The 56,421-nt window shown below is 70.4% G+C and carries 56 protein-coding genes (2 of these 56 cut by a window edge); 32 read left to right on the forward strand and 24 right to left on the reverse strand.

From position 1 onward, the window contains the following. Positions 1–71 carry the start of an MFS transporter gene (locus tag EEJ31_RS01920; protein WP_123044600.1) on the reverse strand. Its footprint begins 1,177 nt before the window's first position, so only the first 71 of its 1,248 coding nucleotides appear in the window; the start codon lies at positions 69–71; its stop codon lies off the left edge, out of view. 35 nt (positions 72–106) lie between these two features. After that, the gene (locus EEJ31_RS01925) at positions 107–1,414 is read right to left on the reverse strand and encodes an MATE family efflux transporter (RefSeq protein WP_123044601.1); all 1,308 of its coding nucleotides are present in this window, start codon (positions 1,412–1,414) and stop codon (positions 107–109) included. Positions 1,415–1,478: 64 nt separating this feature from the next. On the opposite strand from EEJ31_RS01925, the gene EEJ31_RS01930 reads away from it, so the two are divergent. Further along, a complete protein-coding gene (locus EEJ31_RS01930) occupies positions 1,479–3,443 on the forward strand; it encodes a M13 family metallopeptidase (RefSeq protein ID WP_123044602.1) in 1,965 nt (654 codons plus the stop codon). Between the two features lie 6 nt (positions 3,444–3,449). Further along, positions 3,450–4,349 carry a serine hydrolase gene (locus EEJ31_RS01935; RefSeq protein ID WP_123044603.1) on the forward strand — a complete coding sequence of 300 codons (900 nt, stop codon included), beginning with the start codon at positions 3,450–3,452 and terminating at the stop codon, positions 4,347–4,349. 157 nt (positions 4,350–4,506) lie between these two features. On the opposite strand, the gene EEJ31_RS01940 is transcribed toward EEJ31_RS01935, so the two are convergent. Further along, a complete protein-coding gene (locus tag EEJ31_RS01940; protein WP_199727240.1) occupies positions 4,507–5,103 on the reverse strand; it encodes a DUF5655 domain-containing protein in 597 nt (198 codons plus the stop codon). A gap of 250 nt (positions 5,104–5,353) precedes the next feature. Here EEJ31_RS01940 and EEJ31_RS01945 point away from each other — a divergent pair, with 250 nt between their 5' ends. Continuing rightward, on the forward strand, positions 5,354–6,739 hold the full coding sequence (locus EEJ31_RS01945; RefSeq protein ID WP_123044604.1) for a glycine--tRNA ligase: 1,386 nt from the start codon (positions 5,354–5,356) through the stop codon (positions 6,737–6,739). 16 nt (positions 6,740–6,755) lie between these two features. Further along, on the forward strand, positions 6,756–8,018 hold the full coding sequence (locus EEJ31_RS01950) for an MFS transporter (RefSeq protein WP_123044605.1): 1,263 nt from the start codon (positions 6,756–6,758) through the stop codon (positions 8,016–8,018). A gap of 102 nt (positions 8,019–8,120) precedes the next feature. Here EEJ31_RS01950 and EEJ31_RS01955 read toward each other — a convergent pair whose 3' ends face one another. Together EEJ31_RS01955 and EEJ31_RS01960 are read right to left on the reverse strand one after the other, a co-directional pair. Continuing rightward, the gene (locus tag EEJ31_RS01955) at positions 8,121–9,161 is read right to left on the reverse strand and encodes a zinc-binding dehydrogenase (RefSeq protein WP_123044606.1); all 1,041 of its coding nucleotides are present in this window, start codon (positions 9,159–9,161) and stop codon (positions 8,121–8,123) included. Between the two features lie 204 nt (positions 9,162–9,365). After that, entirely contained in the window at positions 9,366–10,709 is a 1,344-nt protein-coding gene (locus tag EEJ31_RS01960) for a glutamyl-tRNA reductase (RefSeq protein ID WP_123044607.1), read from the reverse strand. A gap of 82 nt (positions 10,710–10,791) precedes the next feature. Between EEJ31_RS01960 and EEJ31_RS01965 the strand changes: the two genes are divergently transcribed. From EEJ31_RS01965 to EEJ31_RS02025, 13 genes are all read left to right on the forward strand, one after another. Then, the gene (locus tag EEJ31_RS01965; protein WP_123044608.1) at positions 10,792–11,970 is read left to right on the forward strand and encodes a uroporphyrinogen decarboxylase; all 1,179 of its coding nucleotides are present in this window, start codon (positions 10,792–10,794) and stop codon (positions 11,968–11,970) included. Positions 11,971–11,972: 2 nt separating this feature from the next. Then, a complete protein-coding gene (gene hemG / locus EEJ31_RS01970; protein ID WP_123044609.1) occupies positions 11,973–13,460 on the forward strand; it encodes a protoporphyrinogen oxidase in 1,488 nt (495 codons plus the stop codon). 136 nt (positions 13,461–13,596) lie between these two features. Continuing rightward, positions 13,597–14,508, forward strand: coding sequence for an HpcH/HpaI aldolase/citrate lyase family protein (locus tag EEJ31_RS01975; RefSeq protein ID WP_123044610.1), 912 nt, complete (start codon positions 13,597–13,599; stop codon positions 14,506–14,508). An 83-nt stretch (positions 14,509–14,591) separates the two neighbouring features. Next, positions 14,592–14,894: a hypothetical protein gene (locus EEJ31_RS01980; RefSeq protein ID WP_123044611.1), complete on the forward strand. Its 303-nt coding sequence runs from the start codon at positions 14,592–14,594 to the stop codon at positions 14,892–14,894. Between the two features lie 3 nt (positions 14,895–14,897). Continuing rightward, on the forward strand, positions 14,898–15,314 hold the full coding sequence (locus EEJ31_RS01985; RefSeq protein WP_123044612.1) for a phage holin family protein: 417 nt from the start codon (positions 14,898–14,900) through the stop codon (positions 15,312–15,314). After that, complete coding sequence (locus EEJ31_RS01990) at positions 15,304–15,561, forward strand: DUF3618 domain-containing protein (protein ID WP_123044613.1); 258 nt, start codon at positions 15,304–15,306, stop codon at positions 15,559–15,561. The genes EEJ31_RS01985 and EEJ31_RS01990 overlap by 11 nt, the downstream gene beginning before the upstream one ends. Before the next feature lie 61 nt (positions 15,562–15,622). Continuing rightward, the gene (hemQ, locus tag EEJ31_RS01995; protein ID WP_123044614.1) at positions 15,623–16,387 is read left to right on the forward strand and encodes a hydrogen peroxide-dependent heme synthase; all 765 of its coding nucleotides are present in this window, start codon (positions 15,623–15,625) and stop codon (positions 16,385–16,387) included. After that, entirely contained in the window at positions 16,387–17,490 is a 1,104-nt protein-coding gene (locus EEJ31_RS02000; protein ID WP_123044615.1) for a ferrochelatase, read from the forward strand. Before hemQ ends, EEJ31_RS02000 begins: the two co-directional genes overlap by 1 nt. Continuing rightward, positions 17,487–18,467, forward strand: coding sequence for a hydroxymethylbilane synthase (gene hemC / locus EEJ31_RS02005; RefSeq protein ID WP_123044616.1), 981 nt, complete (start codon positions 17,487–17,489; stop codon positions 18,465–18,467). Before EEJ31_RS02000 ends, hemC begins: the two co-directional genes overlap by 4 nt. After that, positions 18,464–19,252 carry a uroporphyrinogen-III synthase gene (locus EEJ31_RS02010; protein ID WP_233563680.1) on the forward strand — a complete coding sequence of 263 codons (789 nt, stop codon included), beginning with the start codon at positions 18,464–18,466 and terminating at the stop codon, positions 19,250–19,252. Before hemC ends, EEJ31_RS02010 begins: the two co-directional genes overlap by 4 nt. Before the next feature lie 185 nt (positions 19,253–19,437). Further along, entirely contained in the window at positions 19,438–20,424 is a 987-nt protein-coding gene (hemB, locus tag EEJ31_RS02015) for a porphobilinogen synthase (protein WP_123044617.1), read from the forward strand. After that, positions 20,424–21,746 (forward strand): glutamate-1-semialdehyde 2,1-aminomutase, encoded by a 1,323-nt coding sequence (hemL, locus tag EEJ31_RS02020; protein WP_123044618.1) that lies wholly within the window; start codon positions 20,424–20,426, stop codon positions 21,744–21,746. Before hemB ends, hemL begins: the two co-directional genes overlap by 1 nt. A gap of 131 nt (positions 21,747–21,877) precedes the next feature. Beyond that, positions 21,878–22,258: a hypothetical protein gene (locus EEJ31_RS02025; protein WP_123044619.1), complete on the forward strand. Its 381-nt coding sequence runs from the start codon at positions 21,878–21,880 to the stop codon at positions 22,256–22,258. 13 nt (positions 22,259–22,271) lie between these two features. Here EEJ31_RS02025 and acuI read toward each other — a convergent pair whose 3' ends face one another. The 9 genes from acuI to EEJ31_RS02070 form a co-directional block, all read right to left on the reverse strand. Beyond that, positions 22,272–23,288 (reverse strand): acrylyl-CoA reductase (NADPH), encoded by a 1,017-nt coding sequence (gene acuI / locus EEJ31_RS02030; protein ID WP_123044620.1) that lies wholly within the window; start codon positions 23,286–23,288, stop codon positions 22,272–22,274. 23 nt (positions 23,289–23,311) lie between these two features. Continuing rightward, positions 23,312–24,136, reverse strand: a complete 825-nt coding sequence (locus EEJ31_RS02035; protein WP_233563681.1) for an ABC transporter permease — start codon at positions 24,134–24,136, stop codon at positions 23,312–23,314. After that, positions 24,133–25,035 carry an ABC transporter ATP-binding protein gene (locus tag EEJ31_RS02040; RefSeq protein WP_123044621.1) on the reverse strand — a complete coding sequence of 301 codons (903 nt, stop codon included), beginning with the start codon at positions 25,033–25,035 and terminating at the stop codon, positions 24,133–24,135. Before EEJ31_RS02040 ends, EEJ31_RS02035 begins: the two co-directional genes overlap by 4 nt. 42 nt (positions 25,036–25,077) lie before the next feature. Further along, positions 25,078–25,908, reverse strand: a complete 831-nt coding sequence (locus tag EEJ31_RS02045) for a hypothetical protein (RefSeq protein ID WP_123044622.1) — start codon at positions 25,906–25,908, stop codon at positions 25,078–25,080. Beyond that, on the reverse strand, positions 25,883–26,464 hold the full coding sequence (locus tag EEJ31_RS02050; RefSeq protein WP_123044623.1) for a tetratricopeptide repeat protein: 582 nt from the start codon (positions 26,462–26,464) through the stop codon (positions 25,883–25,885). The genes EEJ31_RS02045 and EEJ31_RS02050 overlap by 26 nt, the downstream gene beginning before the upstream one ends. A 21-nt stretch (positions 26,465–26,485) precedes the next feature. Further along, positions 26,486–27,382, reverse strand: a complete 897-nt coding sequence (trhO, locus tag EEJ31_RS02055; protein ID WP_123044624.1) for an oxygen-dependent tRNA uridine(34) hydroxylase TrhO — start codon at positions 27,380–27,382, stop codon at positions 26,486–26,488. A gap of 42 nt (positions 27,383–27,424) precedes the next feature. Continuing rightward, complete coding sequence (locus EEJ31_RS02060) at positions 27,425–28,297, reverse strand: CPBP family intramembrane glutamic endopeptidase (RefSeq protein ID WP_123044625.1); 873 nt, start codon at positions 28,295–28,297, stop codon at positions 27,425–27,427. Continuing rightward, positions 28,294–28,941, reverse strand: coding sequence for a TMEM175 family protein (locus tag EEJ31_RS02065; protein ID WP_123044626.1), 648 nt, complete (start codon positions 28,939–28,941; stop codon positions 28,294–28,296). The genes EEJ31_RS02060 and EEJ31_RS02065 overlap by 4 nt, the downstream gene beginning before the upstream one ends. A 98-nt stretch (positions 28,942–29,039) precedes the next feature. Further along, a complete protein-coding gene (locus tag EEJ31_RS02070) occupies positions 29,040–29,714 on the reverse strand; it encodes a response regulator (protein ID WP_123044627.1) in 675 nt (224 codons plus the stop codon). A 151-nt stretch (positions 29,715–29,865) separates the two neighbouring features. On the opposite strand from EEJ31_RS02070, the gene EEJ31_RS02075 reads away from it, so the two are divergent. Together EEJ31_RS02075 and EEJ31_RS02080 are read left to right on the forward strand one after the other, a co-directional pair. Beyond that, positions 29,866–31,053, forward strand: coding sequence for a sensor histidine kinase (locus EEJ31_RS02075; RefSeq protein WP_158603878.1), 1,188 nt, complete (start codon positions 29,866–29,868; stop codon positions 31,051–31,053). Between the two features lie 49 nt (positions 31,054–31,102). Beyond that, positions 31,103–31,639, forward strand: coding sequence for a YbhB/YbcL family Raf kinase inhibitor-like protein (locus tag EEJ31_RS02080; RefSeq protein WP_123044629.1), 537 nt, complete (start codon positions 31,103–31,105; stop codon positions 31,637–31,639). An 80-nt stretch (positions 31,640–31,719) separates the two neighbouring features. Here the strand turns inward: EEJ31_RS02080 and EEJ31_RS02085 are convergent, their stop codons facing one another. After that, positions 31,720–32,259: a metallophosphoesterase family protein gene (locus tag EEJ31_RS02085; protein WP_199727241.1), complete on the reverse strand. Its 540-nt coding sequence runs from the start codon at positions 32,257–32,259 to the stop codon at positions 31,720–31,722. A gap of 118 nt (positions 32,260–32,377) precedes the next feature. Here EEJ31_RS02085 and EEJ31_RS02090 point away from each other — a divergent pair, with 118 nt between their 5' ends. Continuing rightward, positions 32,378–32,995 (forward strand): flavodoxin family protein, encoded by a 618-nt coding sequence (locus EEJ31_RS02090; protein WP_123044630.1) that lies wholly within the window; start codon positions 32,378–32,380, stop codon positions 32,993–32,995. A 125-nt stretch (positions 32,996–33,120) separates the two neighbouring features. On the opposite strand, the gene EEJ31_RS02095 is transcribed toward EEJ31_RS02090, so the two are convergent. From EEJ31_RS02095 to EEJ31_RS02130, 8 genes are all read right to left on the reverse strand, one after another. Further along, positions 33,121–34,032: a glycine betaine ABC transporter substrate-binding protein gene (locus EEJ31_RS02095; protein WP_123044631.1), complete on the reverse strand. Its 912-nt coding sequence runs from the start codon at positions 34,030–34,032 to the stop codon at positions 33,121–33,123. Positions 34,033–34,079: 47 nt separating this feature from the next. After that, positions 34,080–35,006 carry an ABC transporter permease gene (locus tag EEJ31_RS02100; protein WP_123044696.1) on the reverse strand — a complete coding sequence of 309 codons (927 nt, stop codon included), beginning with the start codon at positions 35,004–35,006 and terminating at the stop codon, positions 34,080–34,082. Then, positions 35,006–36,337, reverse strand: coding sequence for a quaternary amine ABC transporter ATP-binding protein (locus tag EEJ31_RS02105; RefSeq protein ID WP_123044632.1), 1,332 nt, complete (start codon positions 36,335–36,337; stop codon positions 35,006–35,008). The genes EEJ31_RS02100 and EEJ31_RS02105 overlap by 1 nt, the downstream gene beginning before the upstream one ends. Positions 36,338–36,716: 379 nt before the next feature. After that, positions 36,717–37,337: a 3-oxo-tetronate 4-phosphate decarboxylase gene (otnC, locus tag EEJ31_RS02110; protein WP_123044633.1), complete on the reverse strand. Its 621-nt coding sequence runs from the start codon at positions 37,335–37,337 to the stop codon at positions 36,717–36,719. Positions 37,338–37,348: 11 nt separating this feature from the next. Beyond that, the gene (gene otnK, locus EEJ31_RS02115) at positions 37,349–38,596 is read right to left on the reverse strand and encodes a 3-oxo-tetronate kinase (protein WP_123044634.1); all 1,248 of its coding nucleotides are present in this window, start codon (positions 38,594–38,596) and stop codon (positions 37,349–37,351) included. Further along, on the reverse strand, positions 38,593–39,279 hold the full coding sequence (locus EEJ31_RS02120) for an aspartate/glutamate racemase family protein (protein WP_148040109.1): 687 nt from the start codon (positions 39,277–39,279) through the stop codon (positions 38,593–38,595). The genes otnK and EEJ31_RS02120 overlap by 4 nt, the downstream gene beginning before the upstream one ends. Next, positions 39,263–39,736 (reverse strand): ribonuclease E activity regulator RraA, encoded by a 474-nt coding sequence (gene rraA / locus EEJ31_RS02125; RefSeq protein ID WP_123044636.1) that lies wholly within the window; start codon positions 39,734–39,736, stop codon positions 39,263–39,265. The genes EEJ31_RS02120 and rraA overlap by 17 nt, the downstream gene beginning before the upstream one ends. Positions 39,737–39,788: 52 nt before the next feature. Next, positions 39,789–40,478 (reverse strand): GntR family transcriptional regulator, encoded by a 690-nt coding sequence (locus tag EEJ31_RS02130; protein WP_123044637.1) that lies wholly within the window; start codon positions 40,476–40,478, stop codon positions 39,789–39,791. Between the two features lie 251 nt (positions 40,479–40,729). On the opposite strand from EEJ31_RS02130, the gene EEJ31_RS02135 reads away from it, so the two are divergent. The 12 genes from EEJ31_RS02135 to EEJ31_RS02190 are packed head-to-tail and all read left to right on the forward strand — an operon-like array spanning position 40,730 to position 56,220. Further along, positions 40,730–41,908 carry an ABC transporter substrate-binding protein gene (locus EEJ31_RS02135; protein ID WP_123044638.1) on the forward strand — a complete coding sequence of 393 codons (1,179 nt, stop codon included), beginning with the start codon at positions 40,730–40,732 and terminating at the stop codon, positions 41,906–41,908. Between the two features lie 32 nt (positions 41,909–41,940). Continuing rightward, positions 41,941–43,707, forward strand: a complete 1,767-nt coding sequence (locus EEJ31_RS02140) for an ABC transporter permease (protein WP_123044639.1) — start codon at positions 41,941–41,943, stop codon at positions 43,705–43,707. Then, positions 43,700–44,827 (forward strand): ABC transporter ATP-binding protein, encoded by a 1,128-nt coding sequence (locus EEJ31_RS02145; protein ID WP_123044640.1) that lies wholly within the window; start codon positions 43,700–43,702, stop codon positions 44,825–44,827. The genes EEJ31_RS02140 and EEJ31_RS02145 overlap by 8 nt, the downstream gene beginning before the upstream one ends. Next, positions 44,824–45,906 carry an isocitrate/isopropylmalate dehydrogenase family protein gene (locus EEJ31_RS02150; protein ID WP_123044641.1) on the forward strand — a complete coding sequence of 361 codons (1,083 nt, stop codon included), beginning with the start codon at positions 44,824–44,826 and terminating at the stop codon, positions 45,904–45,906. Before EEJ31_RS02145 ends, EEJ31_RS02150 begins: the two co-directional genes overlap by 4 nt. Next, entirely contained in the window at positions 45,903–46,982 is a 1,080-nt protein-coding gene (locus tag EEJ31_RS02155; protein ID WP_123044642.1) for an Ldh family oxidoreductase, read from the forward strand. The genes EEJ31_RS02150 and EEJ31_RS02155 overlap by 4 nt, the downstream gene beginning before the upstream one ends. After that, on the forward strand, positions 46,983–47,324 hold the full coding sequence (locus tag EEJ31_RS02160; RefSeq protein ID WP_123044643.1) for a putative quinol monooxygenase: 342 nt from the start codon (positions 46,983–46,985) through the stop codon (positions 47,322–47,324). It abuts the gene before it with no gap. After that, positions 47,317–50,013: an aconitate hydratase AcnA gene (gene acnA / locus EEJ31_RS02165; protein ID WP_123044644.1), complete on the forward strand. Its 2,697-nt coding sequence runs from the start codon at positions 47,317–47,319 to the stop codon at positions 50,011–50,013. The genes EEJ31_RS02160 and acnA overlap by 8 nt, the downstream gene beginning before the upstream one ends. Then, complete coding sequence (locus EEJ31_RS02170) at positions 50,010–51,197, forward strand: MFS transporter (protein ID WP_123044645.1); 1,188 nt, start codon at positions 50,010–50,012, stop codon at positions 51,195–51,197. The genes acnA and EEJ31_RS02170 overlap by 4 nt, the downstream gene beginning before the upstream one ends. A 4-nt stretch (positions 51,198–51,201) precedes the next feature. Next, positions 51,202–52,827, forward strand: coding sequence for an ATP-binding protein (locus EEJ31_RS02175; RefSeq protein ID WP_233563682.1), 1,626 nt, complete (start codon positions 51,202–51,204; stop codon positions 52,825–52,827). Further along, positions 52,824–53,513 carry a response regulator gene (locus tag EEJ31_RS02180; protein WP_123044646.1) on the forward strand — a complete coding sequence of 230 codons (690 nt, stop codon included), beginning with the start codon at positions 52,824–52,826 and terminating at the stop codon, positions 53,511–53,513. Before EEJ31_RS02175 ends, EEJ31_RS02180 begins: the two co-directional genes overlap by 4 nt. Before the next feature lie 44 nt (positions 53,514–53,557). Next, positions 53,558–55,093 carry an MmgE/PrpD family protein gene (locus tag EEJ31_RS02185; protein WP_123044647.1) on the forward strand — a complete coding sequence of 512 codons (1,536 nt, stop codon included), beginning with the start codon at positions 53,558–53,560 and terminating at the stop codon, positions 55,091–55,093. Next, positions 55,093–56,220, forward strand: a complete 1,128-nt coding sequence (locus EEJ31_RS02190) for a bifunctional 2-methylcitrate synthase/citrate synthase (RefSeq protein ID WP_123044648.1) — start codon at positions 55,093–55,095, stop codon at positions 56,218–56,220. The genes EEJ31_RS02185 and EEJ31_RS02190 overlap by 1 nt, the downstream gene beginning before the upstream one ends. A 52-nt stretch (positions 56,221–56,272) precedes the next feature. Here the strand turns inward: EEJ31_RS02190 and EEJ31_RS02195 are convergent, their stop codons facing one another. After that, on the reverse strand, positions 56,273–56,421 hold the 3' end of the coding sequence (locus EEJ31_RS02195) for a CGNR zinc finger domain-containing protein (RefSeq protein ID WP_123044649.1). It continues 409 nt past the right edge of the window; only the last 149 of its 558 coding nucleotides appear in the window; the start codon falls outside the window, past its right edge — the gene reads right to left on this strand; the stop codon is at positions 56,273–56,275.

Below are 56,421 nucleotides of genomic sequence, written 5' to 3' on the forward strand. Positions count from 1 at the left end.
CCGCTGATGAAGAAGACGACGAAGACGGCGTTACGCCAGGCGACCAGGGGGCGCGGGATGGGGGTGGGCACAGTGGTTCCTGAATGACGAGGGCGAATCGTCAAGGTTACCGCGTGCCGACCACGAGCCAGCGGGTGGAGCGCGCTCGGAGTCCCAGTGTCGCCGCCCGGGCGCCGAGGAACGCGAAGGCGAACGCCGCCATGAGCAGGGCGAGGCCGGTGCGACCCGACGGCGCCCACAGCAGCACCGCGACGGCGAAGGGCGCGAACACGGCGAGGTTCACCAGGCCCGTTGCGGCGAGGTAGCGGGCGTCTCCCGCCCCGATCAGCACCCCGTCGAGCACGAACACCACGCCGCCGAGCGGAACCGAGAGCCCGAGCACGACCAGGGCCGGCGGCAGCAGGCCCGCGACATCCGCTGACGAAGTGAACAGCCCGCCGAGCGCGCCGCTCAGCGCGATCACGACCAGCCCGAGCACTGCCCCGCAGAGCACGCCCCACTGCAGGCAGCGGCGGAGGACGGCCCGCACGGCCGGCACGTCTGCCGCACCCAGGCCGTTGCCCACGAGCGCCTGCGCGGCGATGGCCAGGGCATCGAGCGCGAACGCGAGCGTCGCGAACACCGTCATCGCGACCTGCATGGCGGCGAGCTCGCTGCGGCCCAGGCTGGTGGCCACGTAGATCACGAGGAGCATGGCGGCCCGGAGGCTCACGGTGCGCACGAAGAGCCAGGCGCCCGAGCTCGCCCCGGTGAGCAGGCCCGAGCGGTGCGGGCGGAGCGGCGATCCGTGCCGTCTGGCGTGCCGCACCACGATCACGAGGTACACGGCCACCATGCCCCACTGCGAGACGACGGTGCCGGCGGCGGAGCCCGCGATGCCGAGGCCCAGGCCGTAGATGAACCAGAAGTTCAGCAGGATGTTCACGAGGAAGCCGACGCCGGCCACGAACAGGGGCGTGCGGGTGTCCTGCAGGCCGCGCAGCAGCCCGGTCGCCGCGAACACCAGGAGCATCGCGGGCAGTCCGGCCATCGAGATGGCCAGGTAGGTGGTGCCAGCGGATGTCACGGCCGGGTCGCCGCCGAAGGCTCCGGCGAGCAGGGGCGCGGCGAGGCCGCCCGCCGCGGCCAGCAGCACGCCGAGGCCGAGCGCGAGCCACAGTCCGTCCACGCCGACCGAGACCGCGCGGCGCAGGTCGCCTGCCCCGCGCCACCTCGCGACGGCCGGGGTGGTGCTGTAGGCGAGGAAGACCATGAGGCCGATGATCGTCTGCAGCACCGCGCTCGCCAGCGCGAGCCCGGCCAGGGCCGTCTCGCCGAGGTGGCCGACCATCGCGGAGTCCGCCAGCAGGAACAGCGGTTCGGCTATGAGCGCGCCCAGCGCCGGAACGGCGAGGCGCAGGATCTCGCGGTCCATGGGCTGCCGGGTGAAGATGTCGATGCTCCGATTCTATTCAGCGGCACTCGAATAGGCTGGGGCCATGACTGACGCTGACGCCGCATCCGGAATCGACCTGACCGAGCTCGACCCCGATGTGCGCGCGCAGGACGACCTCTTCCGCCACGTCAACGGCACCTGGATCGCGAACACCGCGATCCCTGAGGACAAGGCACGCTGGGGCTCGTTCTACCTGCTCGCCGAGGAGGCGGAGAAGGCGGTGCGAGACATCATCCTCGAGGCCCAGTCGGCCGAGCCGGGAACGGAACAGCGCAAGGTCGGCGACCTGTACACGAGCTTCATGGACGAGGAGCGCGTCGAGGAGCTGGAATCGACGCCGCTCGAGGCGGACCTCGCATCCGTCGACGGAATCACCAGCGTGGCCGCGCTGCTGGACACCCTCGGGCGCCTCGAGCGCCGCGGGGTGAGCGGCGCCTTCCAGCTCTACGTCGACAACGACCCGGGCAACCCCGAGCGCTACATGATGTTCATCGAGCAGGGCGGGCTGGGCCTGCCCGACGAGTCCTACTATCGCGACGAGAAGTTTGCGCCCGTTCGCGAGGCGTACGCGGCGTTCATCGAGCGGATGTTCCGGCTCGCCGGCTTCGTCGACGCCGCGGCCCGCGCCAAGCGCGTGTTCGCCCTCGAGACCGACATCGCCAGCCACCACTGGGACAATGTCGCCTCCCGCGACAGCGAGAAGACCTACAACCTGCGCACCTGGGGGCAGCTGTCTGCGCTCGCCGCGGGCGCGGACCTCGACCGCTGGCTCGGCGGGCTCGGCGCACCGGCGCAGGCGTTCGAGGAGGTCGTGGTGCGGCAGCCGAGCTTCATCTCGGGCCTCGCGGCGAGCCTCACACCCTCGCGCCTCGACAACTGGCGGGACTGGCTGCGCTGGCAGGTCATCCGCTCGTCGGCCGCCTACCTCTCGAGTGACTTCGTCGAGGCCAACTTCGACTTCTACGGCCGCACCCTCAGCGGGACCCCGCAGATGCGCGACCGCTGGAAGCGCGGCGTCGCCCTAGTCGAGGGCGGGCTCGGCGAGGCCGTTGGCAAGATCTACGTGGAGCGGCACTTCAAGCCCGCCGCCAAGGAGAGCATGGACGTGCTCGTCGGCTTCCTCGTCGATGCGTACCGCGAGAGCATCACCGATCTGTCGTGGATGACGGAGGAGACGCGGGGCAGAGCGCTCGAGAAGCTCGCGAAGTTCACGCCGAAGATCGGCTACCCGGTGAAATGGCGGGACTACTCCACGCTCGCCATCGATCCGGCCGATCTCGTAGGCAACGTGCGGGCCATCGCCGAGTACGAGTTCCAGCGCGAGATCGGCAAGATCGGCAAGCCCCTCGACCGCGACGAGTGGTTCATGCTGCCGCAGACCATCAACGCGTACTACAACCCGGGCTTCAACGAGATCGTGTTCCCGGCCGCCATTTTGCAGTACCCCTTCTTCGACGACGCACGCGACCCGGCCGCGAACTACGGCGCCATCGGCGCGGTCATCGGGCACGAGATCGGCCACGGCTTCGACGACCAGGGCTCCAAGTACGACGGCGACGGCCGGCTCCGCGACTGGTGGACCGAGGCGGACCGGGCGGCGTTCGAGGAGCGCACGGCGTCGCTCATCGAGCAGTACAACGCCCTCGCCCCGCAGCAGGTGCCCGACCATCACGTCAACGGCGCACTGACCATCGGCGAGAACATCGGCGACCTCGGCGGGCTGTCCATCGCGTGGAAGGCGTACCTGCTCTCGCTCGGCGGGCAGGAGCCGCCGGTGATCGACGGGCTCACCGGTGCCCAGCGCTTCTTCCTGTCGTGGGCGCAGGCCTGGCGCATGAAGATGCGCGACGAGGAGGCGATCCGGCTGCTCGCCATCGACCCGCACTCGCCCAATGAATTCCGTTGCAACCAGATCGTGCGCAACATCGATGAGTTCTACGCGGCGTTCGACGTGACCGGGCAGGATGCGCTCTGGCTGGATCCCGGCAAGCGCGTCACCATTTGGTAGCAACGGATGCCACTCCAGGACTCGTCGCGGTCGAAGCATTCGTCGCCGGCTGCGGGTAAGCATAAGGGCTCGGGGACGACCGGCGACTTCAGCCGAAGCTTCGAGACCCTGGGCGAGCTGGCCCTGGACGGCGTGCAGGTCTCGGCCCGGGCCACCGATCTCGCCACCAATCGTGCGCTGCTGTCGGTCGATGATCACGTGGTGATGCCCGCGGCCGGGATCGGCACCGTGCTGCTGCTGATCGAGGTGGCGGCGCGGCTCGACGACGACGACCTCGGCGGGTACACGATCCTCGACCGGGAGCCCGCCGACGCGGCGGCCGGGTCGGGGATCTGGCAGCACCTGCAGGCACCCTCGCTGCCGGTGGCCGACCTTGCCGCCCTCATCGGCGCGACCGGCGACAACCTGGCGACCAACGTGCTCATCCGCTCCATCGGCCTGGCGGCGGTCCGTCGGCGGGCAGAATCGATCGGCCTCACCCGCACGGCCCTCCTCGACGTGGTGCGCGACGAGCGGGGACCTGACGACGCGCCGCACCTCTCGGTCGCCAGCGCCAAGGAGCTCACCGGGCTGTTCACGGCCCTCGCCCGCGGTGAGGTCGTCGACCAGGTGACGAGCGAACGCGTGCTGGCCTGGCTCTCGCTGAACACCGACCTGTCGATGGTGGCCGGCGCGTTCGGGCTCGACCCGTTCGACCACCGTGACGCCGACCACGGACTGCTGCTGGTGAACAAGACCGGCACGGGTGTGGGGGTGCGGAGCGACGCGGGGGTGCTGCGGGGGCCGCGGGCGGGCGTCGCCTACGCCGTCTCCCTCGGTTTCGCCGACAACCGGCTGTCCACCCGGCTCGCGGTCATCGACAGCATGCGCGCGTTCGGCCTCGACCTGCTGGAGTACGTGTACTGACCGGGCGCCCCCTATTGCAGTGCCCCAGCCCGCTTCGCTGCCCTTATCTGCTTGTGCCCTGTCGCGGAAGCACGAGGAATCGGCCCGTCGTGCACGAGAACAGGAAGAACCGGCCGTCTCCCGGCGGCCCTTCCTGTTTCTGCAACGACGCCTCGCCTCAGAGGTTGGCATCGTAGGTGCGGCGGAGCCAGCCCGTCACCTCGTCGTCCACCTCATCGGGTGACGCCAGCGGGATGCGGGCGGTGAACGAGGCGCTGCCGAGGCTGCGGGCGGGAAGCACGCGGCTGGCATCCGCTGGCGCCTCGATGCGGAGGCCGAGGTCGACGCGCTTTCTGGTGGTGGGCTGCACGAGGGCGAAGCTGCGGCGCGGGCCGACGAGCGCGATGTAGGTCTTGCGCACCTGCACGGTCACCTCGCCGAGGGTGGGCAGGGCGGCAAGTACGGCGTCGAGGATGGGGCGGAGCTCGGGCCGGTCGGCGTACTGCCCGGCGATCAGCTCGTCGGAGCTGGCCAGCATGAACTCCGGGTAGCCGAACGTCTCGTGCACGAGCAGCAGTTGCGAGTATCCGGTGACCCCCTGCTCGCCGAGCCAGGTGCGGAGGGCGGCCTCCGTTGATGGGGCGGTTTCGCGGATGCGCTCCAGCCAGTGCACGACGCCGTGCCCGGTCGAGCGCTCCAGCAGGCCCGCCTGCCAGTGCCGCATCTCCTCCCACGACTTGACGGTGACAGCGGAAGGCGAGGTCGCGTCGGACAACGGGATTCCTGTTCTCGCCGGCATCCGTTGCCCGCGTCACCCCAGTATGCCGGGCGGATGCGAGCCGTCGCGAAAGCAGGAGGAATCGGCACGCTGTGCGCGAAGGCAGGATGAAGTGGGCGTTTTCGACCGTCCGGTCCTGTTTCCGTGACGCGTCCTCGGCTCAGCGGATGCGCGCACGTGCGCAGGGGCCGCGTGCGCAAGCGCCTAAAATGGCCTTTTCGCCCACTTCTCGACCATTGGAGCCACCGTGGCCGCACCCAGCCGTCTCGACGCCGTCATCGCCCTCGCCCGCCACCGCGGGTTCGTTTTCCAGGCCGGTGAGATCTACGGCGGGTCACGGTCGGCCTGGGACTACGGGCCCCTCGGCACCGAGCTCAAGGAGAACATCAAGCGGCAGTGGTGGCGCTACATGGTCACCGGCCGCGACGACGTCGTGGGCCTCGACTCCTCCGTCATCCTGCCGCGCCAGGTCTGGGAGGCGTCGGGTCACGTCGAGGTGTTCAGCGATCCGCTGGTGGAATGCACGAACTGCCACAAGCGCTTCCGGGCCGACCACCTGGAGGAGGAGTACGAGGAGAAGAAGGGCCGCGCTCCCGAGAACGGCCTCGACGACATCGCCTGCCCCAACTGCGGCATGCGCCACACCTGGACCGAGCCGCGCGCGTTCTCGGGCCTCCTGAAGACGTTCCTCGGACCGGTCGACGACGAGGCGGGCATGCACTACCTCCGCCCGGAGACGGCGCAGGGCATCTTCGTGAACTTCGCCAACGTGCTGCAGGCGGCGCGCATGAAGCCGCCGTTCGGCATCGGCCAGATCGGCAAGAGCTTCCGCAACGAGATCACGCCGGGAAACTTCATCTTCCGCACGCGCGAGTTCGAGCAGATGGAGATGGAGTTCTTCGTCGAGCCCGGCACCGACGAGACTTGGCACGAGTACTGGCTCGAGCAGCGGATGAGCTGGTACACCGGCCTGGGCATCAACCCGGAGAACCTGCGGTTCTACGAGCACCCGGCCGAGAAGCTCTCGCACTACTCGAAGCGCACGGTCGACATCGAGTACCGGTTCGGCTTCAGCGGAAGCGAATTCGGCGAGCTGGAAGGCGTGGCGAACCGGACCGACTTCGACCTGCGCACGCACGCCGAGGCATCCGGTAAGGAGCTCTCGTTCTTCGACCAGAACAAGAACGAGCGCTGGGTGCCCTACGTCATCGAGCCGGCGGCCGGCCTCACCCGATCGCTGATGGCGTTCCTCGTCGACGCGTACCACGAGGAGGAGGTGCCGAACGCGAAGGGCGGCGTCGACAAGCGCACCGTGCTGAAGCTCGACCCGCGCCTGGCGCCGGTGAAGGTCGCCATCCTGCCGCTGTCGCGGAACGAGGCGCTCTCGCCCATGGCGCGTTCGCTGGCTTCCGACCTGCGCCAGTCGTGGAACGTGGACTTCGATGACGCCGGAGCCATCGGCCGTCGCTACCGCCGCCAGGACGAGATCGGCACCCCGTTCTGCGTCACGGTGGACTTCGATTCGCTCGAGGACCAGGCCGTCACGGTGCGCGACCGCGACACCATGCAGCAGGAGCGCATTCCGCTCGACAAGCTCTACGGCTACCTCGCGGAGCGCCTCCGCGGCGCCTGATGCACGGGCGCGCCTGATGAGCGACGCGGCGGCCGGCACGGCATCCGTGCGTTTCGCCGCGCTCCGCAACCCCGAGACCCGGCGCTACATCGGCTTCGCCATGCTGGGCATGATGGGCGACAACATCGAGCACGTCATCACCTACTGGGTGATGTGGCAGCTGTTCCACTCGCCGCTCCTCGCGGGCTTCGCCGTGGTCAGCCACTGGCTGCCGCACCTGTTCCTCTCGGTGTGGTTCGGGGCGCTCGCCGACCGGCACGACTGCCGGCGCATCATTCAGGCGGCGCAGCTGTGTTTCATGGCGGTGTCAGTCGGCTGGGGCGTGCTCTTCCTGACCGGCGTGCTGCAGCCGTGGCACTGCTGCGTGCTCCTGGTCATGCACGGGCTGGCCAGCGCGACCTGGCATCCGGCCGAGCAGATGATGCTCTACGACATCAGCTCGCCTGCGAACCTGCCGAGCGCGGTGCGGCTGAACGCCACCGGCAGGAGCATGGGGATGCTCCTCGGCCCGCTCGTCGGGGCGGTGCTCTTGGTGGTGGTCGGGCCGAATGTCGGCATCTTCGTGAACGTGCTGATGTTCGTGCCGATGTTCGCCTTCATGTTCCTGACGCCGTTCACCGGGCACCTGCGGGACGGCGCCGTGCCGCGCGTGCGGGTGGCGCTGGGCGACGCGCTCGCGGTGCTGCGCGAGGTGCGCTCCGATACCCGGATCATCAGCATGATCGTGCTCGTCGGCGCGACGTCGCTGCTGATCGGTGTGGCGCTGGCGCCACTGATGCCGGAGTTCGCGGCCCGCCTCGGCGCGGAGAACGCCGGCTTCGCCTACAGCGCCCTCATGGGCGCGAACGCGGTGGGCGCCGTGATCGGCGGGGTGCTGATCGAGTCGTCCGGCTGGTTCCGGCCCACCATCCGCGTCGCCATCGCGGGCACCCTCGTCTTCGGGCTCGCGACCCTGGCGTTCGTGCTCTCGGGGAATTATGCGTTCTCACTGCTGGTGCTGGTTCTCGCGGGCATCGCGAACCTCGTCTCCACCTCCACGGCCCAGACCATCGTGCAGCTGGCCGCGCCGGCGGGCATCCGTGGGCGCGTCATCGGCCTCTACGGCATGTCGGCGATGGGCCTCCGCGCCGGGAGCGGCCTGACCATCGGGATCCTCGGCACGCTGTTCGGCGTGCAGCCCGCGGTGGCGGTGAGCGCCCTCCTGCTCTGCGCGGTCGCCGTCGCGATGTTGCTGTTCGTGCGGGTGCGCGCAGCCGGCGCCGGCGCTGTTTCCGGCTGACCCCGTCGCTAACTCCGGGTATCCGCCCGCCGCACCTGCGGCATCCGCCTGTTGTCGGGCGACAAACGGTGATCGGGTGCGGATCACCGGAGTTAGCGACGGTCAGGCGAGGTCGATGAGGGTGACGCCGGCGGACGGCACCGGGTCCGACATCGCCGCGAGGGCGGCGGGGGCCTCGTCGAGGGTGATGCGGCGGGCGATGAGGTCCTGCGGCCGCAGGCGCCCGGACTCGACGAGGGCGAGCAGTTCCGGGTAGTCGGCCGCGGGCATCCCGTGGCTGCCGAGCACGGCGAGCTCCTTCGCGATCACCGCGCCGAGCGGTACGCGCGGGTCCTCCGGCAGCAGGCCGACCTGCACGTGACGCCCGCGCGTCGCGAGCGAGCGGATGGCGACGGCCACCGTGTTCTCGCGGCCCAGGGCTTCGAGGCTGACCTGCGCGCCGCCATCCGTGAGCTCGTGCAGGCGTGCGACGACCGCGTCGTCGCCGAGTCCTGATGAGTCGACCGTGTGCGCGGCCCCGGCCCGGGCCGCGGCATCGAGGGCAGAGGCGCTGATGTCGACGGCGATCACCGTGGCGCCGAGGGCGTGCCCGATCATGACGGCGCTGAGTCCCACCCCGCCGCAGCCCACCACCACGAGGGCCTCGCCGGCCGTCAGCCCGGCCCGATGTACGAGGCCGCGGTAGGAGGTGGCGAACCGGCAGCCGAGGAGCGCGGCGGCGCCGGCGTCGAGGGTCTCCGGCACCGGGATGAGGTTCACGTCGGCGTCGTGCAGGGCGACCCGCTCGGCGTAGGAGCCCCAGTGCGTGAATCCGGGCTGGGTCTGGTTGCGGCACACCTGCGCATTGCCGCTGGTGCACTCGGGACAGCGGCCGCAGGCGCACACGAACGGCACGGTGACGCGCTGGCCGACCTGGAAGCGGCGCACGTCGGAGCCGACCTCGTCGATCACGCCGACCAGTTCGTGCCCGGGCACGTGCGGCAGGCGGATGTCGTCGTCATGGCCCAGCCAGCCGTGCCAGTCGCTGCGGCAGAGGCCCGTCGCCTCGACCCGCACCACCACGCCGCCGGCGCTGGGCACGGGGCCCGGCACCTCCCGCACCTCGGGAAGCCGGCCGAACTCGTCCACAACCACTGCGCGCATCTCCCCATGCTCGCAGACTCGCCGCGCCGAGTGCCGTTTGCAGGAGCGGAGTCGTGTCGCCCGCAGTGGTGAAGCCCCTGCTCTTCACTTCCGAGCTGTGGGGCGGCGACACGCGGCGCTGTTCCTGCATTCGGTGAGGGTTGACGGAGGGCGCGGGGTGGCGGAGGGCACCGGGCGCGAATGCGAGGGCGGGGTGCGGCGGAGCTAGGAGACCGCTTCGCCCGGCTCCGACACGACCGGGGCCTCGAGCGCGACCTGCAGGCCGAAGAGGGCGTCCAGGGCGTCGACGTAGCTCTGCTGCTCGCCCGCGCGGGCCAGCTCCCGGGCGCGCACCATCGGCGTGTGCAGGAGCACTCCGGCGAGGTGGCGGAGGGCCGCCTCGGTCTGCGCCGAGTCGCCGCGGGTGCGGGCACGCTCGATCTCGGCGTCGAGCACCGTGAAGACGTGGGCACGCAGGGCCACGACCGCCGGCGCCAGGCTCTGCTCGCTGGACACCTCCGAGAACTTGCGTGCGGCCCGGCCCACGAGCTCCCGCGCCTCGCTCGTGGCGTCCAGCTCCTCCAGCGGGGCGTGCAGCTTGATGGTCTCGAGGTCGAGCAGTTCGACGCCGTCGACCTCGATGACATCCGGGTCGACATTGCGCGGGAGGCCGAGGTCGATGATCAGCTGCCGCTCCCGGGCGAGGGACGCATCGGGCCCCGGCAGCTGCACGGTGGCGACGACGGAGTGCAGGTCGGCGAGCTCGTTGCGGCCGGCGACCAGCACGGACGCGTCGATCACATGGCGGTCGAGCACCGTGCAGGTGACGATGAGGTCTGCCTCGGCGGCCTCGGCGGCCAGCGTGCCCTCGGGAACGAACGCGATGCCGTGCGAGGTGGCGAACTTGCGGCCGCGTCCCGAGGGGGAATAGACCCGCACGTCCTCCACCCCGCGGTCGCGGAGCGCCGCGAGGGAGGCGCCGGCGTACCGGCCGGTGCCCACGAGCAGCACCCGCGTGGCCGCCCAATCGGTGACCCGGGATTCGGCGAGGTCGAGGGCGAGCCGCACGAGCGAGCGGCCGGCCGACCCGATGCCGGTGCGGTTCTTCACCCCGCGCGAGGTCTGCGAGGCCCGCTGGAACAACCGCTCCAGTTCGGGGCTGGTGGTCCCGGCCGCGCGCGCGGCCTCCAGCGACCGCCGCACCTGGCCGGCGATCTCCCCCTCACCGACGACAACGGATTCGAGTCCACTGGTCACCGAGAACAGGTGCTGGGCCACGGCGGGCCCGTGCACGAGCTCGAGGCTCGACCGGAGCACGTCGGCCGCGACGCCCGTGTGGGTGCTGACCGCGCCGACGGCGGCCTCCACGACGGCATCCGTTGCTGTGCCGAACGGCTGGCCGAGATCGAGGTAAGCCTCGAAGCGGTTGCAGGTGGCGACCACGACCGCACCATCGAGGGCCTGGTGCCGCTGCATGAGGTCCTGTGCCGTGGCATCCGCGCCGACAGACAATCTCTCGAGTACGTCGAAACTCGAGTTCTTGTGGCTTGCGGAGAGACAAATCAGCACTGATTCATTGTACGACCAGATTCTACGGGCCGTAGTAGCGGCCGGAATCGCCGCCTTCCGGGATATTTGACACAATCAGCAGGTGAACCTCGACGCGCAGCATCCCCTGTCTTCCGGCCTGACGTCCGCCTCGCGGCTGGTCCGTGCCTACCAGGGGACCCGCCCCGACGTCACCCCGGTCTGGTTCATGCGCCAGGCGGGCCGTTCGCTGCCCGAGTACCGCGAGCTGCGCGTGGGCACCCGCATGCTCGACGCCTGCCTCGACCCCGAGATGGCCAGCGAGATCACCCTGCAACCGGTGCGCCGCCACAGGGTGGACGCCGGCATCTTCTTCAGCGACATCGTGGTTCCGCTGCGACTCGTGGGCGTCGACGTGGAGATCGTGCCCGGTCGCGGGCCCGTGCTCGGCACGGCGACGCGCACCGCAGCGGATGTCGACGCCCTGGTCGCGCTTGACCCGTCGATTCTCGACGACGCCCTGCTTCCCATTCGGCAGGCGGTCACGCGCACCACCGACGAGCTCGGCGAGACCCCCCTGATCGGATTCGCCGGGGCGCCGTTCACCCTCGCCGCCTACCTCGTGGAGGGCGGGCCGTCGAAGGACCACATCCACGCCCGCACGCTCATGCACGGCGACCCCGAGGCCTGGGCGCGGCTCATGGCCTGGACCGCGGAGGTCACCGGGCGGTTCCTGCGCGCCCAGGTGCTCGCGGGCGCGAGCGCCGCCCAGCTGTTCGACTCCTGGGCCGGCGCGCTCTCCCTCGACGACTACGCGCGCTACGTGGCGCCGGCCTCCGCGCAGGCGATCTCCCACGTGCGCGACCTCACCTATGCCGAGCCGGCGGAGACCGGGGAGCCGCTCGACGCGCCCGTCGCGCCCGGAGTCGACGAGCCCGAACCGGAGCCCGCGCTCCGCAACGTGCCGGTCGTGCACTTCGGCGTCGGCACCGGGGAGCTGCTCAAGGAGATGTACGACATCGGCGCCGACGTCGTGGGCGTGGACTACCGCGTGCCCCTCGACGAGGCCAACCGGCGCCTCGGCGGCGTCGTGCCGTTACAGGGCAACGTCGACCCGGCGCTCCTGGCCGCCCCGTGGCCGGTGCTCGAGGCGCACGTGCGCGACGTGCTCGAGCGCGGCCGCACCGCCCCCGCCCACGTGCTGAACCTCGGCCACGGCGTGCCGCCCGAGACGGACCCCGACGTGCTGACCCGCCTGGTGGAGCTCGTGCACCAGGCCGGCACGACGGCATCCGCCGGCTGACCATGGGCGCACCGCTCGGCCCGCTCAAGAAAGAGGTCGCCGTCATCGGCGGCGGCATCGCGGGGCTCGTCGCCGCCCGCGACTGCGCCCGGCTGGGGCTCGGCGTCACCGTCTACGAGGCGACGGATGCCGTCGGCGGCGCCGTCGCCAGCCACGAGGTCGCCGGGCTCACCCTCGACAGCGGCGCCGAGAGTTTCGCGGTGCGCCGGGGCACGGTCGCCGACTTCGTCGACGACCTGGGGCTCACCGACCTGGTGGTCGCCCCGAACCCGGCCGGCGCCTGGCTGCACCTGCCGGCCGACGGCGGAGGCAGCGAGAGCCATCCGCTGCCGAAGGCCGGCATCCTCGGGATCCCGGGCTCGCCGCTCGCCGACGACGTGCGCCGGGTGCTCGGCTGGCGAGGGGCCTGGCGGGCATGGGCCGACCGCGTGATTCCCGTGCTGAAGATCGGGCGCGAGCACAGCCTCGGGGAGCTCGTCGAGAAGCGGATGGGCCGGCGCACGCTGGAACGCCTGGTCGAGCCGATCGCCTCGGGCGTCTACTCGGCGCCCGCGAACGCGCTGGAACTCGACGTGGTCGCCCCCGGGCTGAACAACGCGCTCACCACGGCCGGCTCGCTCTCCGGCGCGGTGCTGGCACTGCGGGCGCAGGCGCCGGCCGGTTCCGCCGTGGGCGGACTCCGCGGGGGGATGTCGCAGCTCGTCGCCGCCCTCACCCGCGACCTCGACACCTTCGGCGCGCGCATCCGCACCGAGACCCGGGTCGGCGGCCTCCGCGCCACCGGCACGGCGGACGAGCCGAACTGGGAGCTGGCGGTTGAGGCGCCGGTCGGCCCGGACGCACGCGAAGGCGCCGAGCCGGAGGTGGCGCACGCCGACTTCGTCATCATCGCCACGCCGGCCGCCGCCGCCCTCGACCTGCTCGCGCCACTCGGCGACGACGCGCGAGCACTCCGCGACCTCGGCTGGCCCGGGCCGACGGTCGTGCACCTGGCCACGCTCGTGCTCGACGCCCCCGCGCTCGACGCGGCCCCGCGCGGAACCGGAGTGCTCGTGGCCGCGGGGACGCCCGGGGTCAGCGCGAAGGCGCTCACGCACGTGAGCGCGAAGTGGGCCTGGGTGGCCGAGGCCGCCGGGCCGGGCCGCCACGTCCTCCGCCTCTCCTACGGGCGCGCGGGGGAGCCGAATCCGGCCGCCGGGCTCACCGACGCCGAATTCGAGCAGCTCGCCCTCCGCGACGCCGCCACCATCCTCGGCGTGCCGCTGCCACCCGCGTCCGTGCGGGGCTTCGCGCGCACGATCTGGGGTGACGCGCTTTCCCCGGCGACCGTCGGCGCCCGCGAACGGGTGCGGCAGGTGCGGGATGCGGTGGCGGATGTCCCCGGGCTTGCCGTGACGGGTGCCTGGCTGTCGGGAACGGGCCTCGCAGCGGTCATCCCGGATGCGCGAGACGCGGCCGCGCGCATCCGCCGCGCCGCCGTCAACCTCTGAACGGGGCCCGTCGGGCTGGCCCCGAACCGCGTTGGGCAGGTTCACGGCCGAAGCGTATACCTTTGTCTACGGGCCACAACGGTTTTCATCGACCCACCAGTTTCAGCACACAGACTTCCGATCGAAGGGGGAGCGCATGACCGGAGATCCATACGGCACGGCTGTCAGCTCGAGGCAGACAACCGAACAGGCCGCGGGATCGTGGCACCTCAACCTTCCGCCGGTGTCGGTCGCTGCCGACATCGCGCGCTCCTGGCTGCTCGTTCCCGCCAGCCGGCCGGAGACGTTCGACTCGGCTGCGCGCTCGCGGGCGGACGCCATCATCCTCGACATCGAAGACGCCGTTGACCCGAAGAACAAGCCGGAGGCCCGCACCCACGTCGTCGACTGGCTGAAGCAGGGCGGCAAGGCGTGGGTGCGCATCAACGACGTCACCTCGCCGTTCTGGGCGGACGACCTTGAGGCGCTCTCCGGCATCGACAACCTGCTGGGCGTCATGCTCGCCAAGACCGAGAGCGCCGACCAGGTGAGCGAGACGTCGGCACGCCTCGGCGGGAGCGTTCCCGTGGTCGCACTCGTGGAGTCCGCCCTCGGCATCGAGGAGGCCACCAGCATCGCCCGGGCGAAGGGCGTCTTCCGCCTCGCGTTCGGCAGCGGCGACTTCCGCCGGGACACCGGGATGAGCGCCGACCACGAGGCCATGGCCTACCCGCGGGCGCGCCTCGTCGTCGCCAGCCGCGTCGGCGGCCTCCCCGGCCCGATCGACGGGCCGACCGTCGGCAGCAGCCTTCCGGTGCTTCGCGAGCACTCCGCCGTCACGGTGTCGATGGGCATGACCGGCAAGATCTGCCTCGCCCCGGAACAGACCCACGTCGTCAACGAGGTCATCAGCCCCACGCCGAGCGACGTGGCCTGGGCCCTCGACTTCCTCGCCGACTTCGAGGCCCGCGGCCGCGTGATCCGCGACGGCAGTGACCTGCCGCGCCTCGGCCGCGCCCAGAAGATCGAGAGCCTCGCGCGTTCTTTCGGGGTCCAGCCCTCGATGTAGCCGTGCAACGGATGCCAGCGGGCCCGGTGTGCGAGGACGAGCAACAGGGTTACGCTGGGGGCAACCTACGGAATGGAGCCACAATGCGGGGAAAACTTCAGTTCATCGTCGGTGGGCTGATCGGCTACGTGCTCGGCGCCAGGGCCGGCCGCCAGCGGTATGAACAGATCGCCGCCACCGCGAAGGACTTCTGGGAGGCTCCCCCCGTGCAGCGCCGTGTGCACCAGGTGCGCGACGCGGCTCTCGACGTCATCGGCGACACGCCCGTTGTGCTGTTCCGCGGCGTGCGCAAGGCCGTGCGGTCGCTCGTCGGTTCAAACCGTCCGGCGAGCCCGTCGACGGACCCCCATTCGACCACGACTTCCCGCACCCATCCCGGGAGGTGACGCGTGACCGACACCGCTTCCAACCCGAAGACGAGGCGCTCGCTCTCCGCGCTGCTCGGTGAGCTGCCGAGCCAGATCGGTGATCTGGTACGCGCGGAGCTCGCGGCGTTCAAGGCCGAGCTGACCGAGAAGCTCAAGGGACTCGGCATCGGCGCCGCGATGTTCGCCGCCGCGGCCCTCTTCCTGTTCTTCGCCGGCTGCGTCTTCATCGCGACGGCCATCATCGCGCTGGCCCTGGTGCTGCCGCTCTGGCTCTCCGCGTTGATCATCGCGGTCGTGCTCCTGATCATCGCCGTCGTACTCGCCCTGGTCGGGCTGAAGAAGGTGAAGGCGGCGACGGCGACCGATTCGAACGGCGTTCGCGCCAGCATCCGCGAAGACATCGACGCGCTCAAGGGGGTCGGCGAATATGAGCACTGAGCTGAGCGTTCGCCAGGCGGCCGAGCGACACGACCGTTCGCTGTCCGACCTGCGGAAAGACGCCCACGCGGCCCGTCTCGAACTGGCCACGACGCTCGACGCGATCGAGCACAAGCTCGACGTGAAGCGGCAACTGCGCCTGCTCGGGCTGGAGAACCCGCTGGCCCTGCTCGGCGTCGCCGCGGCGGCCGGGCTCGGTGCCGGGGGAGTCGTCTGGCTCGGCCTCCGGGCCATCCTGCGCCGGTAGCAGCGGCGCCGGTCCGGGGCCGCTTTTGTCTCTTGCCGCATTGCGAGGGAGACTAGTACCCATGACTCAGCCGGCTGCCGGAGAGGCAGTGCCCCCCGTTTCTTCCACCTCCCCCCACCACGCGTCGGACTACCCGGCCGCCGGGGAAGCGACCCCGCAGGGCTTCACCCTGTTCAGCGTGCTCCGCAAGGACCCGGCCAACCCCGACGACCTCGACGGCCACGATGTCCCCCACGCGGTCAACGAGCTCGATGACGTCATCGCGCTCGTCGAGGCCGAGGGCGTCACCGTGCGCGGCCTGTACGACGTCTCCGGCTTCAAGGCCGACGCCGACGTGATGATCTGGACGCACGCACCCGAGGCGGAGACCCTGCAGTGGGCGAACCGCGAGCTTCGCCGCAGCCGGCTGCTGAAGAGCCTGCTGCCAACGTGGAACGCCATGGGGGTGCACCGCGACGCGGAGTTCAACAAGCGCCACGTTCCGGGGTTCCTCCGCGGTGTCGAACCCAAGAGCTGGCTCACGGTCTATCCGTTCGTGCGCAGCTACGAGTGGTACCTCCTCCCCGACGAGGAGCGCAGCACCATGCTCGCCAACCACGGCCGCAAGGGAGCCGCGTTCCGCGGCGCCATCGCCAACACGGTGGCCGCCTTCGCGCTCGGCGACTACGAGTGGCTGCTGCCCATCGAATCCGACGAGCTCACCGAACTGGTCGACCTCATGCGTGAACTGCGGGCAACGGATGCGAGGCGCCACGTGCGCCTCGAGGTGCCGTTCTACACGGGTCGGCGCGTCACCACCGCCGAACTCGTGGAGGTGCTGCAGTAGTGACGCAGTACGACGCCATCCTGCTCGCGGGATTCGGTGGACCCGAGGGCCAGGACGACGTGATCCCGTTCCTGCGCAATGTGACCCGGGGCCGCGGCATCCCGGAGGAACGCCTCGAAGAGGTGGCGCACCACTACCGTCACTACGGCGGCATCAGCCCGATCAACTCCCAGAACCGCGCCTTGAAGGCCGCCTTGGAGGCCGAGCTCGCTGCCCGCGGCATCGACCTGCCGGTGCTCTGGGGCAACCGCAACTGGGCGCCGTACCTGCCCGATGTGATCACCGAGGCGCACGCGAACGGCCAGGACCGGCTGATCGCCGTCGCCACGAGCGCCTACAGCTCCTACTCGAGCTGCCGTCAGTACCGCGAGGACTTCGCGGCGGCGCTCATCGACACCGGCCTGGAACGGGCCGTGCAGATCGACAAGGTGCGCCAGTTCTTCGACCACCCCGGCTTCGTGCTGCCCTTCATCGAGGGCGTGAAGCAGGGCCTGGCGAAGGTCGTCGACGCGCTCCCCGGCATCGACCTCGCCACCGAGGTGGAGGTGCTCTTCAGCACGCACTCCATCCCCTCGACGGATGCCGCGCTCAGCGGCCCGGCCGAGCGCGGCTTCGGCGAGGGCGGCGCCTACGCCGCCCAGCACGAGGCCGTCGCCGAGGTGGTCGCGGCCGCGGCCTCCGACCAGGCGCTCAGCTGGCAGCTGGTGTACCAGTCGCGGAGCGGGCCGCCCAGCATGCCGTGGCTGGAGCCGGACATCAACGACGCCATCGCCGAGCTGCCGGCCCGTGGCATCCGCGCTGTCGTCATCGTGCCGCTCGGCTTCGTGAGCGACCACATGGAAGTGCTCTGGGACCTCGACAACGAGGCCATGGAGACCGCGCAGGAGCACGGGCTTTTCGCGGTGCGCACTCCGACCCCCGGCACCGACCCCGAGTACGTGAAGGGCCTGGTCGACCTCGTGATGGAACGCGTCAATGACGTGCCCGACGCCGAGCGGCCGGCCATGACGGATCTCGGACCTTGGTACGACGTGTGCCGCCCCGGCTGCTGCGAGAACGTGCGCGCCGGCTTCAAGCCGGCCGTCGCCGGGATGGCGCCATGAGCGCCGCGGGCGCGTCGACGGGTGGGGCCGGCGTGATCCGGGTCGGCACCCGGGGCAGTGCGCTCGCCATGGCGCAGACCACGGCCATCGCCAACCGGATGGGAGCCGCAGCCGGCGCGGAGATCGAGATCATCCCGATCACGACGCACGGCGACACCTCCCGCGAGTCGCTCTCGAGTCTCGGCGGCACGGGCGTCTTCGCCAGTGCCCTGCGCGAGGCGCTGCTGAACGACGAATGCGACGTCGTCGTGCACTCGTTCAAGGACCTTCCCACGAAGGCCCACCCCGGCCTGGTCATCGGCGCGACACCCCGGCGAGCGGATGCCCGCGACGTACTCTGCGCGCGCGCCGGCTTCACGCTCGACACCCTCCCCGAGGGAGCGCGGGTCGGCACCGGTTCGCCGCGCCGCGTCGCGCAGTTGCGCGCCCGCCGCCCCGACCTCACCGTCGTCGACATCCGCGGCAACGTCGACACGCGCCTTGGCCGGGTCGCGGAGGGCGACCTCGATGCCGTCGTGCTCGCGGCCGCCGGCCTCGGACGACTGGGGCGGCTCGACGAGGTGGCCAGCGACTATCTGGAGCTCTCGGGGTGGCCAACGGCGCCGGGTCAGGGCGCCCTCGCCATCGAGGTGCGGGAGGGCAAGCCCGACCGCGCCCTCGCCACCGCGCTGGCGGCGATCAACCACGTCACCACGCAGGTCACCACCACCGCCGAGCGCCTCCTCCTCGCCCGGCTGGAGGCCGGCTGTGCCGCGCCGATCGGAGCCACCGCCGTCGTCGACGAGCTGGTCTTCCTCACCGCCACGGTCTACAGCACCGACGGGACCCGGCAGATCACCAGTTCGCACGCGGCCACGCCCGACTCGCATTCCGCGGCCGACCTCACCGTGGCGGCCATCGACATCGCCGAGCGTGCCGCCGCCGAACTCCTCGGCGCCGGCGCGGCCGAGCTCGCACCGCTGGGGAGCAGCCTGTGACGACGACCGGTTCCATCCCCACGCAGGGCAAGCCGCTCTCCGGCTGGCGGGTGCTCGTGCCGCGCGGCGGACCGTGGGGTGACCAGGTGGCGGCGAAGCTGCGCGCCAAGGGGGCGCATCCGGTCGTGGCGCCGATGATCAACTTCGCGCCAACGGAAGACGCCGATGCGCTTGAAGCGGCGCTGGCGCGACTGAGCGCCGGTGCGTTCGACTGGATGACGGTGACGAGCGCCACGACCGTCGACGTGCTGTCGTCGCACCGCACGGTGGTGCCGGCGGGAACCCGCGTCGCCGCCGTCGGCGAGACCACCGCCGCCGCGCTCGTGGCGGCCGGCTACCGGGTGGACATCGTTCCCTCCGAGGACAATTCCGCTCGCGGCATGTTGGCCGAATGGGAAGCCGTGACCGGCGGCGCGAACCCGCTGCGCGTGCTCACGCTGCGCTCCGAGATCGCCAAGCCGCTCCTGACCGAGGGACTGCGCCGACTGGGCCACGACGTCGAATCCGTGGTCGCCTACCGCACCATCGGCGTTCCGGTGACCGACAAGGTCAAAACGGATGTCGCGGCGGGCGCCGTGCGGGCGGTCCTCGTGACGTCGGGGAGCGTCGCCCAGCAGGTGCAGGAGCAGCTCGGGCCGATCCCCGAGTCCACGCTGGTTGCCTGCATCGGCCCGCGCACGGCCAAGGACGCCCGGGCGATCGGCCTGCGGGTCGACGTGGTCGCCGACGAGCGGAGCGCCGAGAGCCTGATCGACGCGCTGGTGCGCATCGCCGAGGCCGACTGACGCCGGTGCGCGGTTTCTGCCGCCTACCGCCCTCCGGGGCGGCGATTCCCCCGCACTCGCGATGGTGCCCGGGGAGGACATGCTCGCGAGTGCGCGGTTTCTGCCGCCTTCCGGGGCCGGGGGCGGCGTTTGGCCCGCACTTGCGGCTGGGAGAAGCACTCAGCCTGCGCCCGTAGGCTTAACGGGTGAAACCACCGCTCATCCGCCCGCGCCGACTGCGCGCGACCCCCGCCTTCCGCCGCCTCGCCAGCGAGACCCGCCTGCATCCGGCGGAGCTCATCCTCCCGATGTTCGTGCGTGAGGGCACCGACCAGCCGGTGCCCATCGCGTCGATGCCCGGTGTCGTGCAGCACACCCTCGACAGCGCCCGGCGCGCGGTGGCGGATGCCGCGGAGGCCGGGATCGGCGGCGTGATGCTGTTCGGCGTTCCCGCGCAGCGTGACGCGATCGGCTCCGGCGCGACCGACGAGAACGGCATCCTCAACGTGGCCACCCGCGCGCTCGTGGAGGAAGTGGGCGACGCGCTGGTCGTGCAGACCGACCTGTGCCTCGACGAGTTCACCGACCACGGCCACTGCGGCGTCCTCGCCGCCGACGGTCACGTCGACAACGACGCGACCCTGGAGCGCTACCGGGACATGGCGCTCGCGCAGGCGGCCGCCGGCTCCCAGTTGCTGGGGCTCAGCGGCATGATGGACGGCCAGACCGCCGCCGTGCGCGAGGTGCTCGACGACAACGGCTTCCAGGACACCGCGGTGCTCGCCTACTCCGCGAAGTACGCCTCCGCCTACTACGGGCCGTTCCGTGAGGCGGTGGATTCCGCCCTGACCGGCGACCGCCGCGCCTACCAGCTGAATCCCGGCAACCGCCGCGAAGGCCTCCGCGAGGCGCTCCTCGACATCGACGAGGGCGCCGACATCGTCATGGTCAAGCCCGCCGGCAGCTACCTCGACGTGCTCTCCGATGTCGCCGCCGCCAGCGATATTCCGGTGTGGGCATATCAGGTCTCCGGCGAGTATGCGATGATCGAGGCCGCAGCCGCCAACGGCTGGATCGACCGTCGGCGCACCATCGAGGAGTCCGTCCTCGGCATCCGTCGCGCCGGAGCCGACGCCGTGCTCACCTACTGGGCCGTCGAACTCGCCGACTGGCTGGGCGGGGCACAGCGCTGATGACCACCCACAACGATGAACTCTTCGCCCGCGCGCAGGACTCCATCCCGGGCGGCGTGAACTCGCCGGTGCGGGCCTTCCGCTCCGTGGGCGGCACGCCGCTGTTCCTGGTCTCGGCCGCGGGCGCGTACGTGACGGACTCTGACGGTCGCGACTACGTCGACCTCGTCAGCTCCTGGGGTCCCGCGATCCTCGGCCACGCGCATCCGGAGGTCGTCAGGGCGGTGCAGGAAGCCGCCGCGCTCGGCCTGTCGTTCGGCGCCTCCACGCCGAGCGAGACCGTGCTCGCCGAGCTTGTGAAGGACCGCGTGGGCGCGGTCGAGAAGCTGCGCCTCGTCTCCACCGGCACCGAGGCCACGATGACGGCCATCCGGCTGGCGCGCGGCTTCACCGGCCGCGACCTGCTCGTGAAGTTCGCGGGCCACTACCACGGGCACTCCGACGGCCTGCTTGCCGAGGCGGGATCCGGGCTCGCGACGCTCGCGATGCCCGGTTCCGCGGGTGTGACCGCCGCGACCGCCGCGCAGACGCTCGTGCTTCCGTACAACGATCTCGACGCCGTGCGCGCGGCCTTCGCCGCCCACCCCGGCCGCATCGCCGCCGTGATCACCGAGGCGGCCGCCGCGAACATGGGCGTCGTGGCCCCCGATCCGGGTTTCAACGCCGCCCTCGCCGACCTGGTGCACGAGGAAGGCGCGCTGCTCATCCTCGACGAGGTGCTCACCGGATTCCGCGTGGGCCCCGCCGGCTTCTGGGGACTCGAGCAGGCGGCCGGCGACGCGTACCGGCCCGACCTCATCACCTTCGGCAAGGTCATCGGCGGCGGACTTCCCGTCGCCGCGCTCGGCGGCCGCGCCGAGGTGATGGACTACCTCGCGCCGGCCGGGCCGGTCTACCAGGCGGGCACACTCTCCGGGAACCCGGTGGCGGTGGCCGCGGGCATTGCCACGCTGCGGGCAGCGGATGCCGCGGTGTACGAGCGCCTGGACCAGACCGCGAGCGTCGTCTCCGACTCGGTCTCGGCGGCGCTGTCCGCCGAGGGTGTCGAGCACAGCGTGCAGCGGGCCGGAAACCTGTTCAGCTTCGTCTTCGGCCCGGCCGCGGCCCGGCAGGCGCCTCGGAATTACGTCGAGGTGCAGGGCCAGGAGTCGTTCCGATACCCGCCGTTCTTCCACAGCATGCTCGCCGACGGGGTGTCGCTGCCGCCGTCGGTCTTCGAGGCCTGGTTCGTCTCGGCCGCGCACGACGAGGACGCCATCGGCCGCGTGCTGGACGCCCTGCCGCGCGCGGCGAAGGCCGCCGCATCCGCCACCCCGGCCTGAGCGGCGGCGCGCGTGGCCGGCACGTCGGGCGGGAATGAGCGGCCGGATTGGACCGGCCCGACCAGCGGAGAGTTATGGCTTTGTGAGAACCGGACAAGCCGAATCCGCGTGCGAGGCGGCAGACTAGACGCATGACCTCCGTGCGCGTGCATTCCGATCGGCTTGAGATTCAGCTGACCCGTGCGGAGAAGCTGTTGTCGATGCACAAGGACGACCTCGTCATCCCGCGGGAGAGCATCCGCTCGGTCACGATCACCGACGACCCGTGGATCTGGCTGCGCGGCATCCGCACACGGGGCGTCGAGGTGCCGCTGGTGGTCGCCATCGGCGCCTGGAAGTTCCACGGCGGCAAGGACTTCCTCGCGGTCAAGGGCAAGCAGCAGGCCGTGGTGATCGACCTGGTCGACGAGGAGTTCGCCCGCGTGATCCTCACCAGCCAGCACGCCGCCGAGCTGATCGCCTCGCTCAAGCTGCAGGACGAAGCCGAGTCGACCCCCTGGTCGCCCAGCTGAGCTGCCCTGCCGGCTACCGTCGCACGTCGACGACCGTGCGGCCGTGCAGGTTCCCGGCCAATATGCCTTCCGCGGCATGGAACGAATCCTCCAGGCCGATCTCGCAGGTCAGCTCGTCGAGCAGGCCGAGGTCGAGATCGGTGGCGATCCGCGCCCAGGCCTGCTCCCGGAGCGGCCGTGGGGCCTCCACCGAGTTCACGCCGAGGAGGCTGACCCCGCGCAGGATGAACGGCATGACGGTCGCGGGAAGGTCGGAGCCCTGCGCCAGGCCGCACGCGGTCACGAATCCGCCATACCGGGTTTGGGCGAGCACGTTCGCGAGCGTCACGCTGCCCACCGAGTCGACGGCGGCCGCCCACTGCTGGGCCTGCAGCGGCTTGCCCGGTTCGCCCAGCGTCGCCCGGTCGACGACCGCTACGGCTCCCAGCTTCCGGAGGTAGTCGCCGAGCTCGTCGACCCGGCCGGTGGAGGCGTGCACGCGGAAGCCGCGGGCCGACAGCACCGCGACGGCGATGGAGCCGACGCCGCCGGTAGCGCCGGTGACGAGCACGTCGCCGGCGTCGGGGGAGACCCCGGCCCGTTCCAGGGCGAGCACAGACAGCATGGCGGTGAACCCGGCCGTCCCCACGGCTGCGGCCTGCCGCGCGCTGATTCCCTCGGGGAGCCGCACCAGTGCGTCACCCGCCACCCGGGCCCGCTCGGCGAGGCCGCCGTGGTGGCTCTCGCCGAGGCCTGCGCCGTTCAGGATGACGGTGTCGCCGGGCACCCAGCGCGCGTCGCTGCTCTCCTCGACGGTGCCGACCAGGTCGATGCCGGCGATGAGCGGCCAGACCCGGGCGACGCCCGGCCGGCCGGTGATCGCAAGCCCGTCCTTGTAGTTGATGCTCGAATACTCGACGGAAACGGTGACCTCGCCCGCCATGAGAAAGGCGTCGTCCACCGTGCACAGGCTGGCGGACGGATGGCCGGCGCCGTCGGCATCCGTTGTCTTGTCGACCACGATCGCCCTGAAACCCGTCTCTGCGCCCATGCCACCCAGCCTACTTACCCGCTTCAGGTGACGTCGCGCCGCCAGGTGACGAGGTAGCCGATCACGGTCAGGACGACGGCGTAGGCCAGCAGCACCAGGCCGCCCTGCCACCACTCGAGAACGGATGCGCCGGGTGCGGCGATCGAGAAGAAGCTGGCTCCCACGAGCGCATCGGAGGCGGCCCCCGGCAGGAATCGGCCGATGCCCGCGGTCGCGTCGGTGAACGTCGAGGCCAGGCGCAGCAGCGGCTCGATGAACTGGGTGAACGCGAGCACGATGACGATCGTCGCCACCTGGTTCGGCACCAGAACGCCGAGGCCGACGCCGACGGCGGCCCAGAGCGCCATGGCGAGCACGGAGCGGCCGATGAGGGCCCAGGTGTCGCTCTCGCCGAGCACCGGGTCGACGCCGAACGTACCCATCACGAGCGCGCCGACGCCCACCGAGGCGAGCAGGGCAACGACGCCCAGCACGGCCCCGAAGCCGAAGAGCGTGGTCAGTTTCGCGGCGAGCACCCGGCCCCGGCGCGGCACCGCCAGGAACGTCGGTGTCAGCGTCTGGTGCCGGAACTCACCGGTGACGGCCAGGGCGCCCAACAGCACCGGGAAAACGTACCCGACGGAGGACGCAAAGCTGTAGATGAGGGCCGGCAGCTGGGCGGGCGGCGGCGCCTGCCCGCCGCCCATGGACGACCCGATGGCTCCGCTCTGCACGCCGCCGAAGAGCGCCGACAGCCCGCCGGCCAGCACGGCGATGTAGCCGAACAGCACGAGGGCGATCACCCACCAGATGCGGGTGCTCGTGACCTTGGTGAACTCGGCCGCCACCGAACGCAGGTAGCCGCTCACAGCGTGTGCCCCTCTCCCACGAGCGCGAGGAAGGAGTCCTCGAGCCCGGATTTCTGCCGATGCAATGTGCTGAGCTCCACTCCCGCGGCGAAGGCGACGTGGCCGATGCGGGCGGGGTCGGGGTCGGCGGCGAGCAGGCCGGTGCGTCCCTCGGTGAAGCGGATGCCGGCATCCGTCAGGGCCGCCGCCAGCGCCTCGCGGGTGGGGGAGTCGACCACCACCTGCGGGGCGGTCTCGGTCTCGAGGCTGGATAGCGGTCCCCGGTGCACGAGGCGCCCGCGCGCGATGATCACCACGTCGTCCACGCTCTGTTGCACCTCGGAGAGCAGGTGCGAGCTGACGAGAACCGTGCGGCCCTCACCGGCGAGCTCTCGCAGGAAACCGCGGATCCACTTGATGCCCTCGGGGTCGAGCCCGTTGATCGGCTCGTCGAGCACGAGCACGCCCGGGTCGCCGATCAGGGCGAAGGCGAGCCCCAGCCGTTGGCGCATGCCGAGGGAGTATCCGCCCACCCGGCGGTCCGCGTACTCGGTGAGGCCCACGGTCTGCAGCACCTCACCGACGCGCGTTGGCGGAAGACCGGCGCCGATGGCATAAACGCGCAGGTGGTTGCGGGCGGTGCGGCCGGGGTGGAAACTCGCGGCCTCGAGGGCGGAGCCGACGGTGGCCAGCGGATGCGAGAGATCGGCGTAACGCACGCCGCCGAAGGTGGCCGTGCCCGCCGTCGGCGTCACCAGCCCGAGGAGCATGCGCAGGCTCGTGGTCTTGCCCGCGCCGTTGGGGCCGAGGAAGCCGGTCACCCGGCCGGGCTCCACGGTGAACGAGAGGTCGTCGACGGCCGTGACCGCGCCGAAGCGCTTCGTGACGTTCGCGAATTCGACAACTGAGCCAGCAGGCATCCGTACCTCTTTCCTTGCAGCTCAGCCTAGCGGAAGAGCCGGTCAACACGGAAATCCACTGCCGAGGAATGCGAGGGTGGAATCGATGGCCCGACGGTAGGCCGACGGGCCGCCGGGGCCTGAGCGGCCGGTCAGGCTGTCGGTCGCCAGGCGGAAGACGATCGCGCGGAGCAGGTACTGCCCGAAGGCGGGCGCCGTTGCGGCGGTCTGCACGAGGCCGGTCGGCGCGCCCTCGAAGGTGATCGCGTCGACGACGACGATCGCGGAGGCGTAGGCCGCTGGGCGCCAGTACAGCGAGAGGTCGATGATGGCCGGCGGGAGGTCGTCGTGGAACAGCACATTGCCGGTGAGGTCGCCGTGGACGAGCGTCGGCGTGTCCTCCACCGGCTGCAAGACCGAGCGGATGCGCGCGATCTCCGGGACGGCCTCGACCTGGGCGACCGTCTCCTCGCCCCAGGCGATGCGATCGCCGCGCGCCCAGGCATCCGTTCGCGCCCGGATGAACGACGGTTCGCTAACGCCCGCGCAGAGGTCGGAGAACCGGCGACCCGCGGCGATGATGTCGAGCCACCTGCCCGGCAGGTGGCTGCCGGGCAGGGCCGGGAACGCGGTCCACCCGCCGATCTCGAATCCGCCTGAGCGCGCCGGCAACGGCAGGGCAGCCCGGATCTCGCCGGATCGGAGCCGGGGCGCCACCTCGCCGGCGAGCCAGTCAAGTGCGTGAGCGGGCATGTCACGCGGCTTCAGCACGAGGTCGCCGCACTGCCACGTCGTGCCCTGCCCGCCCGGCAGCCGGTGGGGAACGCCGGTCGCGCCGAATGCGCGCAGCACCTCCGGCGGCGGCTGCTCAGTCGTCGAGGAGCTGCCGGGCATAGTTCGCCATGGAGCGGCGATAGCGGGTGAGGTGCGGAACAAGCGCCGTCAGGGCGACGGATACCGCCTCCCGCTCCCGGCCGACATCGACGAGCGCCAGGGCGAGCACGGTGCAGAGCTCGTCGGACAGCTCATCGTTGCCCAGGCTTCCGCCATGGACCCGCTCGTCGTCAGAGCCGTCATCAAAGTAGCGATCGTCCGTGAAGTTGTCGCCGTCCACTCCCGGCAGCTGGGCGCGCTCCGCGGTGAGAAGCTCGACGCTCTCCTCCGCGCGGCCGAGGAGACGCAGGGAACTGGCCAGCTGGATCACCGCGCGTCGCCGGCGGATGAGACCCACGCCACTCGCGATGGCGAGCTCATACAACGGCACCGCGCCTTCGGGATGACCGGTGGAATCCAAGGCAGCCGCAAGTTCGAAAGGGCGCACCGGACTTTCGTCGGGGAGTTGATCAGTCAGCCGCGTCATACGCAGCAGAAACTCCTGCTCGCTGAGGTCGTCGAACGCCGACCACAGCTCAGCCAGCTCTCGTTCCCACTCGATCCCGTACTCAGTCATGCCGACACTCTAGCGAGCAGGTCAGACAGTGTGGGCGGAGCAGGCGGGGTCGCCGGCCGCGCAGCCGGGGCACACGACGAGCTGCTCGCGGCAGGAGAGGTCGCGGCAGTTGCGCATGTGCTTCGTGGGCTCGCCGCACGCCACACAGCGGCCGAGCACGGCCGCGTGGTCGCTGAAGTCCACCGACATCCGCTGGTCGAAGACGTAGAGCGAGCCGTCCCACAGGCCGTCGTCGCCGAACGCCTCGCCGTAGCGCACGATGCCGCCCTCGAGCTGGTACACCTCGCTGAATCCGCGCGACTTCATCAGCCCACTGAGCACCTCGCACCGGATGCCCCCGGTGCAGTAAGTCACGACCGGCTTGTCCTTGAGGTGGTCGTACTTTCCGCTGTCGAGCTCGGCCGTGAACTCCCGCGTGGTGGCGACGTCCGGGATCACCGCCCCACGGAAGCGCCCGATCTCGGCCTCGAACCCGTTGCGGCCGTCGAAGAACACCACGTCGTCGCCGCGCTCGGCGACCAGCTCGTGCACCTGCTCGGGGGCGAGGCGCTCGCCGCCGCCCACGACGCCGGTCTCGTCGACCCGGAGCTCGTCGGGGGCGCCGAAACTCACGATCTCGTCGCGCACTTTCACGACCAGGCGCGGGAAGTCGAGGCTCAACCCGTTCTCGTCGAGGCCGGTGCCCTCGCTCCACTTGACGTCGATGCCCTTGAAGGCGGGGTAGTCGCGGGTCTTCCGCACGTATCGCTTGAGGGCGCCCAGCTCACCGCCGACGGTGCCGTTCAGGCCGTGCTTCGAGATGAGGATCCGGCCGCGCAGGCCCAGCGACTCGCAGAGGTTGCGCTGCCAGAGACGCACGGCGTCGGGGTCGGCCAGCGGGGTGAAGACGTAATACAGCAGGATCTTCGGAACGGCCACCGCCTCATTTTACGCGGTGGGCCGTTCCGCCTTCCGCACCGATCAGATGGCGGCCGGCTCGCGACGACTGACGACCGACGCAACGGATGCCGCGGCGAGCCACCGCGGGTGCGGCTGCAGGACCGGCTGCCTGCGTGAGTACACGGCCCACACGACCAGCAGCTCGACAAGCATCAGCACCAGGTCGTACGGAAGCCGCTCGGCGGCGCCCAGGTGCACCGGAAACTGGAACACGCCCATGCCGAGCGAGACGCCCTCGTTGTCACCCTGGATGAACAGGTCGGCGGAGAGGTTGTCGAGCACGTGCATGCCGATCGGCACCAGCAGGTTGCCGCTCTTGATGTAGGCGTAGCCGAACGCGATCCCGGCCATGAAGTGGCCGAGGAGCATGAAGTCCGCCTTCTTGAAGATGGCGTGGCCCAGGCTGAACAGGGCGGCGGAGATGAGGATCGCACCGACCACCCCGGTGTGCTTGTTCAGGAGCCGCAGGAAGAACCCGCGGGCGAGCACCTCCTCGTGCACCACACCGAGTTCCCCGACGATGCCGACCAGCAGCACGGGCAGCGCCGGCGCGGCGATCGCGAAGGCGCCGCTGCCGCGGACGAGCAGCACGTAGACGGCCGCCATGCCGAGGATCAGCACCGCCATGATCGCGAGGAACGCCGTGTCGCGGCGGTTCCAGCCCAGCAGGAACTCGCGGAAACGCACGCCGCCCAGAGAGTTGGCGTAGACGACCACGAACGCCGAGATGACGACCGCGAGCGACACGTCGGCCACGGCCCGCACGACGTAGTCGTCGTAGATCAGTGGCGCCAGGCCGAGGAGCAGGAACGCGCCGAAGACCACGCCGGTGGCCAGGAGCATGGCGACCTGGCCACCGGCGAGGCGAAGGATGAGCAGGAGCGTGCGGTTCATGAGGGGTGCCTTTCAGCGCGACGGGCGCGGTAGACGCGGGTGATGAGAAACGAGAGCGGGAGGGTGAGGGCCCAGGTGAGTTCGGCGACGGTGGCGCCGAAGAGCAGCGCGATGGGAATCGACAGGAGGAACATGCCGGGGATCGGCAGGGACTGCACGAGCACATACCGGAACACGTCGACGTCGACGGATGCCGCGACGAAACCGCGGTGCCACGCGTAGATCCACATGGCACAGATCAGGAACCCGATCGCGGCGATCGACGCCGCGTAGACGTACACGCTGATCACCTCGTCGCCGAACCGCCCGAGGATCGCGGTGGGCAGTGGCAGCGACGCGACGACGAGGAGCATGAGCAGGTTCAGCCGCAGGATCGGCTGATCGATCCGTTCGATCGCCCGGAACTTGCGGTGATGCGACATCCAGATCGCCCCCACGACCACGAAGCTCAGTGCGAAGGTCAGATACGACGGCACCAGGGCGGCCAGCGACGCCGCCAGGTCACCGTCATCCGTTTCGGGCACGTGGATCTCGAGAACCAGCAGGGTCATCGCGATGGCGAACACGGCGTCGCTGAAGGCGTTGGCGCGCTCCGGCGACGAGCCGTCCGCGATGGTTCGCCGGTAGCTCTCGGTGATGGACATGCAGCGATCATGCCGGGCCGGGCATCCGCTGCTCGTCGGCCCGGGGGTGGAACCTGCTCGGGGCCCGTCTCCAACCAGGGGTGGACCAGCAGCGCGGGCTACGGCGTCGCGAGCCCGTTGCGGAAGGCGTAGCCGACGAGCTGCGCGCGGTCACGCATGGCGGTCTTCGCCAGCAGGTGGTTGATGTGGGTCTTCACCGTGGCATCCGACACATACAGGGTCTCGGCGATCTCGGCGTTCGAATGTCCGGCCGCGATCAGCCGCAGCACGTCGACCTCGCGGGGGGTCAGGTTATCGGGCACCGGCGCAACGGATGCCTCGGCCGGCTCCGCGACGCCCGCCCGGCCGCCGCCCGCCAACGCCTCCAGCAGCCGCCGCTGCACGCTCGGGTCGAGCTGCGCCTCACCGCTCGCGACCGTGAGGATCGCCTGCTGGATCTCCTCCGCGCTCGCGTCCTTGGTGAGGAAGCCACGGGCGCCGGCGCGCAGCGCGGCGAACACCCAGTCGTCGTCGGAGTAGGTGGTGAGCACCACCACCCGCGCCCGGGAGCCGGCGGCGCTGAGCTTCTCGGTCGCCTCCACACCGGAACAGTTGGGCATGCGGAGGTCCATGAGCACCACATCCGGCTCGGCGGCCGCGACCTGGCGCACGGCATCGTCGCCGTCGACGGCGGTTCCCACCACGGTGATGCCGTCGAGCAGCCCCAGCAGGGTGGCGAGGCCGTCGCGCACGATCTTCTGGTCGTCGGCGATCACAACCCGCACATCCGCCATGCCCTGTCCTCCCCGGATCCGTGTGCCCAGCTTCCCACGCCGGCACCCGCGCCCGCCTCAGCCGACGGTGGGAGGCCGCCCGGTGCCGCCTCCACCCAGAGGTGGAGCGGCCGATGGCGCGTGGGGGCCCTCGCGTGGGACAGTGTCTTCGATGAACGCACAACCCGCACTCCTGCGCGCCCTGGGCGTCGCCATGATCGCCGTCGTGGTCACCATGGCGGCGGTGGGCGATGCCGGCTTCGCCGCGCCCGGCCTCGCCGTCGCCGTCGGTGTCTTCGCGGCATCCGCTGCGTACTACCTGCTCGCGGCCGGGCTGCCCGCCGCGGCGGCGCTCGGGCTGTTCGTGCTCGTTGCCGGCTCCCTCGTGGTGGCCTACGCGATCGATGTGACGAGCACGGCGGTGGGGATGTTCCTCCTCGGCGCGTTCGCCGCCCTTCGCGAGCCGCGTCGGCTGATCGCCGCCGCGCTCGCCGCGGCCATCGTCGCCTACGACGTCGTGCAGCTCTCAGCCGGTGAGCCGCTGGTCTCGGTGTTCGCGACGGATGCCGGGGTCGCCTTCTTCCTGCTGGTGGGCCGGCTCGTGAAACGTGAGCGTGACCAGCGGGAACAGGTCGCTGCCCTGCTCGCCGAGGCGGAGAGCCGAAAGCACCTCGACCGCGAGGCGTCGGTGGTGGCGGAGCGCGGACGGATGGCGCGCGAGCTGCACGACGTGCTGGCGCACACCCTGTCGGGGCTGACCCTGCACCTGGAGGCCGCCCGGCTCCTGGCCGGCCGTCCCGGAACCGACCCGGCCCTGCACGACGCCGTGGACGACGCGCACCGGCTGGCGCGGGCCGGCCTGCAGGAGGCCCGTCGGGCGGTGGGCGCCCTGCGCGGCGAGGAGCTGCCGGGCGCCGCACTCATTCCGCAACTCGTCGAGGAGCACCGCCTCGCAGCAGCCGGGCCGTGCACGCTCACTGTCACGGGAACGCCGGTGGCGCTCTCGGCGGAGGCCGAGCTGGCCCTGTACCGCGCGACGCAGGAGGCGCTGTCGAACGTGCGCAAGCACGCACGCGCCGCCGCGGCAGACGTGTCGCTCCGGTGGGAGGGCGATCGCGTGGTGCTGCACGTGGAGGACCACGGGTCGGGAACGCCCGCGGCCGCAGGCGAGGCGGGGTATGGCCTCACCGGGATGGCCGAGCGCGCCACTCTTCTCGGCGCAGAACTCGAGACAGGCCGGACGGATGCCGGGTATCGCGTGCGCCTGTCGGTGCCGTACGCCTCCAACCGCCGTGAGCCGGCGGCCGCTGAGTCCCCGGCTGCGGGGCCAGCCCTTCACGATCCGGCGACGTCGGCCTAGGCTGCTCCACGAAAGGGCCGCTGAAGGACGCTGGACGAAAGGAACGGTTATGAGCGCAGATCCACTGGCGAGGTTCGGTGAGGTACCGCAGTTCACGGTCACGAGCGAGGACATGACCGACGGTGCGCCCTTGGCCGCCGCCCAGTTCGACGCGTCATCCGGCGGCGGCAACACGTCGCCGCAGCTGTCCTGGTCGGGGTTCCCGCCCGAGACGAAGAGCTTCGCCGTCACCGCCTACGACCCTGATGCCCCCACCGGCTCGGGCTTCTGGCACTGGGCGGTCTTCAACCTGCCGGCATCCTGCACGTCACTGCCGGCCGGAGCCGGCGAACAGGGCGGTGCGGGCCTGCCCGACGGCGCGGTGATGCTGCCGAACGAGCTGCGCCAGCCCGCGTTCACGGGTGCCGCGCCGCCCGAGGGCACCGGCACGCACCGCTACCAGTTCATCGTGCACGCCGTCGATGGTCCGTCGCTCGACATCGACTCGCAGGCGACGCCGGCGGTGCTGGGGTTCAACCTGCACTTCCACGTGCTGGCCCGGGCCGTGCTCGAGGCCACCGGCGCCTTCGGCGGCGCCACCGGCTGACGGTCGATCTGTCCTTCCTCCCGTGTGGGGGGTCACCTTTTCCTAGTCCCACCGCGGAAGCACTAGGTAAAGCTGTCCCCTCACGGAAGGACGGTCGCCACGGAGACGCCGGCGACCGTTCGCGGAACGGGGACGAGCGTAACGTCGCGCAGCTCGCCGTCGTCGAGCACGGCGGTGAGGAAGGTGCAGACCGGCTGGCGACGGCGATCGGTGGGGGAGCCCGGGTTCAGCAGCCGCAGGCCGTTCGGGGTGACCGAGTCCCAGGGAATGTGGCTGTGACCGAACAGCAGCACGTCCGTGTCGGGGAACCGTTCGTCGCAGCGTGTCTCCCTGCCGGTCGCCGGCCCGGTCTCGTGCACAAGCGCAAAACGGATGCCGCCGCGGTCGAAGCGCGCCACCTCCGGCATCCGCTCGCGCAGCTCGGGCCCGTCGTTGTTGCCGTGCACGCCGATGAAGTCCCGCGACCGTGTACTCACCCGCTCGTATGTCGCCAGGTCCACCCAGTCGCCCGCGTGCACCACGACATCCGCTGCGTCGACGGCAGCCCAGAGCTCAGCGGGCAGGTCGCGGGCGCGCTTGGGGATGTGGGTGTCGGCCATCACCACGAGGGTCAGCGGCATTGGGCCTCCTCTCCTGTCACCGGCTACTCCTGCACGGTACCCGCATAGCGTGCCCGGGCGCCTCCCCGTTCGCTGGGAGAGCATGGCCGGCGCCGGAGCCCGGGAGCACAATGGCGCCATGGACAACACGCCACTGACCGCACTCGCCCTCAACTGCACGCTCACGCCCTCGCCGGCGCCGTCGAGCACCCAGCTCATGACCGACCAGGTGCTCGAAGCCCTCGGCACGCACGGGGTGACGAGCTCCAGCCGACGCCTCGTCGACTTCACCCTCAAGCCGGGCGTGAAGGCCGATGAGGGGGAGGGCGATGACTGGCCGATGATCCGCCAGGAGATCCTCGCCGCCGACATTCTGGTCGTGAGCACGCCCACCTGGATGGGACACATGTCGAGCATCGCGCAGCGCGTGCTCGAGCGGCTCGACGCCGAGCTTTCGATGATGGACGACCAGGGCCGCCCGGAGCTCTATGGCAAGGTGGCCGTCGTGGCGGTGGTCGGCAACGAAGACGGTGCGCACAAGATCATCGCCGACCTGTTCCAGGGCCTGAACGACGTGGGCCTCACCATTCCGACGCAGGGCAGCACGTACTGGAACGGCGAGGCCATGCACACCGTCGACTACAAGGACCTCGACTCCACTCCGAAGGCGGTCGCCGCGACGACGGCCGCGCTCGGCGCCGACGCCGCGCACCTCGCCCGTGTTCTCAAGGCGAACCCGTATCCCGCGCAGAAGTAGCGCCCGCGGCTCGGGTTCAGGAAGCCGGCGCGTGATGTTGAGCGCGCCCGCTTCCTGAAACGCCGCCGTGGCGCGAAAAAGCCCGCCACCGACCGGTGACGGGCTTTTCCGACGGATGCCGTGGGCTAGCTGGTGAGGCCGTCCACGTAGTCCTGGTTCTCGCTGATCCACTTGTCGACGATCTCGGTGTAGTCGTCGGTGTCGGTCCCGTTGTACATGACGTTCTCGAGCGAGTAGAGGTGGTCGGAGTCGAGCTTGAACGCCTCGATCCACTTCGTCAGCTGCGGGAAGTCGTCCTCGAAGCTCGTGCTCGCGATCGAGTGGATCGACTCGGACGTGCCGAGGGTGCCCTTCGGGTCCTTGAGGTCCTTGATGGGGAACTCGTCGTAGGCCCAGTGCGGACGCCACAGGGTGACGGCGATGTTCTCGCCGGCGTCCGTCGCGGCCTTCAGCTCGGAGAGCATGGCGGGCGTCGACGACGTGACGAAGTCCATGTCCTCGAGGCCGTAGCCCGGGATGACCTTCTTCATCGTGGCGTCGGTGAGGCCGGCGCCGGGCTCGATGCCCACCAGCCGATTGCCGAACTCGTCGGCGTGCGCGGCGAGCTCTTCGAGCGAGTCGATCGGGGCGTCCTCGTTCACGGCGATCGTCAACGACGCCTCGTCGTTCCACGCGCCGAGGTCGACGAGGTCGTCGCCGTACTCCTCCATGTAGGACTTGTGGGTGGTGGGCAGCCAGCCGTCGAACGCCACGTCGTAGTCACCGGTGCTGAGGCCCGCGAAGACGGGGCCGGCATCCGCGTACTCGAACTCGACGTCGTAGCCCTTGTCCTCCAGGATCGACTTCCAGAGGTACGAGGCCGCCTCACCCTCGGGCCAGCCGTTGAACACGGCGACGGTGACCTCTTTCTTGTCGCCGTTGTCGGGACCGCTGGACTGACCGGCGGCCGACTCCGACGCGCAGCCGCTGAGGCCCAGGGCAGCGATGGTGCCGAGCGCGAGCCCGGTGAGGAGATGCTTCTTCTTGCGATTCTGCACTGTGTTTCCTTTCGGCCCGGTGCTGTGAACCGGGTGATTGGGGTTGGTCACACCGTCGCAGCCGGGGCCGGTTCGGCCTCGGCTTTCGCCGGTGAGTTTTCTTCGGCCGCGCGCACGCGGGCAGAAGGCTTGTGGAGGCGCCGCGGTCGACGCCGGGTTCCGAGGGATGCCGTGAGCCGGTCCAGCAGGATCGCCAGGATCACGACGGCGAGGCCGGCTTCGAATCCGAGCCCGACGTCGATGCGGCTGAGCGCCTGCACGATGGGGGCGCCGAGGCCGCCCGCGCCGACCATGCCGGCGATGACGACCATCGAGAGCGACAGCATGATCACCTGGTTGACGCCGGCCATGATGGTCGGCGCAGCCAGCGGCAGCTGAATCTGGCGCAGGATGCGGCGGGGCGACGCGCCGAATGCGAAGCCCGCCTCGACGACCTCGGCGTCGACACCGCGGATGCCGAGCTCGGTCAGCCGCACACCGGGCGCCATCGAGAAGATGATCGTGGCGACGATGCCGGGGACGACCCCGACCCGGAAGAGGATGAGCGCGGGGATCAGGTACACGAACGCGGGCATGGTCTGCATGAAGTCGAGAACCGGCTTCATGATCGCCGACGCCGTGCGGGAGCGCGCGCCGAGGATGCCGAGCGGGATGCTGATGGCCACGGCGATGATCGCGGAGACGAGCACCAGCGCGAGCGTGTCCATGGCGTTCTCCCACTGGTCCATGCCGAGGATCAGGAGCAGGCCGACGGCGGTGCCGAGCGCGAACAGCCAGCCGCGCGCCCACCAGCCGAGTGCGACGAGCACGAGCATGATCACCCAGAACGGCGGACCGACCAGGAGCAGGTCGACGGCGTCGTAGAAGCCGTTGAAGACGAGGTGAATGAAATCGAACACCGGCCCGAAAACGGTGGTGACGAAGTCGACGACGTCCTCGGCCCAGCTGCCGACGGGAAGACGGAAGTCGGTGATCATCGCGTGCCTCCTTCCGTCGTCGCGAACGCTTCTTCGGCATCCGCTGTCGCCAGCAGTGTCTGCGTGATGACGTCGACGGGGATCGTCGACGGTGGTTCGATGACCGCCATCTCGCCGGTCACGGCCGACACGTTGCCGAGCGCCGCAAGGAGCGTGATGCGGGGGATGACGCCGAGCAGCCGCTGCCGGTCGTCCACGACCGCGACGGGCAGCGCGCTCTCGACCGACAGCTCGAACAGGTCGCTGAGGTGCGCCTCCGGGTTCGTGGTGGCGACGTCGTTGACCACGACGGACATGAGGTCGGCCTCGCCGCGCTTCACCTGCTTCATCACGTCGTTGTCGCGCACGACGCCGACGAGGGTGCGGCCGTTTCCGACGACGAAGGCGGCGGAGGTCTGCAGGTCTCGCATGACACGCAGTGCGGCACGCGGCCCGGCGGAAGCGGATACGACCGCCTTGGCCGGTTCCATGACCCCGGCGGCGGTGAGCACGCGGGCGCGGTCGACGTCTTGCACGAACTGGGCGACGTAGTCGTTCGCCGGGTCGGTGAGGATGTCGTCGGGGGTGCCCACCTGCATGATCCGGCCGTCGCGCATGACCGCGATGCGGTCGCCGAGGAACATCGCCTCGTTGAGGTCGTGGGTGATGAAGATGATGGTCTTGCCGAGTTCGGCCTGCAGCTCCACCAACTGCTCCTGCATCTCCCGGCGGATCAACGGGTCGAGGGCGGAGAACGCCTCGTCCATCAGCAGGATGTCGGTGTCGGAGGCGAGCGCCCGGGCGAGGCCCACGCGCTGCTGCATGCCGCCGGAGAGCTCGCTCGGGAGCTTGTCCTCCCAGCCGGCCAGCCCGACCCGGGCGATGATCGCGAGGGCGCGCTCGCGGCGTTCGGCGAGCCCGACGCCCTGCACCTCGAGGCCGTAGGCGGCGTTGTCGAGCACCGTGCGGTGAGGGAGCAGAGCGAAGTGCTGGAACACCATCGAGACGTTCCGCTTGCGCACCTCGCGCAGTTCCTTCGCGGGGATGCCGCTGATCGGCGTGCCCATGATCGACACCGTCCCCGAGGTCGGGGGCAGCAGGCCGTTGAGCATGCGGATGAGCGTGGACTTGCCCGATCCGGACAGGCCCATCACGACGAAGATCTCACCGCTGGCCACCTGGAACGAGGCGTCGATCACGGCGGCGGTCCCCTGCGAGGCGACCTCGTCTCGGCTGGCGCCGTCCTTGAGCTTCCTGACGATCTCCTTGGGCCGGCGCCCAAACGCCTTGTACAGGTCTTTCGCCTCGACGGCGATCGTACTCGCCGTGCCAGTACGGGTTTCGGTCACAATGTCTCCGAGCGGCGCGCCTCATCGAGGGAGCGCGCAGCTTTCGTTTCTGTCGGCCGGGCTGGTCAGGAGTGCTTCGGTTACCCATCAAGCGCCTGGGCACATGGTGCACAGCCAGGGCGACTCGAACTCAAAAGCGGGAGCGGTCATGGGACCGGCTCCAACCCGACCAAGCCATACGCCCACACGCACTCGAACGGTGAATGACGGTGTGGCCGCGGACTAGGTTGTGGCCTGAAGGCCGTCAAACAACGTATCAACGCCCCGTGCGCCCGTCCAACCGGGAACGGAGGATTTCCGCCGGTTTCGGACCCGCCGGCCCCGCGGCATCCCGCTCTGTGACTGGGATCGGCCCGGGTTCCCAGTCGTTGTCAATTCGTTATCTGCCAAGGGCGGCGACCTGCGCCGGGGTCAGCGGGCGCGTCGGGTGGCCGGCCAGGAGGAAGAACAGCGTGGCGGTCTCCTCGAGCTCCTCGACCGCATCCGTCGCCTGCGCGAGAGACGCCCCCGACACGACAGGGCCGTGGTTCGCCAGCAGCAGGGCATGGTGGCGGGCTCCGGTCGCTTCGATGACGCCCGTCAGCGCCGTGTCGCCCGGGGCGTGGTACGGCAGCAGCGGCAGCCTGCCGACCCGCATCGCGTAGTACGCGGTGAGGGCGGGCAGCGCGTCTTCGGCGTCGAGCCCGTCGAGGCACGACACGGCCGCCGCGTGCGTGGAATGCGTGTGCACGACAGCCGTGTCGCCGGGGCGAACCCGCAGCAGGGCCGCGTGCAGGAACGCCTCCTTCGAGGGCGCCGGGCCATCCAGGTGGGCGCCGTTCGCGTCGATCACCGACAGATCCTCCGCCCGCACCGTGCCGAGGCTGCTCCCGGTCGGCGTGATGAGGATCCGTCCGCCCACCCGCACGCTGATGTTCCCGGTGCTGCCATGGGTCAGCGATCGTTCGAACAGCGACCGCGCCGCCCGCACGATGGCGTTTCGCGCTCCGGTCTCATCCATGCTCTCCTCCTTCACGCGCTGCTGGCCTCCACGAGCAGGTCGACGGGCCCGAAATTGCCGGACTTCAGGAGCACGGCCAACGGATGCGCCCCGTCGACGTGTATCCACGGCACGCCGGCCGCTGCCTCCGCGCCGACCCGGCCCGAACGCAGCCCGAGGGCTTCGGTGACGGCGCCCGACGTCTCGCCCCCGGCGACCACGAGCCGCTCCACGCCGCGCTCGACGAGCCCCGTCGCGATCACCCGGAACGCGGACTCGAGCAGCTCCGCGGCGCCCTGGACGCCGAGCGCATGCTGCACGACCGCGAGTTCGGCAGGCGGCAGCGACGAGTAGATGAGGGGCGCCCGGCCGGCATCGAGACTGTCGAACCAGGCCAGCGCCTCGGCGGCGAGGCGGTCTGGGACAGGCGTGCGACGAGCATCGAGGCGAAATGACGGATGCGCTCGGCTCATGACGGCAACCTGCTCCAGCGTGCGGGCCGAGCAGCTTCCCGCGAGGACGGCGGCGGGCCCCGACGGCAGCGCGTCGGTGCTGCCGGGGGCCGCGCCGGGCTCGCGGAGGGCCCCGGCCAGTCCCGCGGCGAGCCCCGCGGCACCCGTCACCAGGCGGTCGTCCCGGCAGGCGAAGCCGAGCTCGAGCAGGTCCGCGTCGTCGACCGCGTCGACCACGGCGTACCGCACGCCGCCGGAGCGAAGCGCCGCGAGCGCGTCGGCGAGGCCCTCCCGGCCGGTGCGCACCACGCGGTGTCGCACGTGGCCGATCGTCCGCGCCGTCTGCGCCGCCAGCAGCCGGGGCACGCTCGAATCGGTCATGGGCGTGAGCGGGTGGTGGCGCATGGGCGAGTCGGCGAGCAGGGTGCCACCGGCGAAGAGCAGGCCCTCGAACACCGTGCGATCGTGCACGGGCGACGCCGGTGTGACGACGGTGAGCCGGGCGTCGACGAGGTCGGCGAGGGCGTCGGCGACCGGGCCGATGTTGCCCTGTGCAGAGGAGTCGAAGGTGGAGCAGTACTTGACGTAGAGGCGGTCCCAGCCCCGGCCCCTGGCCCAGCGGGCGGCGCGCAGGGACTGGTCCACCGCCTCGGACCGGGGGCAGGTGCGCGTCTTCAGGGCGATGACGATGGCCGTGGCGCCGGGATCGGATGCCGGCACCTCGTCATCGGGAACGCCGAAGACCAGGCGCACGGCCAGGCCGGCGCGCCGGAACGCGACCGCGACATCCGTCGCCCCGGTGACGTCGTCGGCGATCGCCGCGATCATGGCCGCGTTCCCAGGAGCGCCTGCCGCATGCGTGCGGCCGCACGGGGCGGACCGGCCATGACCGGCAGGCCCAGCCGCTCGGCGAGCCGGGCGGCCGCCGGGGCGAGCGAATACTGCGCGAGGAGCACGGCGTCGGCGGGCTCCGCCGACAGGACCGCGCTCGCCAGCGCATCGGTGACCGCCGCCGTGTCGCCTGACGCGGCCGCGGCGAAGGCATCGGCGGCGAGCACACCCGTGACCCGCGGCGCGCCGGATCGCTCGCGGGCGAACAGCGCGAACCGCTCCTCGGCGTCGCGCAGGGCCTCCGGCAGGGAGGACAGCAGGATGACGCGCTCATACCCGGCCGACACCACGTCGTCGAAGGCGGCGTCGTCGGAGGCGTAGATCGGCACGTCGCCGCCGGCGCCCAGCTCGTGCGCGACCGGCCCGTACATCGAGCAGGTGAGGAGCACGCCATCCGCTCCGGCCTCGACGGCGTAGCGCACCAGCGCCCCCATTCGCGCGGCCAGCGGCGGCGTCAGCCCGCCCGCCGCGACCGCCTCGGTGATCAACCGGTCGTCGAGAACGTTCCAGAGCGTCGCCTCCGGGAAGTGCTCCGCGAACGCGGCGCTCGCCGGCGGGATCGCGGCCGTGGTGGCGCCGATGAAGGCGACCAGCGGATGCCGGTCAGCGCTCAACGACAACGCCGTCCTCGTCGGCGTACACGCGCTTCCCGGGCGCGACGACCGTCTCACCGATCGTGAGCACCACGTCGGCCTCACCGGCCCCGGTCTTCCCGCTCTTGCGCGGGTTGCTGGCCAGCGCCTTGATGCCGAGCGGCAGTGCGGCCAGCGCCGTGCGGTCCCGCACCGCGCCGTGGATGACGATGCCGGCCCAGCCGTTCTCGAGGGCGATGGCGGCGATCATGTCGCCCATCAACGCCGTGCGCACCGACCCACCGCCATCGACGACGAGCACCGCCCCGTCGCCCGGGGTGGAGACCAGCGACTTCAGCAGCGCGTTGTCCTCGAAGCAGCGCACCGTCCGTGCCGGGCCGGAGAAGCGAAGCGTTCCGCCGAAGTCGGCGAGGGGCACCGACAGCGACAGCAGGTCGTCGCCGCGCTCGTCCCAGAGGTCGGCGGTGGCGGGGGTCTCGGTCATGTTCTCGCTCCTTTGCGGGCAGTGCGTGTCGTTCTCGGGTCGGGGTGACCGGTCAGGCCACCGCGTGGTGCGTCTCGCTCGCGGCCAGGCGCGAGGCCGCTTTCGCCCCCAGGCTGCTGCGGATGTGACGCAGCATGAGTTCCTGTACGCCCTCCCGGTCACCGGCGGTGACAGCGGCGAACAGCTCCCGGTGCTCGTTGGCCTTGCGGTCGCGCTCGGGCTGCTGGCGTCGTTCCTCGAGGCCGACCAGCCGATAGCGGTCGGCCTTGTCCCACAATCCGTCGAGGGTGGCGATCAGCAGATCGTTGTGCGACGCGCAGTAGACGGCGCGGTGGAAGCGCCGGTGGGCCACGAGGTCGACGACCGCGGGCTGGTTCGGCAGCGGCTCCAGCTCGGACAGCGCAGCTCGCATCTCGGCGATGTCGTCCTTGGTGCGGCGCTCGGCGGCGAGGCCAGCGGCGAGCGGGTCGAGGGCGCGGCGGATCTCGAGGAGGTCACGGGCCTCCTCGGCCGAGAGGTCGGTGACCCGGGCGTCGCGGTGGGCGTCCAGCTCGACGAGGCCTTCGGACTTCAGCCGCCGCAGCGACTCCCGAAGCGGGGTGGTGCTGATGCCGAGCTCGGCCGCCAGCGCCGCCTGGTTCAGCACCGTGCCGGGTGGGTACACGCCGGTGACGATCCGGCCCCGCACTTCGGCGTACGCGAAGTCGCTCTTCGTCGAGTAACGATCGACCTGTGCATCCATGCTTGCCTCCGACCCACATCCTATGGCAGGTTATTGGTTATAACGAGGGGCACGCCAGATCACTGACGAGCGCTCAGGGCTCCCGTTACAAAACCGAGACAGACGTGATTTTCGCTGGTCGATCGGTATTTCTAACCCGTGCGACACGGGTGGTCGGTTTACAAAACGACCGAAACATTGACATCGACGGCTATAACCTCAAGCATGATCCCAGCACCACAGTGCCATTCATCACACAAAGGAGTGATTCAATGAACGGAAATTCCCTGGGACGCGGCTCGCGCCGGCGCATGCTCGCCGGCTTCGCCGCCCTGACCGCCGTGGCAACGGTGACCGCCCTCGCCGGCTGCAGTGGCAGCACCGGCCCCGGCGACGCCGGAGGCGGCGACCAGCCGTCCGCAGCAGCTGCCGGTGACTTCCCCAGCTATTACCCCGCCGACTACCAGAGCATCGTCGATGGCGCGAAGAAGGAGGGCGGCGACCTCGTCATCTACTCCAACACCGACCAGGAGAACTGGGCGCCGATCTTCCGCGACTTCCAGAAGAAGTACCCCTTCGTGAAGATTTCGGCAAACAACCTGGAGAGCGACGAGGTGTTCCAGCGCCAGCTCAGCGAGATGGCGACCGGCAATGCCCCCGCCGACCTGCTGGTGTCCAACGCCACCCAGGGCTGGGCGGAGTACGCCTCGAAGCCTGACACCACGATGGCGTATGAGTCGCCGGAACTGAGCAAGCTGCCGGACTTCGTGACCCTGCTGCCCAATGTCTACGCGATGAGCATGGACCCGATCGGCATGCTCTACAACACGGCCGTCATCGACAAGGAACTGACGAGCATCAAGGACCTCGCCGACTACGTGCAGGCCAACAAAGACAAGATGAAGAACAAGGTCACCACGCGTGACGTCTCCGGAGCCTTTGGCTTCAGCGTCTCCAAGGCGTGGGCGGACAACGCCACGGACAGCTGGGACACGCTGGCCAAGGTCATGCCCTTCGCGCGTGCTGAGACCTCCTCCGGCACCCAGAAGGACAAGATCACGTCCGGTGAGTACGGCGCGGGCTTCCTGATCAGTGGTGCCGTGGGCTTCCCGGCGGAGAAGGACGCCGGCGGCCTGCTCAAGTTCGTGCTCCCGAAGGACGGCACCGACGTCATCGGCCGTGGCATCGCCATCACCCCGAAGGCGCCGCACGTCAACACCGCGAAGCTCTTCGTCGACTTCGTGCTCTCCGAAGACGGCCAGAACGCTGTCGCCGAGGGTGGCCTGGCCTCCTACCGCGACAACGTGAAGCCCGCCGAGGGGCTGCACACCTACCAGGAGGTCGAGGAGAAGGCCGGCAAGGACAACATCATCGTCGTGCCTTACGAGGCCGCCTCCGAGGCCGAGGTCAAGGAATTCACCGACAAGTGGAACGGCCTGCTCGCTAAGTAGCTCGCATCGCGGCTACCTGAAGGAAACACATAATGGCAATTCTGGCTACGGAGCGTCCCGCTCCCGTTCAACAGAGGGCCGTCCTGCCGGCGCCGAAGTACCGCAAGGTCTTCGGCGTCGGCCGGAGCCGGCTCTTCCAATACGTCGTCATCGTGATCCTGGCGCTCTTCGTGATCGCCCCGATCGTGCCGATCCTCTACCAGTCGTTCACCGACCGTCCCCTGTATGAGGCAGGCGGCATCCTCACGGTGCAGAACTACGTGCACCTGTTCACCGACTCCGGCTTCGGCACGGTCATTCTGAACACGGCCATCTTCGCCGTGTCGACGACGGTGCTGACGCTCGTCATCGCCGTCCCCATGGCGGTCCTCGTCGTCCGCACCCGGCTTCCGTTCGGCAAGGTCCTCGGCCTGTCGATGCAGTGGCCGTTCTACATCTCCTCGCTGATCCTGAGTTTCGGCTGGATCACGTTGTACGGGCCCGCCGGGTTCGTCAGCGTCGTCGTGCGCGACGCGATCGGTTTCGTGCCCTGGAACCTGTATTCGCTCGGCGGGATGGCCGTGACGGAGGCAGTCGCCCTGGCTCCGATCGCCTATGTCTTCTGCGCGAACGCCCTCCGCCAGTCCGACGCCTCACTGGAGAGCGCTGCGCAGGTCTGCGGCGCCAAGCCGCTGCGCATCCTGTTCTCGGTCGTGATCCCCATGTTGCGGCCCCCGGTCGTCTACGCGTCGATCCTGACCTTCAGCATGGCGCTGGAGACCCTGAGTGTGCCGCTGCTCTACGGCACGCCGGTGAAGATCGAGGTCTTCTCCACCTTCCTGTACACCAACGGCCTGCAGTCCATCCGTCCCGATTACGGAATCCTGGGAGCGGCGTCCACCATCATCCTGTTCGTGACGATCGCGACCGTGTTCGTGCAGGCCAAGGTGCTGAAGAACTCCCAGCGGTTCATCTCCGTGCGCGGCAAGGCCACCCGGCCCCGCCGGCTGGAGCTCGGCTGGATCCGCTGGGTGGGCGCGGCCGGCATCCTGCTCTACGTGATCTTCGGGGCGACCCTGCCGATCCTCGGCCTGGTGTTCCGTTCGTTCACGCTCATCTTCACGCCCCTGCAGAGCCCGTTCAAGACGCTCACCCTGGCCAACTACGACCGGATCTTCACGTACACCGCCTACATCAACTCGATCGTCAACAGTGTGATCATCGCGGCGGTCGGCGCGGTGCTCATCAGCTGCCTCGCCCTCGCCGCCGTGCTCGTGGCCAAACGATCCAACTTCCGGTTCGCCCGCACCGTGGAGTATCTCGCCCTCGGCCCGCAGGCGATCCCCGGCATCATCGTCGGTATCGGATTCTTCTGGGCGTTCGCGCTGCTGCCGAACGCGCTCGGGGGGCTGTTCCAGGGCGCCCTGGCCGGACTGATCGTCGCCTTCGGCCTGCGCGCGTTGCCGACGGCGTTCGGCTCCATCTCGCCGGCACTCATGCAGATCGCCAATGAACTCGACAACGCCGCACGCACATCCGGTGCCGACTGGCTGGGCGCGTTCATGCGGGTGCTCCGGAGCCTCTTGTTCCCCGCCTTCATGGGCGCGATCATCCTCGTGTTCGTCACGATGATGAAGGAGTACTCCGCCGCCCTGTTCCTGTCGTCCGCGCACACCGGGGTCATCGGCACCACGATGCTCGAGTTGTGGGTGCAGGGAAACTCCGGATCCGTGGCCGCCCTGGCCACCATCCAAATCGCGATCACCGCCGTCTTCGTCGCCGTGGCGAGCCAATTCATGAAGGGACACGCTGATGCCTGAGGTACGCGTCTCACACCTGTTCAAGAAGTTCGGAAACGTCAACGTTCTCAATGACATCGACTTCACCATCAACGAGGGCGAGTTCTTCACGCTGCTGGGCCCCAGCGGATGCGGGAAGTCGACCACCCTCAACTGCATCGCCGGTCTGGAGCAGCCGACTGCGGGGTCGATCGCGGTGGGTGGAACGCCGTTCGTCGACACGGAACGGGGAATCTACGTCCCGACCGAGGAACGCAACCTCGGCATGGTGTTCCAGTCCTACGCCCTCTGGCCGCAGATGACGGTGTCGAAGAACCTCGCGATGCCCCTGTCGATCCGGCGCGCCTCTCGTGGCGACAAGGCCGAGCGCATTCACGACGCACTGGACAAGGTGGGCCTGTCGCACCTGAAGGACCGGTACCCGCACGAGCTGTCCGGCGGACAGCAGCAGCGCGTGGCGCTGGCGCGCGCCCTCGTCTACTCGCCGAGCGTCCTGCTCCTCGACGAGCCGCTGTCCAACCTAGACGCGAAGCTGCGCGAGCAGGCGCGTGCCTGGCTGAAGCGCCTGCAGGAGGACCTCGGCATCACCACGGTCTACGTCACCCACGACCAGGACGAGGCCCTGTCGCTCAGCGACAGGATCGCCGTGATGTTCGAGGGACACATGGCGCAGATCGGCACGCCTAAGGAGATCTACGAACGACCGGCCACCGCTCATGTCGCCGCGTTCGTGGGCAGCTGCAACTTCTTCACCGGCAAGCTCGAAAACCGCAATGGGCGGATCTGCCAGGTGCGCCTCGACAACACCGGCGCCATCGTCACCATCGTGGCCGACGGCGACTTCACCATCGGGCAGGAGGTGACCGTCGCCATCCGCCCGGAGAAGCTGGCGATCACTCCGGAAGCGATCGACGTGGCCGGCGTCAACGTGCTTCACACCGAGGTGCTCACCCGTTCCTACGTCGGATCGCGTTACGAGTACGGCCTGCGCCTCGGGCGCAACGTCGTGCAGGTGGTGTCGGCCGACGGCGGACTGGATGGCGCCGTGCGACTGGTGTTCGACCCCGAAGACGCGCTCCTCTACCCGGGCGTGACCATCCCCTCGCAGGAGGCGCAGGAGCTCATGACGGTTTCCGCGTGACCGAGCCTCGGTACCGCCTGGGCGTCCTCGACGGCGACGGCATCGGACCGGAGATCGTTCCGGCTGCCGTTGCCGTCGTCGACGCCGCGCTCGCCGCAGTCGGCGCCGCACCGGTCGAGTGGGTGGAACTACCGCTCGGCCGGTCGGCCATCGACTCGCACGGCACCCCGGTGCCCGACGAGACGCTCAGTGCGCTCGCTGAGACCGACGGCTGGCTGCTCGGGCCGCACGACAGCGTCTCCTACCCGGAACCGCACAGGTCGCGCCTCAACCCCAGCGGCACCATTCGCAAGCACTTCGACCTGTATGCGAACATCCGCCCGGCCAAGTCCTTCGAGCGCGGGAACGCGATCGTCGAGGGCACGGATCTCGTGATCGCCCGGGAGAACACCGAGGGGTTCTACGCCGACCGCAACACGGTCGCCGGCACCGGCGAGTTCATGCCGACGCCCGACGTCGCCATCGCGCACGGGATCATCACGCGCAAGGCCACCGAGCGCATCGCCCGCACGGCCTTCGAGCTGGCCATGCGGCGGCGCAAGCAGGTCACGATCGTGCACAAGGCGAACGTGCTGCAGCTGACGACCGGGCTGTTCCGGCAGGTCTGCCGCGACGTCGCGGAGGAGTACCCCGAGGTCACGGTGAACGACTTCCACATCGACGCGATGACGGTGCACCTGCTGCGGCGGGCCGATCGCTTCGACGTGCTCGTCACCGAGAACATGTTCGGCGATATCCTCTCCGACCTGGCCGGTGAGATCGCCGGGTCGCTGGGGATCGCCCCGTCGATCAACAACTCCGACACGCAGGCCATGGCTCAGGCGTCCCACGGCTCAGCGCCCGACATCGCCGGCCAGAACCTCGCCAACCCGGTGGCCATGATGCTCTCGAGCGCCATGCTGCTGGACTGGCTCGGTTCGAAGCGGAACGACGAAAAGCTGGTGCGCGCAGCCCAGCTGATGGAGGCCGCCGTCGCAGCCGCCATCCACGGCGGCACCGCTACACGGGACCTCGGCGGTTCGGCATCCACGACCGAGTTCACCGCTGCCGTGATCCACGCGATGCGGGACCAGGCGTGACCACTGGCACCACGAGCGCGGGCATCGTGAGTGCCGAGTCCCTGGTCGGGCTCGGCACCGAGGTGCTCGTCGCGCTCGGGGTGCCGGAGCCCGACGCCCGCCTCGTCAGCGACAGCCTCGTGACCGCCGACCTCTGGGGGCACGCATCCCACGGCATGCTCCGCCTCGGCTGGTACGCAGCCCGACTCCGGAGCGGCGTCATGAACCCGGTCACCCAGACCGCGACCGTGCTCGACCTGGGCGCACTCGCGGTGCTCGACGGCCGTGACGGCATCGGCCAGGTCATCACCGACCAGGCGTGCACGGATGCGACGCGCCGGGCCCGCGAACACGGCGTCGGGGTCGTGGCGGTGCGGAACAGCAACCACTTCGGCACGGCCGCGTACTGGACCAGGCGCATGGCCGAGGCCGGCTTCGTCGGGATTCTCACCACGAACGGCAGCCCCGCGATGGCCCCGTGGGGAGGAACCGAGAAGACCGTCGGCGCGAACCCGTGGTCCATCGCCACTCCGGGCGGCAGCCATCCACCGGTCGTGCTCGACATCGCGAACACGGCGGTCGCCCGCGGCAAGATCTACGCGGCCCTCCAGCGCGGCGAGGAGATCCCCGTCGGCTGGGCGATCGACCGGGACGGCCGGCCGACGACCGACCCCAGCGCGGCGATCGACGGCATCCTGCTCCCCGTCGGGGGCCACAAGGGCTACGGCATCTCGTTCATGATGGACGTGCTGTCGGGTGTGCTCACCGGCAGCTCCTACGCAACGGATGTCGTCGGCCCGTACGTGCCCGACCAGCCCAGCGGCTGCGGCCACCTCGTCATCGCGCTCGACATCGACGCCATGCTGGGCGCCGAGCTGTTCGCCGCCCGCATCGACGACCTCATCGAATCCACCAAGGCGGTGCCGCTCGCGGCCGGCGCGACCGAGATCTTCTACCCCGGCGAACCGGAGAGCCGGGCCGAGGCCGCCGGACGCCGAAGCGGCGTGAGCCTGCCCGCGAAGACCATCGACGAACTGCGCGCCCTCGCCGCGGACTGCGGTGTGACCTTCAACCTGCACCCGACGGATGGCCGCTGAGTGTTCACCGTCATCGTCACGCTCGACGTCATCCCCGACCGCATCGACGAGTTCCTCGACGGGCTGCACCGGAACGCCCGGGCGACCCTCGCCGACGAGCCGGGCTGCCTCCGGTTCGACGTCCACCGCGTCGCCGACGCGCCCGGCCGCTTCATGCTCTACGAGCTGTACGCCTCCGAGCGCGCCTTCTACGACGAGCACCGGGCGGCGCCGCACTATGCCGCCTGGCGTGCCGTCGCCGATCGGTGCGTCGTGCCCGGCAGCCACGTCAACACCTTCGCCACACCGGCCTTCCCGGAGGACATCCCGGAGAACGCCCCGAGAACGGACGGCAATGCCTGACCTGCACCACCTGACAGCGGCATCCGCTCCCCTCGACAGCTTCGGGACCATCGGCACCCTCGCCGTCGACGGCCGCACGTATCGCCTCGCCCGCCTGGCGGGCGTCGCCCCCGACCGGCTGCCGTACACGATCCGCATCCTGCTCGAGAACCTGCTGCGCAACGAAGACGGCGTCACCGTCGACCGGGCACAGATCGAGGCCCTGCTCGACTGGGGCTCGCCCGAGGCCTTCGCCACGCCGATCGCCCTCACCCCCGGCCGCGCCTTCCTGCACGACACGAACGGCGTGCCCGCCCTGGCGGACCTCGCCTCGATGCGCGACGCGATGCGTGCGATCGGCGGCGATCCCGCCGACGTGAACCCGCGCATCCGCTCGGAGCTCGTCATCGACCACTCGGTCGTCGCCGACTTCTTCGGCTCCGCGGACGCCGCCGAACGCAACGGCCGGATCGAATACGAGCGCAACGCCGAACGCTACCGCTTTCTCCGCTGGGGCCAGCAGTCGCTGCGGAACTTCCAGGTCGTGCCACCGGGCACCGGCATCATGCACCAGGTGAACGTCGAATACCTCGCCCACGTGATCGACGCCGACAACGGATGGCTGCGCCCCGACGTGTGCCTCGGCACCGACTCGCACACCACCATGGTCAACGGCCTCGGCGTGCTGGGCTGGGGCATCGGCGGCATCGAGGCGGAAGCGGCCATGCTGGGCGAGACCGTCGACATGCTCATTCCGCGCGTCGTCGGGTTCCGCCTCACCGGGACCCTTCCCGAGGGGGCGACCGCGACCGACCTGGTGCTCACCATCACCGAGCTGCTGCGTGCGCACGGGGTGGTCGGCGCGTTCGTCGAGTTCCACGGCGACGGCGTCGGCCGGGTGAGCGTTCCCGACCGGCTGACCATCGCCAACATGAGCCCCGAGTTCGGCTCGACCTGCGCGTACTTTCCCATCGACGACGAGACACTGCGGTACCTGCGCTTCACGGGCCGGAGCGCGGAGCAGGTCGCGATCGTCGAGGCGTACGCCCGCGAGCAGGGACTCTGGCACCGGCCGGAGCACGCGGCGGACTACACCGAGCGGATCGAGCTGGACCTCGCGACCGTGCGCCCGTCGCTCGCGGGACCGCGCCGCCCGCAGGACCGCGTGCCGCTGGCCGACGCGAAGCCCAGGTTCGCGGCCGAGCTCGTGTCGGCGCTGGGAGCGGGCGCCGACCCGGCGTTCGTCGTGCCGGTCACCCTCGACGGTGACCGGCACGAGTTGGGCCATGGTGCCGTCGCCATCGCGGCCATCACCTCCTGCACCAACACCTCGAACCCCTCGGTCATGGTCGCCGCCGGCCTGCTCGCACGCAACGCCGCCCGCCTCGGGCTCCGCAGCAAGCCTTGGGTCAAGACCACGCTGTCGCCGGGCTCCCGGGTCGTCACCGACTACCTCGACACGGCTGGGCTGACCGCGCCGCTCGAGCAGCTCGGGTTCCACCTCGCCGGATACGGGTGCATGACCTGCATCGGCGCCTCGGGCCCGCTCATCCCCGAGGTCGAGGAGGCCGTGCGCGAGCACGGCCTGAGCGTGGTCTCGGTGCTCTCCGGCAACCGCAACTTCGACGGCAGGATCAATCCCGACGCGCGGATGAACTACCTCGCGTCGCCGCCGCTCGTCGTCGCCTACGCGGTCGCCGGCACCATGGACATCGACCTGTACGCCGATCCGCTGGGGCAGGCGCGCGACGGCAGCGACGTGTACCTCCGCGACCTCTGGCCGTCGTCCGGCGAGATCAGCGAGGTGATCGAGTCGTGCCTCGGGCCGGAGATGTTCGAGCGCACCTACCGCGACGTCTTCACCGGCGACGACCGGTGGCGGTCCATCGACGCCCCCTCGGGCGCCACCTTCGAGTGGGACGAGGACAGCACCTATCTCCGCCGGCCGCCCTACTTCGACGGCATGGGCGTCGAGCCGGAACCCGTGACCGATATCGAGGGCGCGCGCGTTCTCGTCTACCTCGGCGACACCGTGACCACCGACCATGTCTCACCCGCCGGCGCCATCCCCGCCGCATCCGTCGCGGGCGAGTACCTCGCGGCGCGCGGGGTGGAGCGGTTCCAGCTGAACACCTACGCCTCCCGGCGCGGCAACCACGAGGTCATGATGCGGGGCACGTTCGCCAACGTGCGGCTGCAGAACCGCCTGGTGCCGGGCGTGGAGGGCGGGTACACCCTCGACTTCGCCGCGGACGGCGAGATGACGAGCATTTACGACGCGGCGATGGCGTCCCGCGCCGCCGGCACCCCGCTCGTCGTCCTCGGCGGCCAGCTCTACGGCAGCGGGTCGTCGCGCGACTGGGCGGCGAAAGGACCGGCCCTCCTCGGGGTGCGGGCCGTCATCGCGCAGTCGTTCGAACGCATCCACCGCTCCAACCTCATCGGCATGGGCGTGCTGCCGCTGGAATTCCTCCCCGGCGAGGGCGCGGAGAGCCTCGGCCTCACCGGCAGCGAGGTGTTCCACATCCGCGGTCTCGGCGGGATCGGCCACGACACTCAGCGGCCAACGGCGACCGTCGCGGCGGGCGGCACCGAGTTCACCGTCACCGTTCGGCTCGACACGCCCCGGGAACGCGAGATCTACCGCCACGGTGGCATCATGAAGTTCGTGCTCCGTCGACTGCAACACCAGGCCGCGGCGACCAGGTGAGCCCCGGGGGCCGGCGGGCGATCACCCTGGTTCTCGGGCACGCTGTCCTGATCCAGGCCATCACCTTCGCCATGCGGCCGACCCTGTCGTACGCGGTGCTCGCCACCGGCGGTGAGGCGGCGCTGCTCGGCGTCGTCTCGGCGGCGTTCGCGGTCCCCGCCCTCATCCTCGCGCTGCCGGTCGGGCACGCCACCGACCGCATCGGCGAACGCACCTCGATGGTCATCGGCGGCGGATGCCTCGTGGTGGCCGCCCTGCTCGCCGCCTTCGCCCGTGGTTCACTGGTGGCCCTGTTCGCGGCCACCGTGCTCCTCGGCATCGGCCACCTGTTCTCGGTCGTGGGCGAACAGTCCATCATGGCCAGCAGCACCGGACGCGGGAGCTTCGACTCCCGCTTCGGCCTGTACACGTTCGCGGGGTCGCTCGGCCAGACTCTCGGCCCCCTGCTGCTCGCCCTGCCCGGCGGCACGGCCGCGACGCCGCCCCTCGACCTCATCTTCTTCGCGTGCGCGGTCATCGCCGCCGTGATCCTCGTCGTGTCCGTCATGGTGCGCAGCTCCGAGCGATTGGCCGGCGGCGCCCGCCCGGGCATGCTCGCCACGGCCCGGGGCCTGCTTCGCACCCGCGGTCTTCCCCGCGCGCTCCTCGCCAGCAGCATCGTGCTGGCATCCGTCGACCTGTTCATCGCTTACCTGCCCGCCCTCGGTCATGAGCGGGCCATGGCGGCGGCGGTGGTCAGTGCCATGCTCGTAGCGCGGTCGATGTTCTCGATGTTCTCGCGGCTCTTCCTCGGCCGGATGGTGCGACTCCTCGGCCGCAAGGTGCTCATGGTGTGGACCATCGCCGCGTCGGCCGTGGCGCTCGGCGCCCTCGCGCTCCCGCTTCCCGTCGCCTGGCTGCTCGTGCTCTCGGCCGTGTACGGGTTCGCGATCGGCACCTGCCAGCCGATCACGATGTCGTGGATCTCGGAGCTCGCGCCGCCGGGAACACGCGGGCTGGCGATGTCGCTCCGGCTGGCGTCGAACCGGCTGGGCCAGACCGCGCTGCCGGCGGCCCTCGGTGTCTTCGCCTCGGCGACGGGCGCGGCCGGGGTCCTGGTGGCCTCCGCGGTCGTGCTCGTGGGCGCGGCCTGGTCGAGCGCGGCGGTGGGCAATTCTGAAGGTGTCAGCGGTGCGGCAGAATAGGCCTGTGGGCCGGTCGATGTCGTTACGGGTACAGCTGTTGCTGCTGCAACTCGCGATCGTGCTCGTGACCGTGCTCGGCACCGGCATCGTCGCCAGCGCGCTGCAGGAGCAGCAGCTCCGCGACGCGTACCGCGACCGGATGATCGGGGTCGCCCAGTCGGCCGCCTCCCTGCCCGCCATCGTCGACGCCTTCGACGACGCCGACCCGAGCGCCACCATCCAGCCCATCGCGGAACTGCTGCGGAAGGCGTCGGACGTCACCTACGTGGTCGTGACGAATGCCGAGGGCATCCGCTATTCGCACCCCGACCCCGACCGCATCGGCGAGCACGTCTCCACCGACCCGTCGCTGCCTTTGTCGGGCAAGACCTACGTGGGGACGCAGACCGGAACCCTGGGTGCGTCGTGGCGGGTGAAGGTGCCCATCTTCAACCACGGGGGCGCCGTGATGGGGCTCGTCTCCGTCGGCATCCTCGAGTCCGACCTACGCAGCGACTACCTCGGAAACTCCACCCTGCTCTTCCTCACCATCGCCATCGCGGCCGTGCTGGGCGTCATCGGCGCGGCCGGGGTGACCTCGCTGATCCGGCGGCGCATCTACGGGCTGGAGCCCGAGCAGATCGCCGGGCTGCTCGAAGAGCGCGAGGCGATCCTGCACGGCGTGCGCGAAGGCGTCGTTGCCGTCGACGACCGCGGTCACGTGACGCTCATCAACGACGCGGCGGCCCGGCTGTTGGGCATGGACGACAGCGCCGGCCTCATCGGCCGCCCGGCCGCCGAGGTGCTCGATGCCGACCTCGTGCAGGTGCTGGCCGACGTCGAGGCCGAACAACGCCTGGTGCTCTCCGGGGAGCGGGTGCTCGTGGTGCGCCGGGACAGCGCGGAGATCGACGGCAGCACGATCGGGGCGATCCTGATCCTCCGCGACAACACGGAACTGCACACGCTGCTGCGCGACCTCGACGGCGCCCAGGGCCTGGCCGACGGCCTGCGCTCGCAGGCGCACGGTTTCGCGAACAAGCTGCACGTGATCTCGGGACTGCTCGAGCTCGGGCACGTCGACGAGGCCGTCGCCTTCATCGCCCACGAGGGAAGCGGGGGGACCCTCGCCGACGTCACCGGTTCGACCGGTATCCGCGACCTCGAGGTCGGCGCACTGCTGCTCGTGAAACAGGCGCACGCCAAGGAACTCGGCATCATCGTGTCGATCGATCCCGAATCCCAGCTTCCGGCGCTCGGCACCGACCCGGTGTCGGAACGACTGCGCGACGACCTGCTGACCGTCCTCGGCAACCTCCTCGACAACTCCGTGGAGGCCTGCGCGTACGGCGGGCACGTGTCCGTGTCGGTTGCGGAGGCCACGGCGCCGGCGGGCGGCAGCGAGGTGACGGTGACGGTGGAGGACGACGGCGTCGGAATCCCCGCGGAACTCCGCGACCGCGTCTTCACCGCCGGCTTCTCCTCGAAGGCCACCCTTCCCGGGCAGCTGTCGACCGGGCGGGGGATCGGCCTCACCCTGGTCAAGCGCATTGCGCAGCGGCACGGCGGCAGCGTGGAGATCGACAGTGACCGGAACGCGGGCAACGGCGCGCGCATCGTGGTGAGGGTGCCCGCCGGGAGGCAGCTGTGACCGGCCGGCTGAGGGCGCTGATCGTCGACGATGACGTTGCGGTGGCCCGCATCCACCAGCGGTTCGTGGCCGAGCACCCGAGCTTCACGGTCGTCGGCGTCGCGCACAGCGGGGCATCCGCTTTGGAACAGATCGAACGGCTGAAACCCGACGTCGTGCTGCTCGACGTGTACCTGCCCGACTTCTCCGGCCTCGAAGTGCTCAGCCGCATGCGCCTCGAGCATGGCCGGCATGTGGAGGTCATCGCGGTGACCGCCGCCCGCGATCTCACGAGCGTGCGCGAGGCCCGCGCCAACGGCGTGCGCCACTACCTCGTGAAGCCGTTCACGGCGACGTCGCTGCGGGAGCGGCTCGACGAGGTGGAACGCCACCACGCGACGCTACGGCGCACGGCCCGGGGCGAGCCCCTCGACCAGCGCACCGTGGACCAGATCATCGCCAGCACCGCCACCACGCCGTCGCTGCCGCCGAAGGGGCTCTCCCAGCCCACCCTCGAGCGCGTCGCGACGGTGCTGCGGGAGGCGGGGGCCGATCTTTCGGCCAGCGAGATCGCCGAACGCATCGGCATGTCGAGGGTGGGCGCCCGCCGCTACCTCGAGCACCTCGTGGGCCGGGGCCTCGCATCGGTCGAACCGCGGTACGGCGCCACCGGGCGCCCCGAGAACCGCTATCGCGTCGCGCCCTGACCGTCGCATTCACAAATCACGGCCGGAGCCGATAGGTTGCGTATGTGAAGCTCCATGATGTGCGCGTGCACCGCAGCGACGAAAACCTCTCCCGTGAGAACCAGCTGGCCTGGAAACTGGCGGAGGTGGCCGGTGATCCGGTGGAGGTCGGATCCGATGTCACCGAGATGATCATCAACCGGGTCATCGACAACGCATCGGTGGCCGCAGCCTCCCTGACGCGTGGCCCGGTCGTCTCTGCCCGGGCGCAGGCCCTCTCGCACCCGCGGTCGACCGGGGGCGACGGCGCCAACGTCTTCGGCATCGACCCCGCCATCCGCGTCTCGCCGGAGTGGGCGGCGTGGGCCAACGGCGTCGCCGTGCGGGAGCTCGACTACCACGACACCTTCCTCGCCGCCGAGTACTCGCACCCGGGCGACAACATCCCGCCGATCACGGCGGTGGCGCAGCACCTCGCCGCCGAGCGCGGGCTCACCGGGCGCGATCTCGTGCGCGGCATCGCCACCGGGTATGAGGTGCAGATCGACCTCGTCACCGCGATCAGCCTCCACCGGCACAAGATCGACCATGTCGCCCACCTCGGCCCCTCCGCGGCGGCCGGCATAGGCACCCTCCTCGGCCTCGACACCGAGACCATCTTCCAGTCCATCGGGCAGGCCCTGCACACCACCACGGCCACCCGCCAGTCCCGCAAGGGCGAGATCTCCAGCTGGAAGGCGCACGCGCCGGCCTTCGCCGGCAAGATGGCGGTGGAGGCCGTGGACCGGGCGATGCGCGGGCAGACCAGTCCCACGCCCATCTACGAGGGCGAGGACGGGGTCATCGCCTGGCTGCTGGACGGCCCGCAAGGCGCGTACGAGGTGCCGCTGCCGGAGCGCGGGGAGGCCAAGCGGGCGATCCTGGACAGCTACACGAAGGAGCACTCCGCGGAGTACCAGGCGCAGGCGTGGATCGACCTCGCCCGGAAGCTGGGCCGCGAGCACCCGGAGCTCCTCGAGGCCGGCGCGATCGCATCCGTTGTCATCCACACCTCGCACCACACCCACTACGTCATCGGTTCCGGGGCGAACGACCCGCAGAAGTACGACCCGACGGCGTCGCGGGAGACGCTCGACCACTCCATTCCCTACATCTTCACGGTGGCGCTGCAGGACGGCGCCTGGGACCACCAGGCTTCGTACGCGCCGGAGCGGGCCGCCCGGCCCGACACCGTGGCGCTCTGGCGGTCGATCACGACCGTCGAGGACCCGGAGTGGACCCGCCGATACCACTCGCTCGACATGAGCGAGAAGGCGTTCGGCGGGCGCGTGGTCATCACGCTCACCGACGGCCGCACCGTGACCGATGAGATTGCCGTGGCCGACGCGCATCCGCTGGGCGCCAGGCCCTTCGCGCGGGAGCAGTACATCGACAAGTTCCGCCGGCTGGCCGGCGAGGTGCTGGAGCCCGACGAGATCGAGCGCTTCCTGGAGCTGGCCCAGCGCCTGCCGGAGCTCGGCTCCCACGAGCTCGGCGCCCTGACGATCGACGCCCGGCCGGACCTGCTGCGGTCCGTACCCCTTCCGAAAGGACTGTTCTGATGCAGGAGCAAGAGATCTACAAGGGCCTCGTCGGGGTTCCCGTCGACTACACCGCCATCTCGCAGGTGAACTCGGAGACGAACTCCCTGCTCTACCGCGGCTACCCGGTGCAGGAGCTGGCGAAGCACTGCAGCTTCGAGGAGGTGGCGCTGCTGCTCTGGGACGGCGAGCTGCCCTCGAAGGACGAGCTCGAGGCGTTCTCCAAGCAGGAGCGGTCGCAGCGGGCACTCGACCCCAATGTGCGCCGCGCGATCGACGACCTGCCGCTCACGACGCATCCGATGGACGTCTGCCGCACCGCGGTCAGCATCATCGGCGCCAACGACCCGGATGCCGAGGACAACGCCCCCGAGCAGAACCTGCGCAAGGCCAAGCACCTGTTCGCGCAGCTGCCCGCCGTGGTCGCCTATGACCAGCGCCGCCGCCACGACCAGCCGCTCATCGAACCGCGCGACGACCTCGACTACGCACGCAACCTCCTCTACATGACCTTCGGCGAGGTTCCCGGCGACGCCGTCGTCGACGCCTTCCGGGTTTCGCTCATCCTGTACGCGGAGCACTCGTTCAACGCGTCGACGTTCACCGCGCGCGTCATCGCCTCCACCCTCTCCGACCTCTACTCGTCGGTGACCGGTGCCATCGGTGCGCTGAAGGGCGCGCTCCACGGCGGCGCGAACGAAGCGGTCATGCACACCTTCGACGAGATCGGCAGCGCCGACAAGGCCGACGCGTGGCTCGACGACGCGCTCGCGAACAAGCGCAAGATCATGGGCTTCGGGCACCGCGTGTACAAGAACGGCGACTCGCGCGTTCCCACCATGCGCGCGGCGATGCAGACGGTGTTGGAGCAGGCCGGCCGGCAGGACCTCATCGAGCTCTACGAGGCGCTCGAGACCGGGATGCAGGAACGCAAGAACATCAAGCCGAACGTCGACTATCCGACGGGGCCGACCTACCACGTCATGGGGTTCGACACCGAGACGTTCACGCCGTTGTTCGTGGCGAGCCGCGTCGTCGGCTGGAGCGCCCACGTCATGGAGCAGCTCGCGTCCAACGCGCTCATCCGCCCGCTGTCGGTCTACAACGGGCCCGCCCAGCGCTCCGTCCCCGCGCATTCCGTCGCGTGAGGGGTCACCTTTACCTAGTTGACGCGCGTTCGAACTAGGAAAAGCTGTCCCCTCACGGGGGCTCTGTGGACGCCCGCCTCCGGAAGGCGACCATGTTCATCCGGTTGCCACAGCGGATGCTGCAGAATCGCTTGGACCCGTTGCGTGACAGGTCCAGGAGCAGGCCGTCGCAGTCATCCGCGCCGCACCGGCGGAGGCGCC

Origin of the sequence: Cryobacterium tepidiphilum, assembly GCF_003716325.1 — a bacterium.
GTDB classification, from domain to species: domain Bacteria; phylum Actinomycetota; class Actinomycetes; order Actinomycetales; family Microbacteriaceae; genus Cryobacterium; species Cryobacterium tepidiphilum.

Bases quoted from the DNA above. Each gene is read 5' to 3' on its own strand.
- EEJ31_RS01925 (WP_123044601.1), bottom strand. From the start codon at position 1,414: ATGGACCGCGAGATCCTGCGCCTCGCCGTTCCGGCGCTGGGCGCGCTC.
- EEJ31_RS01930 (WP_123044602.1), top strand. From the start codon at position 1,479: ATGACTGACGCTGACGCCGCATCCGGAATCGACCTGACCGAGCTCGAC.
- EEJ31_RS01935 (WP_123044603.1), top strand. From the start codon at position 3,450: ATGCCACTCCAGGACTCGTCGCGGTCGAAGCATTCGTCGCCGGCTGCG.
- EEJ31_RS01950 (WP_123044605.1), top strand. From the start codon at position 6,756: ATGAGCGACGCGGCGGCCGGCACGGCATCCGTGCGTTTCGCCGCGCTC.
- EEJ31_RS01955 (WP_123044606.1), bottom strand. From the start codon at position 9,161: ATGCGCGCAGTGGTTGTGGACGAGTTCGGCCGGCTTCCCGAGGTGCGG.
- hemG (WP_123044609.1), top strand. From the start codon at position 11,973: ATGGGCGCACCGCTCGGCCCGCTCAAGAAAGAGGTCGCCGTCATCGGC.
- EEJ31_RS01975 (WP_123044610.1), top strand. From the start codon at position 13,597: ATGACCGGAGATCCATACGGCACGGCTGTCAGCTCGAGGCAGACAACC.
- EEJ31_RS01980 (WP_123044611.1), top strand. From the start codon at position 14,592: ATGCGGGGAAAACTTCAGTTCATCGTCGGTGGGCTGATCGGCTACGTG.
- EEJ31_RS01990 (WP_123044613.1), top strand. From the start codon at position 15,304: ATGAGCACTGAGCTGAGCGTTCGCCAGGCGGCCGAGCGACACGACCGT.
- hemQ (WP_123044614.1), top strand. From the start codon at position 15,623: ATGACTCAGCCGGCTGCCGGAGAGGCAGTGCCCCCCGTTTCTTCCACC.
- hemC (WP_123044616.1), top strand. From the start codon at position 17,487: ATGAGCGCCGCGGGCGCGTCGACGGGTGGGGCCGGCGTGATCCGGGTC.
- hemL (WP_123044618.1), top strand. From the start codon at position 20,424: ATGACCACCCACAACGATGAACTCTTCGCCCGCGCGCAGGACTCCATC.
- EEJ31_RS02025 (WP_123044619.1), top strand. From the start codon at position 21,878: ATGACCTCCGTGCGCGTGCATTCCGATCGGCTTGAGATTCAGCTGACC.
- acuI (WP_123044620.1), bottom strand. From the start codon at position 23,288: ATGGGCGCAGAGACGGGTTTCAGGGCGATCGTGGTCGACAAGACAACG.
- EEJ31_RS02040 (WP_123044621.1), bottom strand. From the start codon at position 25,035: ATGCCTGCTGGCTCAGTTGTCGAATTCGCGAACGTCACGAAGCGCTTC.
- EEJ31_RS02045 (WP_123044622.1), bottom strand. From the start codon at position 25,908: ATGCCCGGCAGCTCCTCGACGACTGAGCAGCCGCCGCCGGAGGTGCTG.
- EEJ31_RS02050 (WP_123044623.1), bottom strand. From the start codon at position 26,464: ATGACTGAGTACGGGATCGAGTGGGAACGAGAGCTGGCTGAGCTGTGG.
- EEJ31_RS02060 (WP_123044625.1), bottom strand. From the start codon at position 28,297: ATGAACCGCACGCTCCTGCTCATCCTTCGCCTCGCCGGTGGCCAGGTC.
- EEJ31_RS02065 (WP_123044626.1), bottom strand. From the start codon at position 28,941: ATGTCCATCACCGAGAGCTACCGGCGAACCATCGCGGACGGCTCGTCG.
- EEJ31_RS02070 (WP_123044627.1), bottom strand. From the start codon at position 29,714: ATGGCGGATGTGCGGGTTGTGATCGCCGACGACCAGAAGATCGTGCGC.
- EEJ31_RS02075 (WP_158603878.1), top strand. From the start codon at position 29,866: ATGAACGCACAACCCGCACTCCTGCGCGCCCTGGGCGTCGCCATGATC.
- EEJ31_RS02080 (WP_123044629.1), top strand. From the start codon at position 31,103: ATGAGCGCAGATCCACTGGCGAGGTTCGGTGAGGTACCGCAGTTCACG.
- EEJ31_RS02085 (WP_199727241.1), bottom strand. From the start codon at position 32,259: ATGCCGCTGACCCTCGTGGTGATGGCCGACACCCACATCCCCAAGCGC.
- EEJ31_RS02090 (WP_123044630.1), top strand. From the start codon at position 32,378: ATGGACAACACGCCACTGACCGCACTCGCCCTCAACTGCACGCTCACG.
- otnC (WP_123044633.1), bottom strand. From the start codon at position 37,337: ATGGATGAGACCGGAGCGCGAAACGCCATCGTGCGGGCGGCGCGGTCG.
- otnK (WP_123044634.1), bottom strand. From the start codon at position 38,596: ATGATCGCGGCGATCGCCGACGACGTCACCGGGGCGACGGATGTCGCG.
- rraA (WP_123044636.1), bottom strand. From the start codon at position 39,736: ATGACCGAGACCCCCGCCACCGCCGACCTCTGGGACGAGCGCGGCGAC.
- EEJ31_RS02130 (WP_123044637.1), bottom strand. From the start codon at position 40,478: ATGGATGCACAGGTCGATCGTTACTCGACGAAGAGCGACTTCGCGTAC.
- EEJ31_RS02135 (WP_123044638.1), top strand. From the start codon at position 40,730: ATGAACGGAAATTCCCTGGGACGCGGCTCGCGCCGGCGCATGCTCGCC.
- EEJ31_RS02140 (WP_123044639.1), top strand. From the start codon at position 41,941: ATGGCAATTCTGGCTACGGAGCGTCCCGCTCCCGTTCAACAGAGGGCC.
- EEJ31_RS02145 (WP_123044640.1), top strand. From the start codon at position 43,700: ATGCCTGAGGTACGCGTCTCACACCTGTTCAAGAAGTTCGGAAACGTC.
- acnA (WP_123044644.1), top strand. From the start codon at position 47,317: ATGCCTGACCTGCACCACCTGACAGCGGCATCCGCTCCCCTCGACAGC.
- EEJ31_RS02190 (WP_123044648.1), top strand. From the start codon at position 55,093: ATGCAGGAGCAAGAGATCTACAAGGGCCTCGTCGGGGTTCCCGTCGAC.